Raw genomic sequence first — 57,671 nt, forward strand, 5'->3', positions numbered from 1 at the left:
ATCCGGAAGCAATAATCTTCCATTCTTACCGTCATTTCGCTAAAATGGGACTGGCATAAACGAAACGAAACAGACGGCACTGTCTTCAGGGAGGAGGGGGAAAATGGAAGAGGAAAACAAGGGGATTCTCATTACAATCGTCGCTTATCTGCTGTGGGGTATTCTGCCCATCTACTGGAAAACACTGGAACACATAGCCCCTTTCGAAATTCTGGCCCACCGGATAGTGTGGGCACTCGTATTCATGGTTGGAATCGTTATCGTTCTCCGCAAACAGAAAGACTTTTTCCAGAGTGTACGGACGCTATGGAATGATAAAAAATCGCTTATCGGCATTATTCTGGCGTCCTTCGCCATCAGCCTGAACTGGTTCATCTTCATCTGGGCTGTAAACAGCGGGCATGTGGTTCAGGCAAGTCTCGGCTACTATATCAACCCTCTGATCAGCATCTTTTTCAGTATGCTCGTAATGAAGGAAACTTTCACGAAAGCCCAGTGGTTCTCTTTCCTTCTCGCCGGTGCGGGAGTGGCTTATATGACCGTTAGCGTTGGAGCATTCCCGTGGGTGTCCGTCGCTCTTGCGATGAGTTTCGCAGTATATGGACTTCTGAAGAAAATGGCGGCCATCCCGGCCATTTTCGGTCTGACGGTGGAAACAGCAATCGTGACGCCTCTTGCTCTGGTTTACCTGATTCCTGCTTCCGGGTTCCCCGGAGAGGTGACGTGGTTCTCCTCGAATTCCCTGCTCGTATTCAGCGCAGGAGCAGTGACAGCCATACCTCTGTTACTTTTCACGAGCGGAACAAAACGCATACCACTCTCCATGGTGGGCTTTCTTCAATATATAGCACCGACTCTTATGCTTTTGATCGGGGTGTTTATGTATAACGAACCTTTCACATCCGTTCACGCCGTAGCTTTCGCTTTCATCTGGACAGGACTGCTTTTATATACCGTAGAAAGATTCAAAAAAACTGGCCATAGAAAAGTGAAACCTTCCGTTTAGAAGCGGCAGAACGAAGCAGGAAGGACGAGCGAAAGGCGGTTTTCCTTTCCCGGACATACTGCTTCGGGCATGAGCTTCTGGAAGGTGGAGCTGGCCCTCGAAAAGTGAAACCTTCCACTTAGAAGCGGCAGAACGAAGCAGGAAGGACGAGCGAAAAGTGTTCGAACGAAAGCGAACCCCTTCCGCCCCGTGTTATACTGAAAAATATCAGCAACTCCAAGGAGAATGTACTATGGACGAAAAATCGATATCCATCATGCAGGCAGCCATCAAATTATTTGCAAAAAAAGGATTCACCTCGACTTCCGTTCAGGAAATCGCTAAAAACGCAGGAATCTCCAAGGGAGCTTTTTACCTTCACTTTTCTTCCAAAGACGAACTGCTTTTTGCCCTGTTTGATTACTACTATAATCAGATGAAAGCAAAAGTGGATGCATGTGCTAATGAACCGGATCCGCGCGAGAAGTTTGTTTCACAACTTGCCGTAATGTTCAAAGAAATAGCCTCTCACCGGGATTTCATTAAGATGCAGATTCGTGAACAGACGATCCCGTTCAACGAAGATATCGAAACGTTCACCAGCCGGATGCGTTATGAATCGTACCAGTTCTATCAGAACCACATCCTTGACATTTACGGTAAAAATGCGGAGGAATTCTCTTTTGAAATAAGTATCATAAGCGAAGGGATGTACAAAGCCTATCTGGAGCTGATTCTTATGGAAGGAGCCCGCTTCGACTTCAGGAACCTGGCCGAAACCTTACTGCGACGGGTCGACTACCTCGTTGAAGGCTTTCTCTATCATCAGGATACTCCGCTGCTCACAAAAGCATACATGGCGGACCTCATCCCCGAAGAGTTCCTCGGCGTCAGCGAATCGGCCCTTCATAAACTGATACAGGCAGAAGAAACGAAAGCCGGCGGTGAAGAAAAAGAAGCGCTGACCATCCTGAAAGAAGAGCTCACTTCCTCCTCTCCCCGCAATGCTATCATTAAAGGAATGACGGCTGTCCTTCGGGAAGACGGCAGATTTGAAGAAATTATAGACCGTGTGGAAGAAACCTATCCGGAGATAAGGTCCCGTTAAATCTTTATTCGTCTTTCTCTCCATTCAAAAATCCCTTGACCTCCTGCCGGAGCACGGGGGATTTTTTCACTTCACTTGAACATTTCCATAAAAGCAGGTACCTGATTTTTGACCATCACCGGGTTGGAGGCCCACTTCCGGAATGCTTCCAGTTCCTCCTCCGTCCAGCTTCTCAGCGTACTGATGTAGCCGAGCGTAAAATCGTAGGAGGGCTTCAAAACTTCATCCCGTTCTTTGCGGTACTTTTCCATTTCCTCTCCGAACGACGCCCCGTCTGCCGTTTTTTGAATAACTTCTGCCAGCAGAAGAGCCTGCCAGATAGCATCGTTCATTCCGAGTCCCGTGCTCGGATCTTTGGCGTGAGCTGCATCTCCTATAAGAGCCCAGCCTCTGCCGTATGGCTCTCTGAAGAAATTTGGAACCCCGGGCGTCCCGATGACTTTTCCGTGAAGCACGGACTCCTCCATTCTCGCTTCCATTCCATACATGCGTTTAAATACTTTTTCAAACTCGTTTTGCGGATCCCGGGCAAACGACTTGAACTCTTCAGGATGGATTTCAAGACCGAGACAGTCCATCCCTTCCTGCATCGGAAAGACGAAGCCGATTCTTCCTTCCTCCAGGAAGATCTCCACCGCCGGGTCCGGGAGGGGAGATATACCTTCGTAATATCCGTAAAACACCGGACGCTGAGCCGGGGTGTAATCGTACATGGCAGCTCCCGCTTCCGCCGCGACGGTGGAATTCCGGCCGTCGGCTCCGACTACCAGTCCGGCTGTGAGCTCTGTTTTCTTCCCCTTTCTGTCCACGATTTCCACGCCCGTAACCGCTCCATCCATCCAGAGCAGGCGACGCACCTGCATCTCCTCCCTGAACTCCACCGTTTCGAAGGCAGTCGCTTCCTCCATAAGCAGGGAGTCAAAAGATGCCCGTCCCGGAATTACCGTCGCCCCGTCTCTTTCTGCTTCTGTAAAACTCTTCCCGATATATGTACGCATCCGTCTGATTTCCCTGAGCCCGAGACCGGCCACCTTCTCTTTCACTCCCAGTACGTCTAGGTAATGCTGATGGGAAAGAAGGTGGGTCGATAACGTATCGCTCGGAAAGCTGGCTTTTTCAATCACCAGCGTCCGTATCCCCAGCTGGCCGAGTCTGATAGCGAGACTGGCTCCTGCCACTCTTGCTCCTACGATAATCACTTCATAATCTGACATCCTTCTCCTCCTTCATCTCTGCCCCACTCCCGCTTCGTCTCTTTCTTCTGTAAACGTATAATAGAATGAATAACAATTCAACCAATCCGGCATCCCCATCAAAAAAGCCCGCCCCCACAAAGGGACGGACCGGTTCATTCCTCTTCCTTCTTCACCGCAATAATAAAACGATAGTAAGCGGAAAAACTGAGGAAAGCGACGATTGCTCCCGTAAAGACGGGGATGATCACCGGAAACATATAGACACTCACCATCAGAAGGAAGCCGTTCGTTACAGCAATCGTTCCGAAGAGGAGAGGACTGCCGAGCGTAATGAAGAAAGACCGCTTCACCAGTTTTCGAAAAGGCAAAGACACGTGTACGACTGTTGCGAAGAAGTTCACGGTAAATACGTACAGCAAAATGGAAGTGACAAGGAAAACTCCGGTAAGAATCGTGCTCGATTCATAAAAATAATAAATATCGACGGCAACGATGACCCACAGCAGGGTGAACAGCAGCCCTCCCGCAACACTTTGCAGGTAGTTTTCCCTGTAGTAGCTCCAGTACGATTTGTTTTCGACCATATAATCTTTTCTTACCCACTCCCTCGCTTTAGCGAACAAAGCGGCAGTAGCCGGGAAAAAGACCACCGGAGCGAACAGGATAATCGGTATCAGAAGTATGAGTACCTCACCCTGATCGCGGGCGTCAAGAAGACTTAGAACGAGGACGACAATGGGAAGGTTCATGGCAAACCAGGCCAGGTTCGTCAACGAAAATTTTGCTATCCACTCACTTACGGCATACATACCGCCCATAAACCCCGATTGTTTTCCCATCATGGTTCTCCTCCCTGTTTAAAGCACGTGTACTCTCCGGTGAATTACGCCTCAGGCCCACCACATATCGGCTGGCGGTTCTTCGATGATAACATTGTCGAGATTGTTCACTGCTCTTTTGAAACCTTCTTCGATCGACATGATCGGGTCCTCGTGCTCTATACTCACCGCGTGGTCGTAACCGAACGTTCTGAGAGCACTCACGATATCGGACCACTCCTGCACGCTGTGTCCATACCCGACCGAACGGAAACTCCAGGCCCGGCTGCGAACTTCCCCGTACGGCTGCATGTCAGTGAGACCGTACATATTCACATTTTCCTGATCTATATACGTATCTTTGGCATGGAAGTGATGGATCGCCCCTTCTTTACCAAGAATTTTAATAGCGGCAACCGGATCGATTCCCTGCCACCACAGGTGACTCGGATCAAGGTTGGCTCCGATAGCCGGAGAAGTAGCTTCGCGCAGTTTCAGCATCGTGTGCGGCGTATGAACAAGAAAGCCTGCATGAAGTTCAAGCCCTATTTTCACACCATGCTTCTCAGCGAGAGCAGCCTGCTCTTTCCAGTAAGGAACGAGTTTCTCTTCCCATTGCCAGTTCAGCACTTGTGAGTATTCCTCCGGCCATGGAGTGACGGGCCAGTTCGGCGTTTTGTCCGTCTCAGAACCTCCCGGCGTTCCGGAAAAAGTATTCACTACAGGTACCCCCATCAGGCCGGCCAGTTTCACAGTTTTCACGAAACTTTCATGAGAGCGGGATGCGAATGCTTCGTCCGGTGATACTGGATTGCCGTGGCAGCTGAAAGCACTGATTTCAAGCCCCCGCTTATTCACTTCCTCCAGATAAGCCCGGCGCTTCTCCTCACTTCCAAGCAGTTCGTCCACATGACAGTGAGCATCCCCCGGATATCCGCCTGTCCCTATCTCCACTGCCTTCAATCCCGAATCCTTCGCTTTGTCGAGCATCTCTTCAAAGGAAAGATCTGAAAATAATACTGCAAAGACACCAAGTTTCATCGTAACTCCTCCTCCTGCCTGTTCATTACTACCGCTTGCCCTGTACGACTGCTTTCATACATCGCGTCTATAATTTTTGTGACACGGAGTGCCTCCTGAGGATGCACAGCGAGTTTTTCCCCGCCGTTCAGGCCTTCAAGAAAATTAGCTATCTGCCTTTTTCCTGCCCATCCGCTCTCTTCTTCTCTCATTACCGGGGTGGCATCCCACACGGCACCGTGTTTCGACTGATACAGTTCGAACGGATACACGTCCAGCCCCCCCTGTACTCCCGATATGCTGAGAGTCGTATGATCCTCTTTTATATTTGCGGCCCAGGAACATTCGAACTGAAGCGTCACCCCGTTTTCAAAACGTATGTAACTTGTCACGTGATCATCCACTTCGAACGATTCAGGATCCACTTCTCCCCAGTCATTCACCTGACCCGGCGTTCTGCTCAGCTCGTTATACGTCTGGGCGCTCACTTCCACCGGTTCCGGATTTCCGAGCAGCCAGAGCGACAAATCCAGCAGATGACACCCAAAATCAATAAGGCTTCCGCCACCCTGCAGGTCTTTGTCCGTAAACACTCCCCACCCCGGCACCTTTCTCCGGCGCATGGCCTGCACTCTCGCTACAAGAGGTTTGCCGAGTTCTCCCGCTTCCGTCACCCGTTTCGCCATAATTCCTTCCGGAGTGTGACGATAATGATAGGCGATAGCCAGAGTTCTATCATTTTCCTGCGCAGCTCTCAGCATAGCTTCTGCTTCATGCCGGTCCATGGCCATCGGCTTTTCACATAATACGTGCACGCCTCTGTTCAGGGCTTTTATACTCAGTTCCGCGTGGAATTTATTCGGTGTACAGATAATGACAGCGTCGACGATATCGAGCAGTTCCTCCGGAGACGTGCACACGTGAGGCACTTCAAACTCCTTTGCGACTCTCAAAGCCCGCTCCCTGTCCACATCCTGCACGGCGATCATTTCAGCCAGATGAGGAAGTGACAGCAGGGCCGGGATGTGGCGATCTGTCGCTATCCCGCCCGTACCGATCACTCCCACTTTCCATTTATTCATATTACCCCTTCTTTAACGACTGTATTTTACCCGTTTCCCCGGACTCCAGGGCTGCGAGAATGATTTCAAGGGATTTTTTCCCTTCATGACCGTCAATCAGCGGCTGTTCATCGTTCAGCACACTTTCCACGAAGTGATCGATGACTCCGGTATTCGTCTGGCCACCGCTTTCATTGGACTGGATCTGACCGAGCTGAAAATTGATTACATCCCCGTTCGTATAAGAAGCTACGAGAGAGTAATCCGGGTCGTCCTCGATTCTGAGCATCCCTTTCTCCGCGTAGATCACCGTGGAATTATCTTCGGCGGTATTATAAGCCCAGCTTGCCGCCAGGGTACCGAGAATTCCTGATTCCGAACGAAGCATGCACACGGCGTTATCATCGACCGTAATACCATCTTTTGCGTTATTTTCAACAAAACCGGCTACGTCCGTGAATTCTTCTCCGAGAATATAGCGAATGAGATCCGCCTTATGGACGCCGAGGTCCCCCATCGCTCCGATGAACGCTTCGTCTTTTTTGAAGAACCAGCTGTCCTTCCCATCCACGCTCCAGTCTTCCGGCCCTCCGTGACCGAATGTTGTCCGGAAACTGTAGATTTTCCCAAGTTCCCCCGAACGGACAATCTCCCGGGCTTTCCGGTGGGACTTCACAAATCGCTGGTTGTGGGCAATCATCAGTTTTTTCCCGTTCTTCTCAGCCGCACTGATCATTCGCTCCGCTTCTTCCGTACTTGTAGCCATCGGCTTTTCACATAAAACGTGAGCCCCTGCTTCCAGGGCTGCAATAGATACGGAAGCATGTAAATGGTTCGGAAGGCAGATACTTACAATGTCCACTTCTTCTTTCTGGAACAGTTCTTCATAATCCGTATACGTCTTGGCATCGTAGATCTGACCCGCGATGGCAGCCCGCTCTTCTACAATGTCACAGACTGCAGTAATATCCGTCTCTTCATTACTTCTATACTCCACTAAATGCCGGTGCTGGGCGATACTGCCACAACCGATAATTGCCGTTTTCAATGTCATAAATCAACAGCTCCCTTCAAAAGGTTTACATGCTTTTATTTTTTGGAGATGCGTTCAATCGGGGCAGCGTTCCCGTACTGGTGCTTCGGACCGTTCGTATTCTGCGCCCAGCGGACACCGTTACGGATCACCGTCTGTACGTCTTCATGATAATAAGTCGGATATGTTTCATGCCCGGGACGGAAATAGAATATCTTACCGTTGCCGCGTTTGAACGTAGCACCGCTTCTGAAAACCTCGCCGCCTTCAAACCAGCTGAGGAAAATAAGTTCATCCGGAGCCGGAATATCGAAGTGTTCCCCGTACATCTCCTCTTTTTCTATTTCAAAATACTGACCGATTCCTTCTGCAATAGGGTGGGTGGGATCAACGTTCCATATCCGCTCCCTGTCGTCAGCTTCCCGCCATTTCAGATCACACCCGGTCCCCATCAGCTTACGGAATACTTTCGAGAAGTGGGCGGAGTGGAGGACGACCAGCCCCATTCCGTCGAGAACTCTCTGCTTCACTCTCTCGGCCGCCTCTTCGGTAACTTCCTCGTGCGCTTTATGCCCCCACCAGACGAGAACGTCCGTCCGGTCGAGGACTTCCTTCTTCAGCCCGTGTTCCTCCTCGTCAAGGGTGGCCGTGATAATAGTATGCCCGTCTTTTTTCAGAAAATCGGCAAGGGCCCCGTGAATCCCTTCCGGATAAATATCCGAAACTGCCGGGTTTTCCTTTTCATGGCGATACTCGTTCCATATCAGTACGTTCATATTCACTACCTCCTGCTGTGCAACAATAAGCGAAATCGCTTGCACTTTTCTTTAAAAAAATTTATTTTCGTTCCCTGCACGATTCTCTTTCCACAATATTCGTAGGGATAATCAGACTTTTATTCATCATTGCGGGCTTCTGCAGTTTTTCGATAAGAGTGTCGGCTGAATAGTAGCCAAGCTGACCTGCATTGGTATCCACCGTTGTAAGGGATGGACTTGAGAGCCTGGAGACAATCGTATTGTTGAAGCTGATAACACTCATATCCCCGGGTACGGAAACGCCGGCTTCCTTAAGCGCCGCAATAATGGAAAGCGCATGAAAGTCATCCATGATCACAAGGGCCGTCGGAGGTTCCGGGAGCCCGAGCAATTCTTCTGCAATGATGGTGCCGTCATAGCTTCCGTCTTTTCTATACTTAATGTAAGAAGCGTTCTGCGGACACCCATGGAGAGCGAGCGCTTTTTTATATCCTTCCACTCTTGCTTTCGTCACTTCGAAATCGGCTTCTCCGCCGACGATCCCGATCCGCTCATGCCCCAGCTGGATCAGATAATCCGTTGCCTCATTCGAAGCCTGCACGTTGTCATTATCCACGTACATTATGTTCGACGCCTCCAGTAACGGCTTTCCGACCATAACGAAAGGAAGGTTCTGTTGCATCAGGTAGGGAACGACCTGATCGTCCTCTTTGGAATAAAGGACTACGATAGCGTCCACTCTTTTTCCCTGCACCATTTTTATAACATCCCGAAAAATAGCTTCTTCCGACTCCCCGGTCGTCAGATTCAGGCTGTAATCGTTTTCCTGACATGCCTTACTGATCCCGCTCAAAACTTCGGAGAAGAAGGGGTTATCGAAAGAATGGGAACTCGAATGTTTCATCACCACCCCTATCGTCTGGGTAGCCTGCCTCACAAGCACGCGGGCGTTGTAGTTCATGTGATAGCCCATGTCCTCCATGACTTTTTTCACTTTTTTCTTCGTAACCTGGCTGATTCGCGGACTGTCCGCAATCACCCGGGATACTGTCGAAGGAGCGACTCCCGCTTCCTTCGCTACATCCTTAATCGTAACAGACATCGTTCCTGCTCCTCTCTACTTCACAGCACCTTCCGACACACCATCAATGATCTGTTTCTGGGCAAAGAAATAACCGATGATGACCGGGATGATCGCTATAGTCAGACCGGCAAGTGCAAGGTGCCACTGTTTCGTATACTGACCGAAGAAGTAAAACATCTTCAGCGGAATCGTTGCGTTCGCTTCACTCAGTACGAGCGAGGGAAGCAGGTAATCATTCCAGATCCAGATCGTATTTAAAATAGCCACCGTTACGGAAATCGGTTTTAACAGCGGAAAAATAATATACCAGAATGTCTGGAATCGGCTGGCCCCGTCTATAATGGCCGCTTCATCCAGGGATTTGGAAATACCGGTCATCGCCCCGTGGTAAAGGAAAATGGAAAGACTGCATCCGAATCCGAGATACATGAAGATAAGACCGGCAGCGTTCAGCATATCCACCTGACCGAAAATGGCCACCAGGGGAATCATAACAGACTGGAACGGAATGAGCATGGCTGCCACAAATACGAAAAAGATGATGCCGGAGAGCTTACTTTTGTTCCTCGCAAGAGCATATCCCGCCATGGAGGAGAAAAGAATAATGATCAGAATGCTCAACCCGGTTATAAGTACGGAATTGAAAAGGGACTTCAGAAATTCAAGTTCCGCAAAAGCGTTAACGAAGTTCTCAAATGTAAATTCAACCGGTATTCCGAGGACGCCCTCGAAAATCCCCCGTTTCGTTTTGAAAGCGTTGACGATCATCAGATAAAACGGAGAGAGCCACAAAAGGGCCAGCAATAAGCCGAATATTTCAAGCAGTCTTGTATTTCGTTTCTCTCTATCCTTCTGCATCACACGTCCACCTCACGTTTCTTATTGTAGTACACCTGTGTCAGGGAAATGACGGCTACTATGAGGAAGAAAATAACCGCTTTCGCCTGGGCATACGCCATCTCCCTGTCACTGAAGGCTGTACGTACGATTTCCATCGCCACCATCTGCGTGGAGTTGAAAGGTCCTCCATTCGTCAGTGACAGGTTTTGGTCGTAAATTTTGAAAGACATGGATAATGTAAGGAACATACTGACCGTAAAGGCGGGAGCCACTAGCGGGAAAATGACATTTTTGAATCGCTGTACCGCATTTGCCCCGTCAATTTTCGAAGCTTCGATCAGCTCTTTCGGCACGTTTTCAAGATAGGCTATATAAATGATCATAATATACCCGGCCATCTGCCAGGAGGTAAGGATTACAAGTCCCCAGAAGCCTGTGTTCGTTGTAGATAACCAGCCGCTCAGACCTTCAATCCCCGTAATTCCGGATATATCACCAAATACAGAGATGAAAATAAATTGCCAGATAAACCCGAGTATAAGACCGCCGATCAGGTTCGGCATAAAAAAGACGGTCCGCATCAAGTTATTCGTCTTCATGTTTCTCGTAACGAGAAGTGCGAGGCCGAGGCCGAATATGTTCAGCAGCAGTACGGTGATAACTGCAAACTTGATAGTGAACCAGATCGAATTCATGAACTCATCTTCCTGGAACAATTTTATGTAGTTTTCCAGACCGACGAAATTGTTCGCCGTTAATCCGTTCCAGTCCGTAAATGAATAAATCAGTCCGTAGACGAACGGGATGACCACAACAATTCCGAGCCCGAGAATAACGGGGGTCAGAAAAAGCCAGAATGATAAACTCCTGTTTCTCATAATAAGTTCCTCCTCAGTTGTAAAAAAGCTCTTCTGTCGCCTTCAGTAACCAATAAGAGCGCTATAGTTCAGCGCTCTTTACCGGTCTTCTGTTATTTGCTTATTGTCTGGCTTCTTCCCAGGCATCAGTCGCCTGTTTTTCCACTTCTTCCCACGTTATATCACCGGCAAGATATTCCTGCATGGCGACGCCGAGAGCATCTTCCGTCCAGGCTGTAGGAGCTCCGAGGAAAACCCAGCCGAGCGTATTACCTTCTTTCGCGTAGTTGTATATTTCCTGGGAAATAGGATCCGCGATTTCCTGGTCTTCGTACCCTTCGTAAGCAGGAATGAACTTGAATTCTTCCGTTACGAATTTCTTACCTTTGTCAGACGTGTACATCCAGTCGAGGAAATCTTTGGACGCCTGTACCACTTCATCTTCGGATTGCTTGTTTACCACCCAGTAGTTAGGCACGCCTACAGGAATACTTCCTTCATAACCTTCCACCGGAATAGGAAGAAGTCCGACATTGTTTTCGGCGAATTCCTGATCCATGGATTCGATCGTGTTGTACACCCAGTTACCCTGCTGAATCATCGCTACGTTTCCAAGAGAAAAGTGCTCTTCCACCTGCTGGGAATAATCGAGACTCAATACAGGCTGAATGGAATTTTCACTCTGAAGATCCGTGAACTCTTTCATCTGATCTCCCATTGCGAATTCCACAGTCTCCGCTTCATATGCTTCCATTACATCATGATTGAACTCATCCGCCAGGTAGGCGTTTGCCAGGTGGTTACCCATAACCCACTGTTCTTTTCCGGGGAAAGCGAACGGCGCTTTGATTCCCAATTCTTCTTTATTGGAATTCAGGGTTTCCACGGCACCTTTCAGATCTTCCATCGTCTTGATCGAGGAAGCATCAATACCCGCTTCTTCGAAAACTTTCTTATTGTAAAGAAGTCCATAGCCTTCCTGGTTAAAAGGAAGTCCGAGAACCTGATCGTCACGACTTACACCGTTCAACGTCCCCTCAAGAGCCGCTTCGGCAGCTTTCGTATCCGAAACGTCGGCCAGATATTCTTCGTACTCGTCCACGTCCGTCGGTCCGCCGACGTTGAAGATGTCAGGCTCTTCGCCGGAGGAGAAGGAAGTTTTCAGTGAAGCACCGTAATCGTTACCGCCGCCGACGGTTTTGACGTTAATATTGACGTCCGGGTTCTCTTCTTCATACATCGATACAAGTTCTTCAAACTGATCTTTGAACTCCACTTTGAATTGAAAAACGTCAACCGTAACCGCTTCGCCGTTGCCGCCTTCTCCTCCACCGTCATTACTTCCGCCGGAAGATTCTTCACCTGAGCCGAACGAACAGCCCGCCAGCACACTTGAAGCCAATAGAGCCGTAGCAATCCCTGAATAAAACCTTTTCTTCTTCATTCCATACACTCCTTTTTACTGTTTCTGATGTTTTGAATCCGCTTACAACTTACACAAAAAATAAAGGACGCCGGAAAAGTTTGTGCATTCGTTTGCAAAAATATCCAATAAATTATTCCTTCTCCTATGTAAAGAAAAGGACAGGTGACAGAAGCGATACTGTGAATTCGTTTGCACAGTTTCATTGTCTGTATCTTAGCACGATTACAAACATATTACAATAAGTATTCTGAAAAATATGTATCATATTATTTTTTCCATACAAAAAAAGCCGAAGGGGGTACCCTTCAGCTCTTTACGCATAATTAAATTAAAAGCTTCTTTCTTCTTGCACGTTATCGTCCTGATCGAGAATCAGAACTTTACTCGGAGAGTTCTTCTTCGCAATTTCTTCGGCTTTGCTGACTGCGGAATCAAAATCTTCGAAGAAATCCGTCGGAGCGATGTCTTCGATTTTAATGTACCAGCCGTTTTTGTCTTTGTTTTGTACTACGCTATATTCTTTTACCATAATTAATCCACTCCTCTTTTAATGATCGGATACTTTTGATTGTACCCCGCCTCTTTTTCCTTCAAACATATCTCAAATAGTCAGAAAATTAGTTGACATACCTTTCCTCTGGTGGTTATACTTCATAATAAGCTTAAATTGAATAGTTCGTGCGACTCTTATTAAGAGCGGCTGAGGGATTAGGCCCTGTGAAGCCCGGCAACCTTCAAACATCAGTTTGAAAAGGTGCTACGTCCTACAGATCTTACTGATCTGGAAGATAAGAGGAGGCAATATATAAATCAGCCCTCTTCTTAACTTATCAGAAGGGGGCTTTTTCTGTGCCCGGTCTCCCCGGCCGCATTACCTATACAATTCCACTGGAGGGAAGATAGATGTCCGTCAATCATATCCGAACATGTGAAACCGTTTATAAAGAAGTGTCGATCGGGGAGTTCATTTGCGAATCAGGTGAACGGCTGCCGGAAGTTACCCTTGCCTATGAGCAATCCGGCAACCAGAATGCGCCCCTGCTCCTTATATGTCACGCTCTCACAGGCAATCAGTACACCGTGGGTACGGAAGAAGAGCCCGGATGGTGGAGAGGTCTATTCGGAAAAGAAGGGATAGTCCCGGAAGAAGAGTTTCAGACTGTCACCTTCAACGTGCTTGGTGGCTGTCACGGTTCTACGGGGCCTGCGAGCGTAAATCCCGAAAATGGAGAGGTCTATCGCCTCGACTTCCCTTCCATAACAATCAGAGATGTAGTACGGGCTCAGAAAAGGGCTCTGGAAGTTCTCGGCTTCACGCACATACATGCCGTACTCGGCGGGTCACTCGGTGGTATGCAGGTGTATGAGTGGGGGCTTATGTACCCGGATGCGATGGATAAGCTGTTTATTCTCGCTTCCACCCCGGCCCTCAGCGATTATGGAATAGCATTCAACCATATAGGGGCGGAAGCGATAAAACGTGACCCGCGGTGGGACAATGGTAATTATCAATCGAATGAGAACCTCGACGGTTTTGAAATTGCGAGAATGACGGGGATGGTCACTTACAGAAGCAGATCTCTGTTTCACCAGCGCTTCAACCGCCGGCAGAACGAAGAAAGTTATCATATCCAGTCCTATCTGGATCATCAGGGGAAGAAGATTAAAAAACGGTTCGATGCCAACAGCTACCTTTACCTTCTTGAGGCGATGAACCATCATGATATTACAAGAAACAGAGGAGCCATGGAAGATACGGTGCAACAGTACAGAGCAGATATTTATACGATGAGTTTCGAGAAAGATCTCATATATCCGAAGGAATCCATGGAAGAATTTTCACTCCTCACTCCACACGCTGTGCATTTCCATATCGATACCGAATTCGGTCACGACGGCTTCCTTGTCGAATTCGATAAGTGGGGAGAGTTCATCAGATATCACTTACGTGTTTAACGGCTGCAGAAGATCCGTTATCAAAAAAGAGCCAGGCCGGGAGACAATAAAAAAACAGCACATTACCTCCACCGGCCGCAGCCGCCTGAGGTCTCTGTGCTGTTCCTTAGAAGATTACATTCCGGCCAGTCGTTCTGCTCCGGACTTTTCCCTGCCTGTTTCCTTTTCCCTGCTCCTGGAGTCTTTCAGCTCAGGAAGTACTTCCCGTAATAACGCAGGAGTTTTTTCATTCAATCCGCTCATGACAAGCTGCCCGTTCGAACGGGCGGAATTCACGAGCTGCTCCGTCACCCACGCCTCGGACTTCCCGGCCCAGTTAGGGCGATTGATGAGTGCTTTTTCCGGGCTCACCCTGTCCCCGGAAACCAGCACCTCCTGCTGACCTGTAATGGAGCTGAGCAGGTTCACGGAACGTTCCCGGTATTCGCTTTCTTTCTTATCCGAGAGACGTCCCGGGAGCCTCTGGTTCCATGTATGAGCGACCACAGCGTGCCCCTGTTCTTTTATAGCTTCCACCGCGGCCGGATATCGTTCGACACGTTTGCCGATCAAAAAGAACACAGCTTTCCGGTCGTTCTTCTCCAGCGCCCGGAGGATCTCTTCTGTCCTCTTCGGATGGGGGCCTCCCATCACTGCTACAGGATACTCTTCTAACATTTTTTCGGTAACAGGAATTTCAGTGATCTCTTTCTCCGTATGAAAAATCCCCGGTCTCTCCGTCATATCCGAACGCTTCTTCATGAACTTTTCTTTGAACCATTCCGGGTGCTCCTGTTTATTCACCCGTACGGACTGATTCCCCGCGAAGAAAGTGAAAGCGTCCCCTTCATACGTAAAGCTGTTAAGTTCCTTCTCCGATAGTTTGCGTTCAAAGGTGCGTTCCAGATGGTCCCGGATTTCTTCATAATCATTCTCACTCCGAAGAAAATGGGTAAGCAAAAGTTTCTTGCCGTTCGATTTCTCAAAATGAAGCACCGTTTCATCAAAAGCCTTACGCTTCTCTCCCCACGTTACGGTCTCGTTGAACTTAACTACATATGTAGCGCTGTCTTCATAAACGATGTCATAGTCGACGTGGAGTTCCTGCACAGCAGAGATCCCTTTTTTCTTTACGCGTTCATAACTGTCTTTTTTGAAGTCGGAACGCTGTTCATTCACGTAGTCCAGTACCGTCTGGTCAATCTGGTCATTCGGCGTTTCCGGGTAGTGCATCACAATGGAAAGTTTGTCGAATTTCTCAACTTTCGTTTCTATATCAGCTTCATACTTCTCATAATTCTCTTTTTTTACCGGTTCCTTTTCTTTTTCTTCACCGGCATTAGCCATAAACGAACAGCCGCTCATCAATATGAAAAACCCCAGTATTAGTCGTCTCATTTTTCCCCTCAATATCCTGAAATATTACATCGCCAGATATATTGTAACACAACTGTAAAGAGGGGGAGAGAATTTATACGGTAAGAATTTCTACCGGATAGCCGATGAACAGTCCTGTTTCCACAACACCAGGCATTGCTTTAAGAGTACTTTCCGCGTCAGCGGGGATATCTTCAAAGGTTACATCCAGAATGATATTGCCTCCTTCTGTAATGACAGGGCCGTCTTTTTTCTCAGCCATCCGCATCTCGACACGCTTCACCGAAGATAAATTTCCGAGTCCTGTTTCCACCAGATGAATAGCTCTCGCATCCACTTCAATCGGCACAGCGAACTTCTCTCCGAGTCTCTCTACCATCTTGCTTTTATCTGCAAGAATGTACGTCTTTTCCGCGCTGGCCATCACGAGTTTCTCCCGGAGCATAGCTCCTCCGCGCCCTTTGATCAGTCGACGGTCGCCGTCCACTTCGTCCGCCCCGTCAAATCCCCAGTCGGGACGGGAATCTATAAGCGTCGTAGTTGCAAGTCCTAAGACTGCACAGTTTATTTCCGCTTCTTTGGAAGTGGGTATGCCTTTCACATCAAGCCCTTCTTCGTTCACGCGTTCCGCAATAGCCTGCAGCGCCAGGAAGGCAGTGGAGCCGGAACCGATGCCTATGACATCCTTATCTTTCACTTTTCCCGCTACCTGATCCGCTACCCGCTGTTTCTCTTCTCTGTTCGAAATATCTCCGGACCAGTTCAACTGACCGGCTAACTGATTTGTCCATTGCATGACCATCACTCCCATTAGAATTGTATGCCTTTCCAAGTATATCAAAATCCGCTCACTTAATTAAATGATGCCTGAAAGCGTAAACGACAGCCTGGGTACGATCCTGGACCTCCAGTTTCCCTAGAACGTTGCTGACGTGTACTTTGACCGTTTTTGGTGCAATAAAAAGGAGGTCTGCAATTTCCTGATTCGTTTTGCCTTCCGCCATGAGCAGCAACACTTCTTTTTCCCGTTTCGTCAGCTGTTCATGCAGCGGTTCTCCCCTTCTTTTGCCCATCAGTTTTCCGGTGACTTCCGGTTCGAGTATCGACTGCCCTCCGTATGTAGCTCTTATCGCTCCGGCAATCTCATCGGCCGTTGACGTTTTCAACAGATAACTCACTGCTCCCGCCTCAAGCGCAGGGTACACTTTCTCATCATCGATAAAACTTGTAACGATAATGATCTTCGCCTCCGGCCACTCCGAATTGATTTTACCGGTAGCTTCGATGCCGTCCATCCCTTCCATGACGAGATCCATAAGAATAATATCCGGTCTGTACTCGAACGCTTTCTCCACTCCCTCTTTTCCATTTGCCGCTTCAGCAACGACTTCTATATCCGGCTGAGCGGACAGATAGGCGGACACCCCGATTCTGACCATTTCGTGATCATCTACGAACAGGACCCGGATCATACTTTTTCCTCCCTTCCCTTCCGTGGTAATTTCACTTCCACCCTTGTACCGTCATCTTTTACGCTTACTATTTTCAACACTCCCCCTACTTCAAGAGCCCGCTCGTTCATGTTGACCAGGCCATAGGAATTCGTGCCTGCACTTTCCGTATCAAAGCCTTTCCCGTCATCCAGAACCCTGAGCAGAACGAAGTCATCTCTCTGCAGCAGCTGCACTGTAAGATGGTCAGCCTCGGCATGACGCAACGTATTCGAAACAGCTTCCTGAAGAATACGGAACAGCTGATCTTCCTCTCCTTTTTCAAGAGACACTTCCTCCAGCTGTTTATCCACCTGAAGAGGGACTTTCTGTGTCAGTTCCTCAAGAAGGTCTTTTGTTCCTTCCTTCAGCGTTTTTCCTTTTAACGGGACAGGCCGCAGATGAAGGAGAAGAGCCCTCATCTCAAGTTGGGACTGGTGGATCATTTGTTCCACCATACGGAGCTTGCTGTTTTCTTCCTGCTCACTGATTGCAGACATCATCATCGAAGCCGCGAACAGCTGCTGGCTGACCGAATCGTGCAGTTCCCGGGCCAGCCGGCTCCTTTCCTGAGTGACCACTTCCTGAATACTTCTTTCCCTTTCGTCCGCCCGTTCGGATGCCTGTTTTCGGGAAAGTTCCGTCTGCCGGCTCATTTTTCTTTCGATCGCTTCCAGACGGGCGCGCACTCCTTCCCCTGTCTCCTTAGCATCCATCGGAATGCCCTGCACCAGGCAGTCGAGCTGCCGGTAGAGATGTTTCTTCTTCTGTTTTTCCTGAACACCCTGAGCCAGCCCGGTGCCGATACCAAAGGTGAGGCCAGCCAGTACAGGGACGAGAAGGAAAGGCATATCCAGTACCTCTTTCCTGTACAGCAGCGACCAGTTCTCCGGAGGAAAAGTGAGGAAGGTAATGCCTGTCAGCAGAACGGAAAAAGAAATAAACAGCAGCACGTAGAATATAAGGTGTTTTTTCATATGCGCTTCACCTCAAGGTCTCCCGACAGAACTGAAGTGACAATCCGCACGCCAGGCTCTTTCCATCCGTAGTCTTCTGTCTGATAATGAACCGTTCCGTTCCACAGATGCGTACTCCGGTAATCGAAAATAGTCGCGCGCCCTATGAGAGCGCTGTGATGAACGAGCACTTCCGTTTCATACGGTACGTAAATTGTAAGTGTACCCGCCAAATGCCTGACGGAAATGACCGCTTTTTCCGGAAGTACGGTGTGGCTCAGGTCTATCGTTCTGTCACCGATGCCGCCGTGCACGTTGATATCGTTCCAGGCGTAAGCTTCGGGAGTCGTCTGATCTCCCCACATTTTCTGGCTGATTACCGGTTCCTTCTTCGGGGAAGGGGGTTCTCGAGAGAAAACGGGCCGGGCAGGATGTCGACCTGCCTGGAAGTAATTATAGAGGAAAAGGACGAGGAGTATAAAAAGGAGGAAGCGGACGACGGCCATACTTAAAATAGTCATAACGAGAGATACGAGCCCGATCCAGAACACTACCTTCCCGAATGCTCTGTCATAGGAACGGTGCCCGACATACACGAGGATACCGCTGAACAGCAGGGAAAAGAGAATTCCTCCATCAAAAAGAATGATTTCGGCTATAAGAAGTACCGCAGCAATGAGCAGAAGTTTATTAATCGTTTTCGTTCCCACTTTCTCAAACATAATAATCCTCCCCCCTACACAATACTCTCCCGTATCGGACGATACAGGAGAGATATTGGTTCACTGATTTTTTTCCAGCTGCCGGATCTTACTGTCGAATGTCGATTTCCGGTAAGAACGCTGAATCTGCTCCTCCAGCCTTTCCATGTGGCGATCCAGTTCTGTAAAACGGCTGTACGGCTGTTCGGACGCTTCTTTTGAAACACGGTCCATACGGTGATGGGCTCTCGCTATATTCTCGCGTCCCATCAGCTCCATACGCTTTACGTGCATATCCTTCAGTTTATGTTTCATTTCTTCATATTTGTGTTCAAGTTCCTGCAACTGCTGATCCGTTTCCTGCTTCGATTGTAGCAAACGTTCCGCCCGATTGGTATAGGCTTCCTGTTCCGCAAGAGCGAATTCTTTCATTTCTTCTTCTCCGGCATTTCCCGCTACGACAGCCTGCCGTTCCCGTTTTTCAGCCATGTTCTTCGCCTGCTCGTACTCATTTTCGAACTCCTGTTTCAGTTTGTACTGACGTTCAATCAGCTTCTGCACATTTTCCGTTTCCTGTTCGCTTTCTCTCAAGTACTGGTTCAGCAGGGCCATAGGATTTTTTTCTTCTTTTTTATCCAGAGCGTCGTGAATATCCGCCATAAAAGTGTCTTTCATTCTCGTGAATAGGTTCGTCATGGGTATCCCTCCTTATTGTAATTGTTTCCACTGTTTCTCGAAATTAGTGAACGGATCGTCCTCAGGTTCCGGTTCTTCTTTCTTCCAGCTTCTATAGACAAGGTACAGCCCGTAAGCAGCGGCAACCCCGATCAATGCCGGAAGGTGAGGCGTAATAAAAGCAAGAACCAGCAGTCCGACGATCAGCCATCCTATTTTCCCGCCGGCAGAATCCGTCCTGGTAAACTGTCTATAAACGAGATATAGCAGCCAGATCCCGACAGCAAGCATAATCAATGGTCCGAGACTTGCCAGAATAATCGCCAGAGCCGCCAGAGCTCCGATGAACAATAAGAACTGTTTCATACCATCTCCTCCTTCAACACTAATATTACGGCACTCCGGTACTTCCCGTAATGAGCCGGAGACATATCTTCCCCTAGGTCCGGAGGCGTATTTATTTCCTTTCTGTCCCGCAACCCCGTCGATCTGCGCGTTCCTGAGTGGAAAAGCAGCGCAGAAATAAACAGACACCGCAACGACCTCACGATAGTATGCGGTCACTGCAGTGTCTGCTATTTCTGATATTCATTCTGTTCCGGGCCAGGTTTCTTACCTGTTCAAATAATCCGCAGGTCTTTAGGAGTTTTCGTTAAAATTTCATATCCTCCCTCCGTAACAAGCACATCATCCTCGATCCGTACACCTCCGGTTTCAGGATCGTAGATACCGGGCTCGATCGTATACGTCATCCCCGGCTTCAGCACATCTTCATTCAGATGACTCATGGAAGGGAACTCATGGACATTAATGCCAAGACCGTGACCGATACGGTGCGGGAAGTAATCCCCGTATCCTGCTTCTTCAATGACATTTCTTGCCACCTGGTCAAGGTCTCCGATCCTGGTGCCAGGCTTACTTATATCAAGAGATGCCTGTTCCGCCCGCTTCACCGTTTCATATATTTCGCGCTGTTTTTCATCTACTTCTCCAAAGGCTACCGTTCTCGTTATGTCTGAAGTGTATCCTTCCCACACGACTCCGAGGTCGAACAGTACAAGATCGCCCCTTTTCAAAGTCCGGTCTCCCGGATTTCCATGCGGGTGCCCGGCCTTCTCGCCGAACAGAACCATCGTGGAGAAGGACATCTCCCGTACCCCCCGTTTCTTCATTTCGAACTCGATCCGGGCAAGGACTTCCATCTCCGAAACTCCTTCTTCGAGAGCCGCTATGCCTGCTTCCACTCCCTCATCGGCAAGAGAGGCCGCCTTTCTCATAATACTGATTTCCTTCTCGTCCTTGAGGAGCCGCTGTCGGTCGAGCAGTCCCGTGACGTCCCTGATTTCGGGAGTGGCGAAAGCTTCGATCAGCTGCCCGGCTCTTCCGTAAGAAAGATGCTCTTCTTCTATCCCGAGAGTATGTACAGATTCGTTATAATCCGCAAGCGCCTCCCACGGATTTTCATGGTCCTGATAGGCGATGATATCTCCTTTGAATCCGGTTTCTTTCAGCTGCCCTTTCTCCATTGCCGGCAAAACAGCCACCACTTTCTCATCCGGGAAAACGAGCAGACCAAGAAGTCGTTCGTGCGGGTCGGTCAGGAAACCGGTCAGGTAAAAGAAGTTCTCCTTCGAACTTACGAATGCCGCGTCCATGTTCTCTTTTTTCATACTTTCACAAAATGTTTCCATTCTTTGTGTCATTTTCATCCCTCCTCCCTTTATCCTATCGAACGAGCGGAAGATTGCCAACTTAATGATAAATTTTCGACAAATCCTTTTTTCATACCCTCACCCCGGAGCCAACATGTATAATAGGCATGTAGAAAGGAGTGAAGTTTATGGATCGTACGCGTTTTCTCATAAAAACTTCAGCCGTTTATGCGTTTATCGGGGCATTTATAGGCTCTCATATGGCCGGAGGCGGCGGCCTGGAACTTTCCGCTATCCACGCTCACATTCTTGTCGTCGGGTGGCTGTCCCTTTTCGCTTTCGGCATTTTTTACAAAGTGTTTCCGATACCAAAAGATTCCAAACTCGCTATCGCTCACGTATGGGGGTCGTTCATCGGGGTTTTCGGACTGACTGTCGGAATGTGGCTTTACTACGCGAAGCCGTTCCCCGGCCTTGAAACATTCAGCACCGTCTTTTTTATTGTAGGCGGAACTATTCTGCTAATAGCTTTTGCTATCTTTCTCGTTATCGCCTTCAAGCACAGCAAATTTATTTCGGAAGACTAAAAAAAGCTGCCCGCCCGCTACTCCGTAAAAGTAGTGGGGGACAGCTTTTTTATTGCGCTTTTATATAGACGTTCCTATTCCTCCGGATCTTTTTTCATAGCGGGCCAGAACGCGTACTTACCAAGAACTTTCGTTATGGAAGGTACGAGGAACGGGCGCACGACGAACGTGTCGATCAGAACGCCTATGGCGGTCACCGTACCGAACTGGACGAGGACCTGCAGAGGCAGTACGGCAAGAACCGCAAACGTTCCTGCCAGAATCAGGCCGGCGGAAGTAATAACCCCGCTCGTACTGCTTACCCCGTTGCTGATGGCAGCATCGAGTTTCATCTGCTCCCTGTTCTTCCATATACTCGAAATCATAAATATATTATAGTCATTTCCGAGTGCCACCAGGAACACGAAAGAGTACAGAGGAATGAGTCCCTGCATTGCAGGCTCTCCCATGACGTAGTGGATGATGAGCCATCCGAGTCCGAGAGCGGAAAGATAGGAGAGACCGACAGTCAACAGCAGATATCCCATCGCCGTAATGGACCTGAGATAAGTGACGAGGATGAGGGCTATGATGACCAGAATTACCGGGATGACGATGTTCTGATCACGACTCGTCACTTTCTCCGTATCATACAGACCGGCCGTTTCCCCGTTGATCCATACCTGGTCTTCCGGGTCCTCCTCTCCTTCTTCCTGAAGCCGGTCTTCCACTCTGTTCTTAAGCTCGGGAACGAAAGCCACGGCTTCCCTTGAATAGGGATCTATGGAGAGCGTGACGCTGTATTGTTCATACTCTTCGTTCTCTTCTCCTTTCTCCGCTTCCCCGACGGACTCCACCTCGTCGAGAGCTGCAATATCTTCCCGGAGAGAAACTTCCCTGTCCGATCGGATAAGCACCTGCATCGGTGCTACCGTACCTTCCGGATAGTGTTCGCCTATAATCGCAAATCCTTCGCGGGAAGGCATATCATCGGGAAAAGAATCGAACACTCCGTACGTATAGTTGATACGGGGGACGAACAAAGCAAGGATACCGAGCACTACTACCGTCACCGTGATAATGGTCCACGGTTTTCTCACCGTGATCCGACCCACCCATTCACTGAATCGGCTTTTCGTTTTCGGTCGTCTCACTTTTTTCCCTTTTTTATTTTCCAGTTTCTGAATCATTTCTTCTGTCCGCGGAATGAACGGAAAGAAAGCCGTTCTTCCAAGAAGAGCCAGAAGTGCGGGAAGAAGCGTCAGAACCGCTACAGCCATAACGATGATAGCCACACTGAACGGGACGGCGAAACGGTCGTAGGAAGCATATTGTGCCGCCACGAGCGTAAACAGACCTGCGGCTGTCGTCAGCGCACTGATCATAATCGCTCCCCCGGAATGAGCGATCGCTTTCGTAAGAGCGGTATATTTATTCGGTTCCATGAGAAGTTCGTCACGGTAACGGGTGATAAGGAACAGACAATAGTCCGTCCCGGCCCCGAACAGAAGTACAGTCATAATCGAGACCGCCTGGCTGTCGACGACGATCCACCCCTGGTCTGCCATAAATCCGAGAAGCGGACTTATTATACCGTAGGCGAAACCGACACCGATCAGCGGGACGACCGCCAGAATAGGAGAACGGTATAAAAGGACAAGCAGGAACAATACGAGAAGTACGGTAGAAATGAGCAGAGTGATATCAGCCGTACTGAAAAGCTCCGTGGAATCGATTTGTATCCCTACCGCGCCTGTATATCTGATATGCATACCGTCCTCGGATAAGTCCGTATCGAAATAGTTCTCTCCCGTGATTTCCGTAATCCGTTCCTGCAAGCTGGAAAGGACCGGCTGCAGATCGTCCGTGGTGGCCTCCTCGCTGAAAAACACCGGTGTCGTCAGAGCCTCTTCGTCCCCGGAAGCGGAATCGAGCAGCGCCTGAGGCGGAAGTTCTCCGAAAGGAGGAATCATGGACTGGTATTCAAGCGGATCCTCATCCAGATTCTGATATAACGTATTTATGTTTTGCAGATCTTCCTGTTCGAGTCCGCCATCTCTGTGCCATACGAGCAGAAGAGGTACACCCGCATCATTCGGAAACTGTTCGTCTGCAATATTCGAAGCCTCCACCGACATCGTCTCTTCCGGCAAAAGCTGACTCCCCCCGGTTGTTTCGTCATTCACCTGGGGCCACACGACAGAGACGACCGCTACGAGAGCAATCCAAATGAGGAGAGTCACCCACCTCGTTTTCGAACCTGCTATAGTCTTCCCCCAATTTTTCAGTAAGTTTTTCATGCCCTCACCTGCTCTTCCTTTTTTATTAGTTATTTATAATTATATATACTGGTCAGTTAATTATCTAGTGATTTTTTCTATGGTATAATCAGAAAAAACGTTTACGCATCAGGAAAGGAGGAGGGCTTATGCCGGAGGGGCCAAAAAGATCTGTGGGCAGACCAAAGGTTTCCGAACAGAAACAGCCCACTTATGAAGCCATCCTCCAGTCTGCTTCCACTCTGTTTATGGAGTACGGATACCAGCGCGTGTCTATCGATGACGTAGCCGGACACTCCGGTGTGACGAAAGCGACTGTCTATTACTATTATGCCACAAAAGCAGACCTCTTCACTAAAACGATGGAACATACGATGGAGATGATAAGTCTCCAGATGGAGAAGATACTGAGAGAGGAAACGTCGCTCTACAATAAACTCCTGCGGATTGCGGATGCTCACCTGAAGGCTACCTTCCACATAGACATGGAGGGGCTTATGCGGGAGACGAGGTCCTCTCTGTCCGAAAAACAGAGAAAAGCTACGAAAAATGCGGAAGAAATGCTCCACACCACTCTTGAAAAAGCTTTTATGGACGCTGTAACTTCAGGGGAGATTCCGGAAGTGCCTTTAAAATTCGCCGTCCAGACGTACGTGACTCTGCTCCGGGTGGGGAATTACCGGGATCATGCCAACCTTCCTCTTTTTCCCACTACAGAAGAAACGGCAGAGACCCTTGTCACTTTTTACTGGAACGGACTGTTCGCCCGACCGCTGAATAATAATACTGATACCCATCCTTCTGAAAATTGAAACAGGCACCCTCACGTGGAGGATGCCTGTTTTTGATGTTGCCGCCATCTTGTATTCCTGAGATATGACCCTTCCAGACGAACCGCGGTGAGAGCCGCTACGAAAGCTAACGCTCCATCTTTCAGAAGAAACGGAAGCATACTCGCCCAGGCAGCAGTATAACTGATACCCGCACCTTCTCCGGCCCAAAGGGATAAAGCTGCGTAAAGCCAGGTAACCCCAATCAGATAATTTACGGCAAGACCGGCGAGAGAGGCCTTTACATACCGATTGAAGGCCTGTCTCTTCTCAATGACCGCTCCCGCTGCATAAGCGATCCCCATAAAAGATAATACAAATCCGAAAGTGGGCGAAACGAAACTCCCGAGCCCCCCGCTAAAACCTGCAAATACGGGTACGCCGATTAAACCTACCGCGGTATAGACGAACATAGCGAATGCCCCGCGTTTTTTCCCGAGAATCAGTCCGCTTAATATAGCAACAAAAGTCTGAAGCGTAAGCGGCACTCCCATTACCGAAAGAAATGGTGCTATAGCAGTGATGTTTGCTCCGATGGCCATAAGAGCCACGAACATCGAACCGATTGTAATATCATATGTACGCATGTGTTAACCCTCCCGTTCGTTACGTTAACTTTAATAAAAAAAGTTTTTTGTGTCAACCTTGTTTTTCGAAGGTTAACTCATTTACTTTTCCATTCTTCCGGGAGGAGCCCCCTGTACACCGGCGTCATAAAACGGTCATCGATAAACTGCAGCACTCCGTGATCTTCTTCGGACCGGATCAGTCTGCCTCCGGCCTGCAGAACTTTGTTCATACCCGGATAGACATAGGCATAGTTGTAGCCGTTCCTGTCCTGGTTTTCGAAGTAACGATGAATCAGCTCTTTTTCTATATCTCTCGGCGGGAGGGCCACCCCTACCACGGCAACCCCGCGCAGCCTGTCCCCTTTCAGATCGACGCCCTCCGAGAAAACACCCCCAAGGACGGCAAAGCCGATGATTTCACTTTCTTCGGTGAACTGGGCCAGAAACTCTGACTTTCTTTCCTCGTCCATATTCCGTTCCTGAACAACTATTTCCTTCCCCCATTCTTTAGCATAGGAGTGAATCAGTTCCAGATATGAATAGGAAGGAAAAAAGAACAGATGATTGCCCGGCCAGGTTTCTGTCTGTTTTTTTAAACTGTCACTCACGTCCCGGGCAGTTCTCTCCCGGTCCCTGAACCGGGTGGACAAAGGGGTGAATATCGTGTCGATCTGTTCTCTGCTGAAGGGGGAAGGCAACTTCAAAATATAGTCTTCAGGCGTCCCTCCGAGCATTTCTTTATAGTAAGCAAAGGGAGATAGTGTGGCCGAAAAATAGACAGAGAAACGGTAGGCATCGGTAATTCTCTTAACTACTGTACGCGGGTTGAGGCAGTAAAGCTTCAACTCTTCCTTTTCTTTACCGATGTAAACGAAGTTATCATCTTTCTGTTCAAGCATATTCAGGAAATGCTGGCTTCCGAAGTAGACGTTCATCACCGTCTCATTCTGTTCCTCCGGCAGCAGATCACGCAGGAATGACTCCGTTTCTTCCACAAATGCTTCGATACGTTCCTCCATAACTCCCGGTATTTCGTCGATGGACACTTCCTTCTGATTTTTCGGAAAGAGAGAAGTGATGTCGGAGGCTATGGAAGCAGCCAAACTTCCTGCCCGTTCAGATTCCACCAGGGAGGGCAGCGTTTCAAAGTCAGAGGCGGAAAGGGAAGCGGAGTACATGTCCCGCGCCCGTTCCACGAGATTGTGGGCTTCATCCACCAGCAGACCCATTTTCTTCGTCCTGTCACGGGAGAGTCTCTTCAGAGCAACCCTCGGGTCGTATACGTAGTTATAGTCGCCGATTACGATATCGGCAGCGTTCGTAAGGTCCAGAGAGTATTCAAACGGACAGATGTGGTGCTTTCTGGCATAGGTCTCAATCGTGCTCCGGTCCAGCAGCGACTCATTCGTAAGGATGTCCACCAGGGCGTCATTGATACGGTCGTAATAACCATCCGCAAAAGAACAGTATTCGGGCTGACATATCGTTTCTTCCTGAAAGCAGATTTTGTCCTTGGCCGTCAGTGTCACCGCAGTAAGGGACGCTCCCTCCTCCTGCATCAGACGGATCGCCTCTTCGGCCGTCTCGCGGGTCGTCGTTTTGGCCGTCGCATAATAAAGCTGTTCAAAATCTCCTTCTTCCATCGCTTTCACACCGGGGAACAGAGAAGAAATAGTCTTCCCAATACCTGTCGGTGCCTGGGCAAACAGGGTTCTTCCTTCCCTGGCGGTGCGGTAGACGCTCCCGGCAAACGTCCGCTGACCTTCACGGTACGAAGGATAAGGGAAGCCGAGTTTCGGAAGCGTTTCATGTTTCTGTGCCCGCATACGGACAAGAGTAAGGGCATAAGGTGTGTATGCTTCCACCATGAAACGAACTTCTTCCGCCAGCTGTTCCACAGTAAGATACCGCAAGTACCTGATTTTCTTTTTCGATGCTTTCTGTACGTAAGTAAGCTGAACATTGATACCCTCGAGCTGTTCCCGTTCACAATACATGTACGCATAGCCGTAAGCCTGCCCCCAGTGTTCGGGGAAAAAATCTTCCTCGAGTTCTTCCGCTTCCAGCGAAGTGGACTTGATTTCATCAATGACAAGCCCCTCCTCACTCCTCAACACCCCGTCACAACGACCGTGAATGTGAAGGGTCATCTCTTCCATTTCATACAGAAAGTCGAGATATACTTCTTTTTCCTCTGTCTCTTTGTATTCCTTCTGTACCGCCTGGTGGATGGCCGTCCCTTCACTCAGTGCTTTGGAAGAACGGAATTTTTCATCGATACTGCCCCGTTTATAAGCATATTCCGCCAGCTCCCGAACGGAAATCTTCATCGATTTCATCACACATCACCCCATTTCCCTGTCGTATTTCGTATGTATATTATACACCCTCGGAAAAGTGATATAATAACAAAAGAAAGCGGAAGTTTCCGTTCAGAAACACTGGCGTAAGCAGAAATCTCACGTTCCGGGTGCTTTTCCCCGGAACTGAGAGGACTGCTTAGGTCACGAGTTTCTGGAAACTGCAGCTGGACTAAAACAGAAAGCGGAGACCCCCGCCTGGCTCCAAAGGCATAAGCAGGACTGCCGAAAAGGTGCCCTACCCTTTAGGGAGGAATGCTTATGACCAAAGGAGCCGGGGGTTGCAGCTGGACTAAAAAAGAAAGCGGAAGTTTCCGTTCAGAAACGATAAAATCAATAAATGTAATAAATGAAATGTCGGGTGGATAGTAATGACAAAAAAATGGTGGATAATCGGAATTCTGGTACTCACAGTGATCCTCGCCGGATTTCTGTGGTTCTCACTGACAGATTCAGATAAACAGGACGCTCCCTCCCCTCCCCGGACCGGTGAACCTTCTCAAGATGATGCATCAGGTTCCGATCCGGGAGACCGTAATGCAGAGGGAAAAGATGATATAAGTGAAAATATAAGAGAGTCTTTCTCTGACGCCCTCGATAGTGCAAGAAGCCTGTTTGTGCAACAGGACCTTCACATTACTGCACTGGGAGATTCACTGACGCAGGGAGTCGGTGATACGACGGATAATGGAGGTTATGTAGGTATTCTCGAGGAGTCCATTAACCAGAACAGTGACACAGCCGCAGAAACCGTCCAGGTCGATAATTTCGGAAAAAGAGGAAACCGTACCGATCACCTTCTGGAAAGACTGGACAATGAGGACTTGCAGGGATCCATCCGGGAAGCGGACCTTATTCTTATAACCATCGGCGCCAACGATGTGATAAAAGTAGTGAAAGATAACGTCACTTCTTCTCTTGATTACGAGCAGTTCGTCGAAGCGCAGGCAAATTACGAGCAGAACCTGCGCAGCATTCTCGAAAAAATAAGAGAACTCAACCCCGAGGCAAGTATTTACCTGCTCGGAGTATATAACCCCTTTGATAAATATTTCAAAGATATCCCCGAACTGAATCAGATTATAAGCGACTGGAACAGAATAAGCAGACAGGTACTTACCGAATTCGACAATACAGGGTTCATCCCTATCCGCGACATATTCGAAGGTGCTGACGAAGATATATTGTGGGAGGACAATTTCCATCCGAACGAAGCCGGGTATAAACGGATGGCCGAACGCGTGTTAGAATATATTAGAGAAGAGATTGAAGAATAGCAGTATAGGTGGAGTGTGCAGTGAAGAGATTGAAACACATTATTTTCGAAAATAAATGGCGCAGTGCTTTTTTCGGAGTCATTCTCCTTAATCTCGGCATTGTCCTCTGGGTGCTTGCTCTCATCTTCATCCCGACGGACTACGCCCTTGTCAATGTCGACAGAGAACGGACGAACACGGATGCCGAATTTACGATCGTCTCAACCAAAGAAAATCTGGAACAGTTAACGAATGAATACTTAAATGAAATGTCATCAAACACTATTTTCGATTATTCGATTTCCCTGGATAAATTCGTGAAACTCCGGGGAAATATCCGGGCTTTCGACCAGGTTATCCCCATAACGGTGGAACTTGAGCCGGTAGTGCAGGAAAACGGGGACCTCATTTTGGAACAGCAGGGTATTTCTCTCGGAAAACTTCCGCTTCCAAGCAATAAGGTGCTGGAGTTCGTCGCTGACAACTATGATCTTCCGGACTGGGTGCAGGTGAACCCTGAGGAGGAGAACATCTACGTAGCCCTTACGCAAATGGAGACGGAGAGCAATTTCCGGCTGGCAGCAGAACGTTTTAATTTGAATTCTGACCAGCTCGCCTTTAAAATAGCGGTACCTAAAGACAGTTTCGAACTTGCACAGAAAGTCGTAACCAACAACGATCTGGAATTTCAGAATTAATCCCGAATGAAGGATGTGAGCATATGGACGTAGTAAATAACATCGCCGATCTGATTGGAGATACGCCTCTTGTCAAACTGAATCGTGCGGCTCCGGAAAACGGCGCCACCATCTATTTGAAACTCGAAAGTTTCAACCCGAGCGGAAGTGTGAAAGACCGGGCCGCCTTTGAAATGATAAGACAGGCGGAAGAAGACGGTCATCTCCAGCCGGGGGCCACCATTATCGAACCGACAAGCGGAAACACCGGTATCGGCCTGGCGATGAACGCAGCAGCCCGCGGATACAGAGCGATTCTCGTCATGCCTGATACTATGACTCAGGAACGCATCAACCTTCTCAAAGCTTACGGCGCTGAAATCGTCCTTACTCCGGGGGAAGAAAAGATGCCCGGAGCTATCGCCAAAGCGAAAGAACTGACTGCAGAAATGGAAAACAGTTTTATGCCGATGCAGTTTGAAAACTTCGCCAACCCGGATGCCCACCGGCACACGACGGCAGTCGAAATCAAAGAAGCGATGGAAGCACTGGGAAAACCACTGTCCGCTTTTGTATCGACTGCAGGAACCGGCGGTACGATTACCGGAACCGGAGAAGAGCTGAAAAAATTCTTTCCGGAACTGAGCATCCACGTAGCAGAACCTGCAGGATCACCCGTACTCTCCGGAGGAAAACCGGGCAAGCATAAACTGGTCGGTACCAGCCCCGGGTTCATCCCCGATATTCTGAACAGGGATATTTACGATGAAATTCTTCAGGTCACGGATGAGGACGCCTATGAAGTGACGCGAAGACTGGCCCGGGAAGAAGGCATTCTTCTCGGCACCTCCGGCGGCGCCAGCTGCTGGGCTGCGATGGAAGTAGCCAAAAGAATGAGCCCCGACGATGTAATCGTCGTCATCTCCCCGGACACGGGAGAACGGTATCTCTCCGGAGACTTATTCCGATTTTAATACCTGGACAGCACAAACCCCTGAGCCGTATACATACCCGGTTCAGGGGTTTTTTCACATCCTGTAAAAATCACGGAAACGCAGATGCCAGCCCATGTGAAAGGAAAGCAGGCGCAGACAGAGGATTACTATAAATAAACCGTACATCTGTATGACACTATCCAGATCCACCCAGCCCATACCTGCAACAAATCCTGCTCCCATCGCCCACACCGCATATATTTCCTGATGTAACACCATAGGCCGGCGCTGAGCAAGTACGTCCCTTGTTATTCCTCCCCCTACTCCGGTCAATAAAGAAGCAAACATGACCCCTCCGAGGGGGAAGCCCTGTTCCAATGCGAACATTGCTCCCCCTACAGCAAATGCGGACAGACCTACCGCATCCGTGTATACGTTCCACCTGTCCATAAACATGACCCAGCTCTTCGGAAAGAAGTAAGCGATGGTGATAATCGTTACCGCCACGTAAAAGAATATCCCCTGTTCCCATACGTGAACTACAGGGACATCGAGTGCAATATTTCGTATAATCCCTCCGGCAAACGCTGTTGCGATACCGAGCATATACGTACCAAAAAAGTCGTATCGTTCACTCATGGCTACGATGGCTCCGCTGAAAGCGAAAGCCATGACCGCTATCATATTCATTATATCCCAGGCCATAATCGCGCCCCCAATTCTCGTGTCTGTTTGGAAATATATCACACTTTTTATGTGAAAAGGAGGTCCTTTGACATTTTTCCATTTTTCTTATACAATTATCTTGAATTCGAGATAAGGAGGAGATCTCATGGAAATCAAAGGGATCCACCACGTATCAGCTATAACTAAATATGCCCAGGAAAATCATGATTTTTACACAAATGTTCTCGGCATGCGTCTCGTCAAAAAAACCGTAAACCAGGATGACCCTTCGATGTATCATCTGTTTTATGCCGACGCCGAAGGAAGCGCCGGAACAGATTTCACTTTCTTTGAAATACCGATGCTCGGGAACACGTACGAGGGAACAAATAGCATCTCCACCACCACTCTCCGCGTTCCGGACGATGGAGCTATCGACTTCTGGCAGGAACGCCTTATTTCCGAAGGAGTGGAAGTCGACCCGGTAACCGAACGGTTCAGTCGTCGTATGTTATTCTTCCGCGACCCGGAAGGACAGCGTCTCGGTCTGGTTTCGGACGAGAATAACGAAGGTGTAGCCCCGGGTGTAAGATGGGAAACGTCCGACATTCCCGTATCAAAAGCTATCCAGGGCCTCGGCCCCGTCTATTTTACCGTACCTCACCTTGAACCTACCGCTCAGGTACTGACAGAGACGCTCGGCTTCAAGCAGCTGGACAATGAATCGAACATCTACCGTTTCCAGGCAGGAAAAGGAGGTACAGGAGGGGAAATACACGTCATCGCCGATGCTTCCCTTCCAAAAGAACGTCCCGGCCAGGGAAGTGTTCACCATGCCGCTTTCCGTGTGAAAGACAGGGAGGAACTCGAACAGTGGGTAGAGCGGGTTCAGGATGCCGGACTTATCAATTCCGGACTTGTAGACCGTCATTACTTTCAATCCCTCTATTTTCGGGAACCGAACCATATTCTCATTGAACTGGCTACAGACGGTCCCGGCTTCGACGTGGACGAACCTATGGACTCTCTTGGAGAAGCCCTCTCCCTTCCGCCTTTTCTCGAGAACCGTCGCGAAGAAATAGAGGAAAACCTTAAACCTATCCGCCAACACAAAAATTAATCAATCATCCTCGCCTTCCTCTTTTATGGGCAAGCCCGTAACCTGGAGGAGGGCTGTTTTTTACAGCAGAAACTCCCATCAGATATAAGTTACTTACACACTTCTGAATACTTTCTTTTTTACCCCACATCTCTTGCATTTGTATATCGACCTCGAGTTTATTTCATCATCCCACCCGATCATTTCGAATTTATGCAACCCTACCCTGCATAGAATACTATTTTCTTCTCTCGTATTAATAGCTGAGTAAACCTGCATACTAAAACCTGTAATCAGAGAAATATAAGGCGTATAAAGAAGATTTGATTCTATTTGAAAACTCAAAATAAACAACACGATTCCTAATAAAACTATAAACGACCCCATTTTTTTAACTGAAGATTCCATAGTGTACCCACCTATTAATATTTAATGTTATTCAACTTTCTGTATACTTTGAGATTCACCCCCACATACATGTTCTTCCTGATATTCCACTGAGGAGAGGACGAAGAAACCTCTTATCTTTCCCGTCCCTGTTGTCAGACATTTGATTAATACTGTGGAAAAAGACTAAAATAGAGATACTGACAATTTAAAGAAGGAAGGAATCTATACTCATTATGGATAATCTGAAAGCTCCGGAAACGTTTCAGTCACTGAAAAAAGCGTCCGAAAAAATCTTTGAACTCGTTACAGCTCACCTTAACGTCCAGACTGCTTATGTAGCTAAACGTGGCGATACTGCTATGACAGTGCTGAGCTCCATAAACAATAAAGAGGAACTCGTACCTGAAGGTCTGGAGGTCACCTACAGCGGTGCCGTTTGCCGTGTGGTTATTTCCGGTGAAGGTAATACGCTGAATTCTTCGAATCTGGAAAAGGATGAACTCACGAGAGAACTTGAAATAGCAAAAGACCTGAAAATGAAAGGCTTCCTCGGGGTAACGCTCCGCGATCAGAAAGGCGAGGTATTCGGCACTCTCTGCGTTCTCGACCAGGAGGAGAAAAATTTCTCGGAAGAAGACGTTCAGTTTTTGCAGTCTATCGCAAACGTTCTGTCCTACTTGATTGAACTTGATCATACCCAGTTCAATATGTCCCTGCTCAACGTTCCCATCCTTCCTATAACAAAAGGAGTATCGGTTCTGACGCTGCAGGGTATCGTGGATGAACAACGGGCAGACAAACTGACCGCAGAAGTCCTCCGCTACGTTTCTCAGAACGATATCGACTTTTTTGTAATAGAGCTGTCGGGACTTGTCATCATTGATAATGAATTTCCTTATGTCGTAGTGGAAATTCTCCAGGCTCTCAAGGTGATGGGAGTGGAACCGATTCTGACGGGTGTCACCCCGGCCATCGCCATGCAGGAGGCAGGCACGATAGCTTTACGGAATCTGGGGATTAAAACAGTTTCCAATATAGAAGAAGCCCTTGAGTATATAGGGTTCAGCCTTATTGAATCATAAAAAACCGCCGGAGCCCCCGGCGGTTTTCTTTATGGCTTTATTTGAAATTTACTGGTTCAGACGGTCTTTCACCCAGTTGATCAGTCCACCAGTTTCCATAATTTCGATTTGACGCTCGGATAGAGCGTGCTCTACTTTTATCTTCTTATCCTTGCCTTTTATTTCAACTTCCAGTTCGTTACCTTCACGTACTTTGTCACGAAGACCCGTGAATACGAGAGTATCGCCCTGACTTATTTCGTCCCAATCGCTTTCATTCACAAAAGTAAGCGGGAGAATACCGAAGTTCGCAAGGTTCTGCCAATGAATACGTGCAAAGTCCTTAACGATCGCCACTTTCATACCGAGGAAGCGCGGAGCAAGAGCAGCGTGCTCACGGCTGGACCCCTGTCCGTAGTTGGTTCCGCCGATTACGGCATGACCACCGTCGTCACGGGATTCCATAGCTCTGTCATAATATGTCTCATCCACTATTTCAAACGTGAATTTACTGATTTCCGGAAGGTTACTGCGGTATGGAAGAACACGCGCTCCCCCTGCAAGTATTTCATCCGTCGAAATGTCATCACCCATCTTAAGAAGGACAGGAAGCTCCATATCATTCGGAAGCTCATCCATCTTCGGAATGGAAGCGATGTTCGGTCCTTTCACCAGTTCGTACTCTTTCGATTCTTCTTCCGACACCGGGCGTTCCAGCAGACGGGTATCGACGGTCGGCTCTTCCGGCATATCGACTTTCGGATAATCGAACCCTGCATTTCTCGGGTCGGTTATTTTACCGAAAAGTGCAGAAACCGCTGCCGTTTCCGGACTGGAGAGGAAAACACTGTCTTCTTTCGTGCCGGAGCGTCCCGGGAAGTTTCTTGGAGTCGTACGGAGACTGTTGCGTCCTGTCGCAGGGGCCTGACCCATACCGATACAACCGTTACACCCGGCCTGGTGAAGACGTGCACCGGCCTGAAGGAAGTTCGCGATATGACCGTGCTGCGACAAGTCAATAAGCATCTGACGGGACGTCGGGTTCAGGTCGAGTGACAGTCCTTCGGCAATGTGACGCCCCTCCACGATTTTCGAAGCAATGGCGAAATCACGATAGCCCGGGTTTGCGGAAGAACCGATGTAAGACTGATAGATCGGTTCGCCTTCAACTTCACTGACCGGAACTACGTTACCGGGGCTTGTAGGTTTCGCAATCATCGGCTCAAGTTCAGAAAGATTGAGCTCTTCGTGGCGGTCGTATTCCGCACCTTCGTCCGCTTTCAGTTCAATCCATTCGTCTTCGCGGCCTTCTTCTGTCATATAGCGCTTCGTTTCTTCATCGGACGGGAAGACAGTACCGGTGGCACCAAGTTCTGCACCCATGTTGGCGATTACGTGTCTGTCCATAGCTGACAAGTTTTTAAGACCGGGACCGTAATATTCGAATACGTGGTTCACTCCGCCTTTTACCCCATGGCGACGAAGCATTTCGAGAACCGCGTCTTTCGCGCTTACCCAGTCAGGAAGCTCTCCCGTCACTTTGACGCCCCACACTTTCGGCATCTTAACGTGGAACGGTTCACCGGCGATGGCCATGGCTACGTCAATACCGCCGGCGCCGATGGCGAGCATACCCATACATCCGTTTGCACATGTGTGGCTGTCGGATCCGAGAAGCGTTCTGCCGGGACGGGCCAGACGCTGCATGTGTACCGGGTGACTTACTCCGTTACCCGGACGGCTGTAGTAAAGTCCATATTTCTTTGCGGCACTTTCCAGAAATAAGTGGTCATCCGGGTTCTTACTGTCTTCCTGGATCAGGTTGTGGTCCACGTACTGGGCGGAAGCTTCCGTTTTAGCCCGGTCGATATCCATCGCTTCGAGCTCCAGCATAACCATCGTTCCTGTGGCATCCTGTGTAAGTGTCTGGTCGATTTTGAGGGCGACCTCGGCCCCCGGTGTCATTTCCCCTTCAACTAAATGATCTTTGATTAATTTTTGTGTGACGTTATAACTCACGCAAAAACCCTCCTTATCACAATTAAGTCTTCTATGTTTACCGTTCCTCCTGTACCTTTACCCGAATTATGGCAAATTTATTCATTCAGTTATGAAAAAGTGACTAATGCCTGCTTTGTCAGGGCAGTGAGGAAACAGAAAAACAATCATTTACTGGCCATGATTGTTTTCATAGTAATCGTTCAATTCCTTGATCGGGGTGATGTTTGCAAGAGTCGAAAACACCATGTTTTCATTCATCCAGCGATTTACTTCGACGGCGTCTATTTCCTCGAATTCTCTTTCTTCCGTAAAGCCTTCGAGCAACTTCAGCGACTCTTTCATTCTGCCGAGCGTGCGTCGATTGTCTGTTTTCGTAAGTATAATCTTTTTGGAGTTATCAAGCAGATCTCTTTTGTATTCTTCGTTGATGTCGAGCATCTGAAGAAGCTGTTTTAATGAGCCGCGCAGCACATTATCGATGTTTTCATACTGTTCGGCCTCAAGCCCGAACAGTACAAGTGTAAGTGCCGTGCGGTCATTCATGAGGAGAAGGCCTTCTTTATCCCTCACAGAGAACCGGTTCATCTGCCAGCGATAAATCTCGGGCAGATCTCTTTTATCAAATTCTTCTCTTTCCATAGGCAGTGATTCCGCCATCTTTTCCGTGACGCCGATAGTAAACATGTGTCTCACCTCTTCCCTTCCAGTGTAGCATGCAAAAATGAATCCTGCAGTCCGGAAAAACCGCAGAATTCATTTGACCCGCCTCGCAAAATCGACGAACTGGAACTTATCCGGCCTGTGTCTTGATTCCGTATACTGAAATAAAGTGGCATCGGAGAGATAGACGTAACTTCTGATTACCACTACCTGGGCGTGCTCCAACAGGTCCAGGTACCTTTCATCTTCAGCGGTCGCATCCTCCACTACAATCTGTTTTTTTGCGAAACTGATTTCAAGACCCAGCTCCTCTTCAATGAATTCATAGATCGACTCTTCGGCAATCTGTTTCGTAAGACCCTTCACATAGTCCTGCCTTACGTAATCCTTGTCGAGAATAATGCGCTCGCCGTTGATCTCCCTGCTGCGGATAATATTCCAGACGCGCACGTCCCTGTCACAGCCGAGGGCCTGCTGCAGTTCTTCTTCCGGCTCTGAAAGGAAGAGCTGCTCTACGTTCGTGACGATGTCGCCGCCGAACTGTTCGGAGAGCTCCTTGAAGCTAGTGAGGCCGGAGACCGGGAATTCGAACTTGCTGTGATCAAGCACGACCGAACCTTTCCCCCGGACTTTGTGGATATAACCATTCTGCACAAGCAGGTTCAACGCTTTTCTTATCGTTTCTCTCGATGTCGCATACGCTTCCTTCAGCTCATGCTCCGAAGGAAGAATTTCCCCGGCGTGATATTCCCCGCGCTGAATCTGACGAACAAGTTCATTATAGATAGTAAGAAATTTATTCTGCATTTTTTTCACCATTCATCAGTATATCAGTATTTTTTAATATGATAAACGACGGACTCATAAGGTCTCAGATCGATACTTGTACTCATGGAAGGAGGTGTGTCATAGTTCGAGATCAGCACGACCCCTTCTCCCTGCACCCGTTCCGGCAACGCGGCCTTCGTTTCTGTGCCGTAAAAGTTACTGACGGTAACGAGACGTTCGTTCTCCGTTTCGCGTTTATAAGCGAAAAGAGAAGGGTCCTCTTCAAGCAGAAGTTCATAGTCCCCATGAGTGATAATGTCGTACTCTTTCCGCAGACGGATCAGCTTCTGATAATATTGGAAAACCGAATCTTCCTGCTGAAGTTCCTTTTCAGCGTTGATGTATTTATAATTATCCGGGACACCGATCCATGGCGTGCCTGTCGTAAAACCGGCGTTCTTCCCGCTGTCCCACTGCATCGGTGTACGACTGTTATCCCGTGATTTCTGTTTAAGAATGCCGATGATCTCCTCTTCCGATTTCCCCTGTTCCTTCATCATCTCATAACTGTTGAGGGATTCCACGTCCCGATACTCTTCGATCGATTCGAAGCCCGGATTCGGCATTCCTATCTCTTCTCCCTGATAGATGTAAGGGGTGCCTTTCATCATATGCATAGTAGCAGCCAGCATCTTCGCAGAAGTGACCCGGTACTCCCCGTCATCCCCGAAGCGGGAGACGACGCGCGGCTGATCGTGGTTGCACCAGAAGAGCGCGTTCCACCCTCCCCCTTCATGCATTCCTGTCTGCCACTCGCTCAATATACGTTTCAACTCCTGAAGGTCGAAAGGCGCCTTCGTCCACTTCTCACCGTTCGGATAGTCGACTTTCAAATGATGGAAATTGAACGTCATGCTCAGTTCCTGACGCTCCGGACGGGTGTACTTGATGCAGTGGGCGATGGTGGTCGAGGACATCTCCCCTACGGTCATCAGATCGTGCGGTGCAAATACTTCTCGGTTCATTTCATGCATGAATTCATGCACCCGGGGCCCGTCCGTGTAGAACTTCCGCCCGTCTCCCGTATCGTCGTCCGGAAAACGCTGGTCTTTTGATACGAGATTGATTACATCAAGACGGAACCCGTCGATGCCTTTCTCCGCCCAGTGTCTCATCATATCGTACACGTCCCGGCGTACGTCTTCATTTTCCCAGTTCAGATCCGCCTGCGTTACGTCGAAAAGATGGAGATAATACTGACCTGTATCCTCATCGTATTTCCACGCATTACCCCCGAATTTCGACTGCCAGTTCGTCGGTTCCTCTCCGTTCACCGGATCCTTCCATATATAGTAATCGCGATAAGGGTTATCCTTCGATGTCAGAGACTCCCGGAACCACCTGTGTTCGGTTGACGTATGGTTAACAACTATATCCATGATCACTTTGATACCACGCCGGTGCGCTTCTTCCAGCAGACGTTCGAAGTCTTCCATCGTTCCGTATTCTTCGTGGATGTCAAAATAATCACTTATATCGTACCCGTTGTCATTCTGCGGAGACTTATAGACAGGTGTGAGCCAGATCACATCCGCCCCGAGTTCCCTGATATAGTCGAGTTTTTCAATGATTCCCTGAATATCACCCGTACCATTGCCGGTAGTATCATTGAAACTCTTTGGATAAATCTGATAAACAACCGCTTTCTGCCACCATGGTGCCGTTTCCATACAAATACCTCCTTTTTTTGTTTACGATAAACCGGAAGCCGTGAAGGTATCAGGACCCACACGGCTGGCTGAGTTATTAAACGTCGCGTTTACGTTTGGCGTAAAGATATGTCGCCGTAAGAGGAAGAACGATGACAATCGCCATGCCGATCAGAAAGTCGCCCCAGTACTCGTTCATGATCGAGAAAATACCGGGCACCCCGCCGACACCGATCGATGTGGCCAGCACGCCTCTTGAAGCTATATAAAGTCCGGCTATTCCAGAAGAGATAAGGGAAATGACGAACGGATACTTAAAGCGCAGGTTGACCCCGAACAGTGCCGGTTCTGTAATACCGAGCCATGCGGAAAGTCCGGAAGAACCGCTCAACCCTTTAAGTTTCTCGTCTTTCGTAGCAAGGAAAATCGCGAAAGCCGCCGACCCCTGAGCGATGTTCGACAGAGCAAGCATCGGCCAAAGGAACGTACTCCCGGTACTGCCGACGAGCTGAATATCGACGGCCAGGAACGTATGGTGCATACCCGTAATAACGAGTGCTCCGTAAAGCCCGCCGTACAAAAGACCACCGGCCCAGGCTGCCATATCAAAGAGTGCGATAAAACCGTCGCTGATTCCATTACCGATAGCGAAAGTGACCGGTCCGATAAAGATGAACGTAAGAAATCCTGTTACGAGAAGAGCGACCGGGGCCACGATAAGCAGCTGGATACTTTCCGGAATTCTTTTGCGCAGGAACAGTTCTATTTTCGTAAGAACCCATGCAGCTACAAGTACCGGAAGTACCTGACCCTGATAACCGATCTTATCGACTTCGAATCCGAACAGGTTCCAGACGGGAACCGTCCCTTCTTTGACAGCCTCCCCGTAACCGTAAGCACTCAACAGTTCCGGGTTAACAAGAACGAGACCAATCAGCATACCAAGAAGAGGTGTACCTCCGAATTTCTTGGCAGCTGACCACCCTATGAGCGCCGGCAGGAAGACGAATGCCGTATTCGCGATGACTATAATCATGTTCGCGAAACCGGACCACTGCGGATAAACATCAATAATCGACTGCTCCTCGAAGAAAATCCCCGGTCCAGTGAGCAGGTTATTCAGACCAAGCAGGAGCCCTGCCGTGATGATAGCCGGCAGAATCGGAATGAATATGTCCGCAAGTGTCTTCACACCGCGTTGAAGGGGGTTCATCTTGCCTTCTGTCTGTTCTTTGACTTCTTCCTTCGAGGCTTCCCCGATTCCGGCAAGTTCTATAAATTCGTTGTAGACTTTGTCCACTGTACCCTGACCGATAACGACCTGAAACTGATTGTTGGCAGAGAACGATCCTTTTACAACATCGAGCTCATCCAGCCTTTTCTGATCTACAATCCCCTCATCTCCCAGTGCAAGCCGTAAGCGTGTTACGCAGTGAGTAGCCGCCTCCACGTTTTCTTTACCGCCCAGAGCTTCGAGGATCTGTTCTGCTTCTTTACGATAGTCCACGTCATTCCCTCCTTAAAATATCTTGACTGATATACTACAACCGCTTTCATTTTCTGGCGTCTTGTATATACAACTTGTGTTAATTATTTTAATTTGTATATACAGGAATGACAACCCTTACATTTCAAAAAACAGAAATTTCTGCTACTATGTGTATATACACATGTAAAGGTGGATGGTTGAAATGTTGAAAAAAGCTTTACTGGTCATCGATTATACCAACGATTTCGTTCACGAAAACGGGGCACTCACCTGCGGGGAACCGGGACAGGAGATAGACGGAAACATAGCCGGCCATATTCACGAATTTGCGCACAACCGGGAAGATATATTCTTCCTGACGGATGCTCATCACGAAAAAGACACCCGTCACCCGGAGACCGATCTTTTCCCGCCCCACAATATCATCGGTACCTCGGGACGCGACTTATACGGAGAAGTGGAGAAAGCGTCGGGACAATACAAGAACGAACCGTTCGTGCACTACCTGGATAAAACGAGGTACAGCGCTTTCGCCGGTACCCCGCTCGATCTTCTTCTGAAAGAAAGAGGAATACGGGAACTTCACATAACCGGTGTCTGTACGGATATCTGTATCCTTCATACTGCTGTGGATGCTTACAATTTAAGTTACCCGACGGTCATCAATCGAAACGCAGTGGCTTCATTTAATCAGCAGGGACATGAGTGGGCGCTCGGGCACTTCGCCTCCTGTCTCGGTGCTACCGTCTACTGAGAAGCGTTTACAAGTTTTTCTGTTTGAATTTAAGGTGGAAATCGCATATTATAAATGATGGATAATAACGACTTAATGATTTTTATCAGTCAGAGAATAGAAAACAGGAGGAATCACCATGAGCTCAGATTACCGGGTTCTTCTCTATTACAAATACGTTGATTTACCAGACTACGAAGAATACTGTGCCAATCACTTACATTTCTGTAAAGATCTTGGTCTCCGGGGTCGTATTATTGTAGCTCCGGAAGGTATTAACGGAACAGTATCGGGGACGGTCGAACAGGTAGAGGAATACATGGAATATGTGCGTTCAGATGAACGGTTCGCTGACATCCATTTTAAAATCGATGAACATGAAGGTCACGCTTTCAAGAAAATGCACTGCCGTGTGAAGCCGGAACTCGTCAACTGGAATATCGAGGAAGACGACATCGACCCGAAAACGTTCGGAGGGCAGCATCTGAAACCGAAAGAGTTCCGTGAAATGCTTGAAGACGAAGATACCATCGTCATTGACGGACGTAATGAATACGAATATCGTATCGGCCATTTCCGTAACGCGATACGTCCCGACGTGAACTTCTCCCGGGAGTTTCCGGAGTGGATAGCGGAGAAAGCCGAAGAATGGAAGGACAAAAAGGTGCTGACTTATTGTACCGGCGGTATCCGTTGTGAAAAACTCACCGGCATACTGAAGAAAAACGGAGTAGAAGATGTTTATCAGCTCGAAGGCGGAATTACTACGTACGGAAAAGACCCGGAAGTCCAGGGTGAGCTGTTCGATGGCAAAATGTACGTATTTGATGAACGGGTTACCGTTCCGGTGAACCAGAAAGAAGAAGTGATCGTAGCTGAATGCGAGCACTGCGGCAAGAAAGAAGACCGTATGATCAACTGTTCTAACCCGGGCTGCAACCGTCAGTACGTCTGCTGCGAAGATTGTGAACAGACATACCATGCCGCCTGCACGATTGAATGCAAAGAACATCCGGAAAACCGCTGGAGCCCCGAGCTCGGAACGCAGATTGATAAATATACGCGTATGCAACAGGAGAAAATGAGACAGAAAGCTTAAAGCTTCTCAGTCTTCCAATAATCAGCAAAACCCCTGCAGATGTGCCTGACCGGCTTTCTGCAGGGGTTTTTATTTAGGTATTTTCATCTTTTCCTTCCAAAAATACGCTCGGCTGCGTGATAGGTGGAGCCGATTCCTTCACCGAAAGATAACGCATGACGAATAGCTTCCGTAACGAAATATTTCGCTTCCTCCACGGCTCTATCCATCGGCAGTCCTTTGGCAAGGCCAGCTGCAATGGAAGCCGAATACGTGCATCCGGCCCCGCTTGTATGAATCGTATCAATCCGCTCGGAACGGTATTCCTTCACTTCCGTTCCATCGAACAGGAGGTCGACGGCCGGATAATCGGACAACCCTCCGCCTTTCAAAAGGACGTAGTCCGCCCCGAAACTGTGCAGCTGCTTCACGTCCCTCTCCATCTCTTCAATCGTTTCGGGAGCCCTTCTGCCGAGAAGCTTTCCTGCTTCCTGTAAATTCGGAGTGATCACTGCAGCAAGCGGAATCAGTTCTTCTTTCAAACTTTCCACCGCCTCCTCCTTCAGGAGCTGGGTTCCCATCTTACCGATCATGACCGGATCCAGAACGTACGGAACCTGTTTATACCTTTTCAGGAGTTCTGCCGTCGCTTCAATAATCTCTTTTGTAAACAGCATACCGGTCTTCAGGGCGTCGGCTCCCACATGCTCCATCGACGCGTGAACCTGAGCCTGCACAGATTCGACCGGCTGGGTGAACACCCCTGTATCCGTCACCGAATTGTTGGCAACGAGAGCCGTGACCGCACTCATTCCATATACGTTGTGTTCTTCAAACGTTTTCAGGTCCGCCTGAATACCTGCACTCCCCTGGCTGGCCGAGCCGGCAATGCTTAACACCCTTGGTATCATTATCGTTCCACCTTTCTTCTGTTTTCTACTATAATGTAAATCAGGAGGTTGCCTATGGCTAAATATCCCGAGTTATCCTGGTCCATTGCCAGACACAATACACTTATGACCTGCGCACGTAAATACGTTTATCATTACTACACTTCCCATAATGGATGGATCAGTAATATAGACAGTTTACAGCATCAGGCATACAGGCTCAAAAAAATAACGAACCTGGAAATGTATTTCGGAAGTATCGTTCACGAAACAGTTGAAAAAGCCGTTGCCCATTACCGCACCACCGGTGAACTGCCGGGGGAGGATAAGATGAAAAACTACATCCGTCAGAAACTCAACCTCGCCTACCGGGATTCCTATCACCGGGAGTATAGCTGGTGGCGGCGGCCGAAAGGCTACATCATGCTCCATGAGGTATATTACGGAAACACGATTCCGGAAGAAAAAATAGATAAAATCAAGTACCGCCTCGACACCGTTCTTAAAAATTTTCTTTCCAGCCCCACTTTTCGCGATATGCTCGATACGGAAAACACGGACTTTGTGGAATCCGAGAAGTTTCGCTACTTACTGATCGACGGGGTGAAAGTCTGGGTCGTTATGGACCTTCTTTACTACCATCATCAGTCAGGCAAGTGGGTTATCGTCGACTGGAAGACGGGGAAACAGACAGAAGAGGACCGTAACCAGCTGGCCCTTTATGCCATGTATGTGAAGCATACTTTTCCTGTAGAGTCCCTTGATGAGATTACGATCCGGAACGAATATCTTCTTGACGGGAGCACCGAAGAACATAAGCTTACCGAAGAAGAAATCGTCCGCGTGCAGGATATGTTCAATCTCAGCCTCCGGGAAATGGAAGAATATATGGAAGACAGGGGAAAAAACATACCGAAACCCATCACCTCTTTCCCTATGCAGCAAAACAGGAGTATTTGCGCCTCCTGCAACTTTCAGGAACTATGTTTTCCGGAGGGTTATGTTTAAAACGGCAGCGAACAGGATATGTATTATAAAGTAGACAAACAAATCGAAGGGAGCTTTGATCAATTTATGAAAGTACTAGTAGCTGGTGCAAACGGAAAAACAGGACGTTTGCTCATACAATATCTAAAAGAAGATGGACACGAACCGTACGGCATGGTTCGTAAAGAAGAACAGAAAGGTACAATCGAATCACTCGGCGGTATCCCGGTTCTTGCTGACGTAACGAAAGATGTCGGTCACGGTGTAAAAGGCATGGACGCTGTCATATTTGCAGCAGGCTCCGGCTCAAGCACAGGACCTGAAGAGACGGTAAGAGTCGACCAGGAAGGCGCCATCAATCTGATTAAGCATACGGAAGAATTCGGCATGACCAAATTCGTTATGCTGAGCTCTATTGCCGCAGGAGACCCGAGCCGTGTAGGTGAAGATATGCGCCATTACATGGAAGCGAAAGGTAAAGCGGATGAGTATCTGCAAAGTACGGAACTGGATTACACAATCGTACGTCCAGGCGGTCTGACCGACGGCGATTCCACTTCCAAGATTACAGTGGGCGACACAGTTGATTTTGGTGAAATCCCTCGTGCGGACGTAGCTAAAACTATCATCGCGGCGCTTCAGGAACCGAACGCTTTCCACAAGGCTTTCGAAGTGATCAGCGGCGATACTCAAATCGAAGAAGCTCTTAAAACATTGAGATAAAATCGAGAATGTAAAAGTATCTATTACGAGAAAAGTCTCCCGCCTGCAGATATCTGCAGGGGGGAGACTTTTTAATGTATAACACTTATTTTCTTCCGTATATTACCGTCATATCAGGTTTTTTCTCCAGTTTTTAAATTCGAGTTCATTGAATTTCCATGCCATTTTCTCTTCATCCACCTGAAGGAGAGCTTCCTCCAGTGGAAAATCAATTTCGACGTTGCAACGGATTGCGGCTAAACCCCTCGAAAGATGCAGCATATCGAGGTCCGTCTCGATTTTACTTCGCTGTGCTTTTGTAAGAGCGCTTATGTTTTCAAGTATCCCTTCAATCGTACCGTACTGATGCAACAGCTTCAGAGCGGTCTTCTCCCCTATCCCTTTCACTCCGGCGTAGTTGTCGCTGCTGTCTCCCATGAAAGCCTTCAGATCAATGAGCTGTTTCGGGGTGATCCCTTTTTCCTCTTTCAGCCTTTCTTCCGTATACTCGGCATAGTTACCGTACCCTTTTTTCAGTAATACTACAGAAACATTCGGTTCAAGCAGCTGCAGCATATCCTGATCACCAGTCAGAATCAGCACTTCGGCTTCTTCCCGGTAATGATGACTTAATGTCCCTATACAGTCGTCCGCTTCATACCCTGCCAAGCCGACGTTCGGTATATGTAGAGCTTCCATCACTTCTTTTGCCAGATCGAACTGTGGGACCATCTCTTCCGGAGGTGCGCTCCTGTTTGCTTTGTAGCTCTCGAGCATATCGTTTCTGAATGTTTTGCTGCCCATATCCCAGCAGGCGACGACGTGAGTCGGTTCATATTCCCTCACCGCCGAAAACAGATGCTTCACCATTCCGTACACGGCGTTTGTCGGTACACCTTTCGAATTGATCATATAATAATTGCTCACAGCTGTAGCATAGAAGGCCCGGAACAGCAGCGCCATCCCGTCCACGAGCATCACTCTTTTAGACATCTTCCCACTCCTTTCCTATCTCCGGTCATTATACCAGAAACAGGGTCCGCTATATATCCGTCAGATAATTGACAATATTCCACCTTCGTGCTAAATTTTATCTGTAAGCGTTTTCAATAAAGCACAGGAGGATTGATTAAATGGTATATCAAAACCCAAACACAGAAGGGTCCCCGGTTCAATTCAAAGAACAGTATGAGAACTACATCGGAGGGGAATGGACGCCGCCCGAAAAAGGGCAATACTTCGACAACGTAACTCCGGTAACCGGCAAAAACTTCACCAGAATCCCCCGCTCTACAGAAGAAGATATAAATAAAGCCATTGAAGCAGGACATAAAGCTCAAAAAGCCTGGGGCTCCACTTCCGTTGCGGAAAGAGCCAATATATTAAATAAAATTGCCGATCGCATGGAGGAGAACCTTGAACTTCTCGCTGTCGCAGAAACCTGGGACAACGGAAAAGCGGTCCGCGAAACCCTCAACGCAGATATACCACTTGCCATCGACCACTTCCGCTATTTTGCAGGCGCAATTCGTGCTCAGGAAGGCTCCATCGGCCAGATTGATGAAGACACGGTAGCCTATCATTTCAATGAGCCTCTGGGTGTCGTCGGTCAGATCATTCCATGGAACTTCCCTATCCTCATGGCGACCTGGAAACTGGCTCCTGCCCTCGCCACCGGCAACTGCGTAGTACTGAAGCCGGCGGAACAGACTCCTGCCTCCATCCTTTTTCTGATGGAAATGATTGAAGATCTGCTTCCTGCCGGAGTATTGAATATCGTTAACGGGTTCGGTCTCGAGACCGGGAAACCTCTTGCCCAGCATCCTGATATTCAGAAGATTGCTTTCACCGGCGAAACGACGACCGGCCGGATGATTATGCAGTACGCTTCCCAGAATATCATTCCGGTAACACTGGAACTTGGTGGAAAGTCCCCGAACGTATTCTTCCCGGATATTATGCAGGAAGACGATGATTTTCTCGACAAAGCGGTGGAAGGTCTCGTCATGTTCGCGCTGAACCAGGGTGAAGTATGTACATGTCCGTCACGTGCCCTTGTGCATGAATCCATTTACGATGAATTTATGGAGAGAGCCATTAAACGGGTGAAAGAAATCAAGACAGGTAATCCGCTTGATCCGAACACAGCTATGGGAGCGCAAGCTTCTTCCGAACAACTGGAAAAAATACTTTCGTATCTTGAAATAGGTAAAGATGAAGGTGCCGAACTGCTGGTCGGAGGAGAACAGAATAAAATGGACGGGGAATTTTCCGACGGCTACTACGTGAAACCGACGATATTCAAAGGGACAAACGATATGCGTATATTCCAGGAGGAGATTTTCGGCCCTGTCCTGTCCGTCACTACGTTCAAGGATGAAGATGAAGCCATGGAAATTGCCAATGATACCCTGTACGGTCTCGGCGCCGGTATCTGGACCCGCAACGTGAATACGGCCTACCGCTTCGGACGCGGCATCCAGGCGGGACGCGTATGGACGAACTGCTACCATGCCTACCCTGCTCACGCTGCCTTTGGCGGTTACAAGATGTCCGGTATCGGCCGCGAAAACCACAAAATGATGCTCGGCCACTATCAGCAGACGAAAAACATGCTCGTCAGCTACAGCCCGCAAAAACTTGGATTCTTTTAAGAACAAAAGCGGAAACTTCCGGTTAGAAGCACTGTCGTAAGCAGGAGGCTTACTTTTCGGGTGCCCTCCCCCGAAAATAAGGGTACTGCTTGCGGCATGAGCTTTTGGAAGTTGGAGCTGGATGAACAAAAGCGGAAACTTCCGGTTAGAAGCACTGTCGTAAGCAGGAAACCCCGCCATCTGGACAAGAATTACCTACACCAGAAAGGATGAGCCTTATGGCTGAACGAGTTACGGCAACAGAAGACGCTCTTGCACTTATCGACACCCTGAAGGAAAAACATGGAGCCCTGATGTTCCACCAGTCCGGCGGCTGCTGCGACGGCAGTTCACCGATGTGTTACCCGGAAGGTGATCTTATGGTCGGGGCTCAGGATATAAAACTCGGTGAAATCGCCGGAGTCCCCTTTTATATTCACAAGAAACAATTTGAGTACTGGAAGCACACCCAGCTGATCATTGATGTCGTGGATGGACGCGGAGGTATGTTTTCTCTTGAAGGTGTAGAAGGGAAACGGTTCCTGACTCGCTCGCGTGCTTTCACGAAGGAAGAGAATGATGAACTGAACAAACGGAAAGTATAACTGCCTGTTTTTCAAAAGCAGCCGGAGCAGCGCTCCCGGCTGCTTTTTATGGTTTTTGAACCGGCACTTCATTCTTCATATGGCACCTCCCGATCATCACGGTTATAATAAAGAGAAAAGATTCATGCAGGAAACCGGCTATATACATCATAAGGGGGGAAGGGATCTGTGAGAAAACGCTTCTGGATACCGATACTGCTGATCATTTTCGGAGTCTTCTTTCCACTTCTATTCGACATTGAACATGTCGGGCTGCATCATATGATTGAAAAACTCAAAAACAACCCCGACGGCAGTACTTTAATGCTTACCGCACTTATTCTCGTTTTTCTGAATACATTGAGAGCTCTTCCCCACTATCTCGGGGCTCTGCTCCTCGGGGATGCTCTTGGAAGAAAATATAACCGTCCCATACTGAAAATCGCCGTTCCGGTCGTGATTATTCCTGCAGTATATCTGCTTATCAACTCTTATTATTCCATGAACTATCATTTCGGGGGACCTGCCATTCTTCTGTTACTATCCATTTTATTCCTTCAGCTGTTCGGCAGACAAAATATGCGTCCGCTGTTTATGTCTTTCGTTTTCTCCCAGCTTCTGTTCGGTTACCAGTGGCTGGATATCGTCCCTGCTCTCACTTCCTTCGGGTTCGGCGGCGGAGAAGTTTCCGTACTGGTTAAAAGTACATCGTCCGCTATCGGTTTTGAAAACACTCTATCTATCTACAGCCTTTTATTTTCAGCTGTCTTCATCGTCCATGCCCTCGTGTTTGCCGTCTATTTAACAGTGGTCGAACAGAAGTGGAAAATGCGCAAAGATCTGGAGTCGGCGCGGCTCGAAATGGTGGAAGCAAGAAGCGGCCGGGAAGCCCTTCATCTCGTCCACGACCTGAAAACACCACTCTCTCTGATGGAGGGGCTGAATTCTCTTATCCAGATGAAAACGGACGATCCGGATATCCAGACATATACCGGAAAAATATCCGATTCTATAGAGGCTACGAGCGACATGGTCTCTGAAATACTATATGATGAAAAGAAGAACTGGTGCTCTCTGCACACGCTGATCGAATACGTGAGGCAAAACAAATTGTCCGAATCCTCTACCATTTACCAGTTCGAACTCCAGGCTCCGAGTGATATAGAGATCTACATTAACAAAATCCGGATGACAAGGGCAATCGTCAACCTGATTGATAACGCCGGAGACGCTGTCGAAGGTCAGAAAAACGCCCAGGTCGTCATCCGTTCGGAAGTCCATGCGGGCATATGGATCGGTATCGAAGACAACGGGCCCGGCATCAAAAATCGGGACCTCCAAAAAATCTGGAACGCCGGATTCAGTACGAAAGAGCACCCGGGGCTCGGTTTATCATTCGTCAAAAACGTAATTGAAGAACACGGTGCCTCCCTCGATATCGAAAGCGAACCGGGGATCGGCACAACATTCTGGATACATTTTCCGAAGGAGAGGACACGCTATGAACATACTGATCATCGATAATGACGAATCCTTGCGTTATATGCTGACGGAATTCTGTAACCATGCGGGATGGCAATCAAATACGGCCGTGAACGGTCGCGAGGGAGTCGAATTATTTCAGCGGGAGAAATTCGACATTATTCTGGTCGACTATCATATGCCGGAGATGGACGGGCTGCAGACGGTCAAAGAAATAAGAAAACAGAATCAGCAGGTACCCATCCTTGTCCTTACGGTGGATGAGCGCCAGGAAATTGCGGATCGCTTTCTCGAAGAAGGCGCGACGGATTTCGCCTTAAAACCGGTCAAAGCTCCGGATTTGATTTCCCGTATCCAGCTGCACGTAAAGCTTGCAAATATGCGTTCCGTGCACGAAGAAAGTGAAGAAATCTACTCCGCCAAAGGGATCAGCAAAAATACTTTAAGTATTATTGCGGAGCACCTGAAAAAAGAAGAAGAACCTGCGTCCGTCGATGTCGTTTCCAAAGAAATCGGTCTTGCCTACCCTACCGTCTATCGATACCTGATGCACCTGCTTGAGGAAGGGCAGGTAAAACAGGTGATCAGCCACCAGAAGATAGGAAGGCCGAAGAAACTGTATAAATGGTATACAAAATAGCCGGTGGACACCCCCCGGCTATTATTTGTTTCCCGAGAAATCGACTGGCGGGAACACTTTTTTGTTCTACCCTCTGATTTCTTTATATTTTTCTTTCCAGGGAAAAGCTTCTTCAAGTTGACGCGCAAGCTGGAACAGAACTTTGTCGCGTCCGTATCGGGCCTGGAAATGAGAACCGATCGGCAGGTTTTCTTTCGTCCAGTACGTCGGTACACTCATGGCCGGCTGTCCCGTCATATTTGCTATGGGAGTCAAGTAGGCGTATATTTCCGAAACGGATAATATTTCATCAATTGTTTTCTCTTCTCCGTTATAACGACCGAGGGGCAGGGCTTTTTTATGATTCACCGGATTAATCAGCACGTCATATTCTTCAAAGAAACGATCGAGCTTCTGCGTCTCGAGAAAAACTTTCTCCCTGGCTTTCTCATATTCAAGAGCACTGTAGCCGGCAGCTTTTTCCTTCAGCGTAGATAACATTTTTTCGATAAAAGGGTCAGCCGGGGCCTTATTGTTCGCACTGGCTGCTTTATCTACACTGAGCGCTCCTCCGACGACCCACAGGTAAATATAAGCTTCCATCATACCGTCGTGGTCAAAATCCGGATATACTTCTTCCACTTCATGACCGAGAGAAGCGCACTTTTCTGCCGCATCCCGCACCACTTCCTGTACTTCTTCGTCGATCTCGATATTGCCGTGTACGTTCGGGGCATAAGCTATTTTCAGTTTCCCCGGAGACTCACCGATGGTGTCAAAAAAAGGAAGATCTTTCTCCGGGAAACCGTAACCCGTCCCCGGAACCGGTCCTTCGATGACATCGAGCAGGGCGGCACTGTCCCGGACGGAAGTCGTCAGCGCATGCTGGACAGAAAGGCTGTTAAGATACATCGTAAGCGGAGAGCGGCCCCGTGTCGGTTTAAAACCGAACGTGCCGGTATTTGATGCAGGTATACGAAGGGATCCGCCTCCGTCACTCCCGTGAGCGAAAGGTACCATTCCTGCAGCTACAGCTACCGCAGCACCTCCGCTTGATCCGCCCGGAGATCTCGTCCGATCCCACGGATTGATCGTTTCCCCGAGAAACTGTGATTCCGTAGCAGGAGTGAATCCGAACTCGGGAGTGTTCGTTTTCCCGGTAATGTTGAGGCCCGCTTTTTTGTAGCGCCTGACGACCTCATCATCCCCGGGTGCCGTGAATCCCTCCATCACTTTGGAACCGTAAGTCAACGGTGCTCCTTTGACCGCGTTCAAATCTTTGATGAGGAACGGCAGGCCTGCGAAGAAACCATCCTTCCGGTAATCGGCATTCTTCACTTCATGAACGATCGCATTCAGCTCCGGATTTCTCTCCTCCTGAATCATGCGATAATGAAGCAGCACCTCTTCTTGCGATACCGCTCCCTCTTTCACCATACGGGCCTGGGCTATTCCATCTATTTCACTCAGCTCTTTTATGTACATCTGTCCATTCTCCTCTCTTAAATAAAAAAAGAACCCGTCTCCTGTTTTCCTCACCGGGAAAGCAGGAGACGGGTATTGCCTTTACATCACCTGGATTATTCTCCGGATGTATAGAAAAATTGCGTCCAGTACGTGACATAATAACCGTCGCTATCGACGTAACCGACACCGATTTCATCATAATTTTCATTTAAAATGTTGGCGCGGTGACCTTCACTGTTCATCCACGCTTCCACTACTTCTTCCGGAGAAATCTGTCCGGCAGCAATGTTTTCCCCCGCATACTGATAATTGAGTCCGAACATATTCATCATATTGAATGGGGAACCATACGTCGGTGACTGGTGGGCGAAATAGGAATTCTCATGCATATCAAATGATTTCTGTTTCGCTACACGACTGAGCTCTTCGTTCAATTCCAGCGGAGGGAGACCGTACGCTGCTCTTTTTTCGTTGGTAAGTTCCACCACTTCCTGTTCAAAAGCGGATACTTCATACACAGCCCTGAAATTACGGGCTGTCTCCGTTTTTGTCTCGGAGCGGAGTTCGGGAGAAAGGTACAATTCATATGTTGCTCCGTCTTTATAAAATTCTTCGGGTTCCAGCCTTATCGAAGCTTCCCCGATCGTTCTTTCCAGAGGGACGAATGTGCCGTCCTCTCTTTTAATCCCTACGTAGTTATTGCTTGAAAGAATATCTTCATCCACATTTTCTGTAAACTCGATCGTCCAGGCTTTATCTATCGGCACTTCTTTCCCCGGTAACGTTTCCGTTTCTCCCTTAATAGGGTTGACCACCCCAAGCAGCACCATTATTAACCCGCTTATCCAGTATTTGTGCATCCTGAACGACCTCCTGTGTAATGTTAAAAATAGTTCATTTTCCCCATGGCTCGTACTGTTCATAATAAAAGTATTCTTCTTTAAGAATCCCACATATGGTACCTTTAGACAAGGGTCAAAACTCCTACTTAATCACTAAGTTTTACAATTTATAATTACTGATTGCCTGCAGAACTGGTTCCTTTTCTTTACATACATTAAACATAAAAAAACGCCCCGCTTAAAAAACGGGGCAGAACTGTTTCAAAGTAACGCTTCCAGAATAGCTTTTTGTACGTGAAGGCGGTTTTCGGCCTGTTCAAAGACAAGCGAATGCTCCCCTTCCATCACCTCTCCGGTGATCTCCTCTTCCCGGTGGGCCGGTAGACAGTGAAGAACACTTACGTCCGGCTTTGCTGCTGTCACAAGCCTTTCATTAATCTGATAGGGGAAAAGCGCCTCTTTTCTTTCTTTTTCTTCTCCGTCCTGTCCCATACTGGTCCAGACATCGGTATAAAGGATATCGGCACCCGCGGCAGCTTCTTCCACGTTTTCTGTTACTGTAACACTCCCCCCATGTTTTGCCGCCAGCTTCTTTGCATTCCCTGTTATAAAATCAAGCGGCCAATAGCCGGAGGGAGAGGCTACCACGACCTCGAGACCGAGAATGGCTCCTATCGTCATAAGAGAGTGGGCTACATTATTTCCATCTCCGGTATAAACGAGTTTCACCCCGGCTAATTGACCTTTCTGCTCATAAACAGTGAGCATATCGGCCAGTGCCTGGCACGGATGGTACAAATCACAAAGTCCGCTGATAACGGGGACACTCCCGTTCCCGGCCAGCTCCTCGAGTTTCTGATGCGCATCGGTGCGGATCATAATACCATCCACGTACCGCGACAGAACCTTCGCCGTATCCCCGATTGTTTCTCCGCGTCCAAGCTGCATGTCCCGGCTGTTCAGATTGATGGCTGTCCCTCCGAGCTGCGTCATCCCCACTTCGAAGGAGACGCGGGTCCGGGTCGACGATTTTTCGAAAATCATAGCCAGAGTTTTTTGAGATAACGCACCAGAGTAGGGAGACTGTTTCAATACCAGCGCTCTTTCAAGTAAATGAATGATTTCTTTTCTGCTATAGTCTTTCCAGGTAAGCAGGTGCTTCCCTTTCAAAGAAATTTCTTCCTTTGGATCCGTGGTTTCCGTCCTCACACTATCACCTCTTCCTCTACGGATTTTCTAAGAGCGATCCTTGTCCTGCTGCCATCCTTCCGGTTCTCCTTATAAGCTCTGTATGCATCCGGGTCACTGAAAATAGTGATGCCTGCTTTTAATGCCTTCACCCTCTTCTCTCTCGCTTCTTCCGTTTCACCTTCGTTATGGTAGACCGCAGCTTCCGGCGTGTTCAGCCACGTATCGAAATCATCGTCGTGATCTTCATCGAAACATGCCGGACTTCCGGCTGAAGGTAAGTGTTCGAACACTTTTGCAAGCGCCTCTTCTTTCGTTTCACCGATATACATCCCCTCTCCGGTGGACATCATGTTAGCTCCGAGTTTGTGATCGAGTTCCGCCAGAGCATGAGAGGAGAATACCGGAAATTTCACTGCCACACAGGGTATGTGGAGCGTTTTTTCCGGGAAACATATCGATTCCCCGACCATCGCCCGGACCGCCCAGTCGATGAGCGGAAGTGCTGCGGTTTTACTCACAATCGGGACCGTACGGCTCGAACGCGGGTTCACTTCCAAAACGAAGACATTCGTCCCGCTCACAAGGAACTGTATATTCATGATTCCTTTATAATCTATGGAAGTTGCAATCTTCTTCGCAAATGTTTCTACCTGATGCCGGATCGTTCCCTCCACCTCTGCAGGGAACACGGCCATGCTGTCTCCTGAATGGACGCCGGCTTTTTCAATGTGTGCCATGAGACCGGGAATGAATACTTCCGAACCATTACTGACAAGTTCCACTTCTACTTCCTCTCCGGAGATGAACTGGTCCATCACCAGCGGGTAATGTCTCTGCTCCATCTCCTGAAGAGCCGACTCAAGTTCATTCTTCGAATGGATCACGACCATCCCCTGTCCACCTATAACGTAGGAGGGACGACAGAGAAGCGGATACTGATACGTATGTGCGGCTGCACGTGCTTCTTCCGGTGAGTGACACATCTCGCCGGGGACGTGGGGAACATCTATCATCTGCAGTAATTCATAGAATGCCTCCCGATCTTCGAGTTTAGCGATGGTTTCGGAAGATGCTCCGGCCACCTTATATCCGGCTTTTTCCACAGCTTCCGTTACGTTAAGAGCCGTCTGGCCGCCGAACGCTGTGAAAACGACATCCACTTTCTCAAAAGCGGCTACATCGAGAATATTCTCCAGTTTCAAAGGTTCAAAGTACAGCCTGTCTGCCGTTTCGAAATCGGTGCTGACCGTTTCCGGATTATTATTGATCATAATCGTTGTATACCCTGATTTCTGCAGGCTTTCAATCGCTTTGACCGAACTATAATCGAACTCTACGCCCTGGCCGATACGTATCGGTCCCGCTCCGACGATCAGGGCTTTCTTGCCCGCCCGGAGAGGACTGATTTCCGTCACTCCCGCATACGTGCTGTAGGCGTAGTTTGTTTCGGCTTCGAATTCACCTGCGCACGTATCAACGATTTTGTAGGACGGTTTTATGCTATTCTCTTCTCTGAATTTTATCCATTCCCTTTCATTAGTGCCGGTGACTTCAGCAATTTTCGCATCTGACACTCCGTAGAGTTTCGCTTCCTTTATCGTACGTACGGAGGTATCCTCCGTCAGGCGCTGCTCCCACGAAAGCATACGTTCAAAAGTATGGAGGAAGAAAGGATCAATCTGCGTAGCTGCAAACAGTTCTTCTGTGGTCGTGCCCTTCCGCATCAGATGAAGGAGGGCGAAAAATCTCGCATCAGTCGGTTTCTTTACGTGTTCCCATGCGTCCCTTTCTGCATTGAACACCGGCGCTGACTGATCCAGCGAATCGATCGCTTTCTGAAAAGCCGCTTCCAGTGTCCGGTCGATCGCCATCACTTCACCTGTCGCCTTCATTTTTGTTCCAAGGGTACGATCTGCTCCTGCGAATTTATCGAAAGGCCAGCGGGGAAACTTCACAACGACATAGTCCAGAGCCGGTTCGAAGCTTGCGTACGTATAACCGGTAAGAGGATTGAGCAGTTCATCAAGCCGATACCCGAGAGCCAGCTTTGCCGCCAGTTTTGCAATCGGGTACCCGGTAGCTTTCGAGGCGAGGGCGGAAGAGCGGCTTACCCGCGGATTGACTTCGATGACGTAATATTGCCGGCTGGCAGGGTCGAGAGCGAACTGCACGTTACAGCCTCCGATCACCTCGAGACTGTCCACGATTTTCAGAGCTGACGTACGCAGCATCTGATATTCTTTATCCGTAAGTGTCTGGGAAGGGGCCGTAACAATCGAATCTCCTGTATGCACCCCTACCGGATCCACGTTTTCCATATTGCATACAGATATACACGTACCATTTGTATCGCGCATCACTTCGTATTCCAGTTCCTTGAACCCCGCGATGCTTTTCTCGAGTATTACCTGGGAAATAGGACTCGCTTTCAGCCCGTCTTTCATGAGGGAGCGAAGCTCTTCCTCGTTATGCGCGATGCCTCCCCCGCGCCCGCCAAGCGTGTAGGCCGGACGGCTGATAACCGGAAAGCCTGTTTTTTCCGTAAAAGCCCGGGCGGCATCGAAGGTGGTAATCACCTGGCTTTCCACGACCGGCTGCTCCGTATCACGCATCACCTGTCTGAACTGTTCCCGGTCTTCCCCTTTTTGAATAGAGTCGATGGAGGTTCCGAGCACTTTCAGCTCATGCGCATCCATGACTCCTTTCTGTTGAAGTTCCACCGCAAGGTTCAGTGCCGTCTGCCCTCCCAGTCCTGCAAGCAGGGCATCGGGCCTTTCTTTTTTAATAATAGCTTCCACACTTTCGACTGTGAGCGGCTCGCAATAGACGCTGTCTGCAATAGCGGGATCCGTCATAATCGTGGCCGGATTGTTATTAACGAGTACTACCTCGTAACCTTCTTCCTTCAGGGCGATACATCCCTGCGTACCGGAATAATCGAATTCCGCCGCCTGACCGATAATGATGGGCCCGGAACCGAGAACCAACACTTTTTCAGACATATGCTTTCACCTCTTTCTTACGCAGAATTGCAAAAAAATCCTCGAACATCCACTCGGCATCCTCAGGTCCGGGATTCGCCTCCGGATGAAACTGGGCACTGAAAATCGGCATGGAATCATGGACTACCCCTTCAATCGACCCGTCATTTACGTTTACCATCCGCACTTTTAGAGGTGTGAATTCAAGGCTTTCCGCGGTGACTACGTAGTTGTGATTCTGAGAAGTAATGAATACCCGGCCGTTCTCCAGGTCTTTCACCGGGTGGTTGGCGCCCCGGTGACCGAACGGAAGCTTTTCCGTATCCGCTCCGTAAGCTAAGGAAATCACCTGGTGGCCATAGCAGATACCGAACACGGGGAATATATCGAAAAGGTCCTTGAATTCTGCAAGTTTTCCACTTACATCTTTCGGATCACCCGGCCCGTTGGACAATACAATTCCATCCGGTTCAATGGAATGGATGTCAGCTGCCTGCGAAAATGGTACAACAGTAACTTTTGCTCCTCTGTCCAGCAGTTTCTGAAGAATGGAGCTTTTCCAGCCGAAATCGATAAGTGCAAGATGAATGTCTCCCTCTCCATATACTTCACTTTTCTCACCACTTACTTCGTACACTTCCCCAACTGCTTCCACGGAAGAGGGAGAAGATCCTTCCTTACTTAAACTCGCCCGACACGTCCCTTTCGCCCGAATCGCCTTCGTCAGCGCCCTCGTATCAACTCCCGTTAAGTATGGAATATTCATATCGCTCATATAGGAGGATAACGACTGTTCCGCCTGATAATGACTGTCCTCGTCGGAGCACTGCCACATCACTGCCCCCTTCACCTGGGGTGTGGCGCTTTCATTCGCCGTTTCCGATACTCCGTAATTACCGATGAGAGGGTAAGTAAATACGACGATCTGTCCCCTGTAAGAAGGATCTGTCAAAACTTCCTGGTATCCGGTCATCCCGGTATAAAATACGACCTCTCCTTCGAGCGGCACGTTCCACTCCCCGGAAGCCGTTCCTTCGAAGGACCGGCCGTCTTCGAGCTGAATGACACCTTTCATATGACCATCCCTTCTATTGCATAATTATTATAGTTTATGAATATTTATGCTATTATCCGGTGAAATATAAAATTTGTCAAGGGGGCCCATGAAAGTCAGAACGAAAAATACTGGAGAACG

At 48.6% G+C, this 57,671-nt stretch carries 54 protein-coding genes and 1 riboswitch; of the genes, 18 read left to right on the forward strand and 36 right to left on the reverse strand.

All coding sequences use genetic code 11. From position 1 onward, the window contains the following. Nucleotides 1-103 precede the first annotated feature (103 nt). Together rarD and BLU03_RS06945 are read left to right on the forward strand one after the other, a co-directional pair. A complete protein-coding gene (gene rarD, locus BLU03_RS06940) occupies nucleotides 104-1,006 on the forward strand; it encodes an EamA family transporter RarD (protein WP_093106663.1) in 903 nt (300 codons plus the stop codon). Between the two features lie 232 nt (nucleotides 1,007-1,238). Then, nucleotides 1,239-2,093, forward strand: coding sequence for a TetR/AcrR family transcriptional regulator (locus BLU03_RS06945; protein WP_093106666.1), 855 nt, complete (start codon nucleotides 1,239-1,241; stop codon nucleotides 2,091-2,093). A 71-nt stretch (nucleotides 2,094-2,164) separates the two neighbouring features. Here the strand turns inward: BLU03_RS06945 and BLU03_RS06950 are convergent, their stop codons facing one another. The 12 genes from BLU03_RS06950 to BLU03_RS07000 form a co-directional block, all read right to left on the reverse strand. Then, nucleotides 2,165-3,307, reverse strand: a complete 1,143-nt coding sequence (locus tag BLU03_RS06950) for an FAD-dependent oxidoreductase (RefSeq protein WP_093106669.1) — start codon at nucleotides 3,305-3,307, stop codon at nucleotides 2,165-2,167. 12 nt (nucleotides 3,308-3,319) lie between these two features. Next, complete coding sequence (locus BLU03_RS13815; RefSeq protein ID WP_281241179.1) at nucleotides 3,320-3,445, reverse strand: hypothetical protein; 126 nt, start codon at nucleotides 3,443-3,445, stop codon at nucleotides 3,320-3,322. Beyond that, on the reverse strand, nucleotides 3,442-4,128 hold the full coding sequence (locus BLU03_RS06955; protein WP_093106672.1) for a YesL family protein: 687 nt from the start codon (nucleotides 4,126-4,128) through the stop codon (nucleotides 3,442-3,444). The genes BLU03_RS13815 and BLU03_RS06955 overlap by 4 nt, the downstream gene beginning before the upstream one ends. A gap of 51 nt (nucleotides 4,129-4,179) precedes the next feature. Then, entirely contained in the window at nucleotides 4,180-5,148 is a 969-nt protein-coding gene (locus BLU03_RS06960) for a sugar phosphate isomerase/epimerase family protein (RefSeq protein WP_008589361.1), read from the reverse strand. After that, nucleotides 5,145-6,209: a Gfo/Idh/MocA family protein gene (locus BLU03_RS06965; protein ID WP_093106674.1), complete on the reverse strand. Its 1,065-nt coding sequence runs from the start codon at nucleotides 6,207-6,209 to the stop codon at nucleotides 5,145-5,147. Before BLU03_RS06965 ends, BLU03_RS06960 begins: the two co-directional genes overlap by 4 nt. 1 nt (nucleotide 6,210) lies before the next feature. Then, on the reverse strand, nucleotides 6,211-7,242 hold the full coding sequence (locus BLU03_RS06970; RefSeq protein ID WP_093106677.1) for a Gfo/Idh/MocA family protein: 1,032 nt from the start codon (nucleotides 7,240-7,242) through the stop codon (nucleotides 6,211-6,213). Nucleotides 7,243-7,277: 35 nt separating this feature from the next. After that, entirely contained in the window at nucleotides 7,278-7,997 is a 720-nt protein-coding gene (locus tag BLU03_RS06975; protein WP_093106680.1) for a ThuA domain-containing protein, read from the reverse strand. Nucleotides 7,998-8,058: 61 nt separating this feature from the next. Next, a complete protein-coding gene (locus BLU03_RS06980; RefSeq protein WP_093106683.1) occupies nucleotides 8,059-9,081 on the reverse strand; it encodes a LacI family DNA-binding transcriptional regulator in 1,023 nt (340 codons plus the stop codon). A gap of 15 nt (nucleotides 9,082-9,096) precedes the next feature. Beyond that, complete coding sequence (locus BLU03_RS06985; protein ID WP_076571540.1) at nucleotides 9,097-9,921, reverse strand: carbohydrate ABC transporter permease; 825 nt, start codon at nucleotides 9,919-9,921, stop codon at nucleotides 9,097-9,099. Continuing rightward, on the reverse strand, nucleotides 9,921-10,781 hold the full coding sequence (locus tag BLU03_RS06990; RefSeq protein WP_093106687.1) for a carbohydrate ABC transporter permease: 861 nt from the start codon (nucleotides 10,779-10,781) through the stop codon (nucleotides 9,921-9,923). Before BLU03_RS06990 ends, BLU03_RS06985 begins: the two co-directional genes overlap by 1 nt. 100 nt (nucleotides 10,782-10,881) lie before the next feature. After that, nucleotides 10,882-12,204 (reverse strand): ABC transporter substrate-binding protein, encoded by a 1,323-nt coding sequence (locus tag BLU03_RS06995; RefSeq protein ID WP_093106690.1) that lies wholly within the window; start codon nucleotides 12,202-12,204, stop codon nucleotides 10,882-10,884. Nucleotides 12,205-12,514: 310 nt separating this feature from the next. Next, the gene (locus BLU03_RS07000) at nucleotides 12,515-12,715 is read right to left on the reverse strand and encodes a DUF2188 domain-containing protein (RefSeq protein WP_008589353.1); all 201 of its coding nucleotides are present in this window, start codon (nucleotides 12,713-12,715) and stop codon (nucleotides 12,515-12,517) included. 155 nt (nucleotides 12,716-12,870) lie between these two features. Further along, nucleotides 12,871-12,981: riboswitch (SAM riboswitch) on the forward strand. A 108-nt stretch (nucleotides 12,982-13,089) separates the two neighbouring features. Here BLU03_RS07000 and metX point away from each other — a divergent pair. Continuing rightward, nucleotides 13,090-14,142, forward strand: coding sequence for a homoserine O-acetyltransferase MetX (gene metX, locus BLU03_RS07005; RefSeq protein ID WP_076571532.1), 1,053 nt, complete (start codon nucleotides 13,090-13,092; stop codon nucleotides 14,140-14,142). A gap of 114 nt (nucleotides 14,143-14,256) precedes the next feature. Here the strand turns inward: metX and BLU03_RS07010 are convergent, their stop codons facing one another. The 8 genes from BLU03_RS07010 to BLU03_RS07045 form a co-directional block, all read right to left on the reverse strand. Then, a complete protein-coding gene (locus BLU03_RS07010) occupies nucleotides 14,257-15,519 on the reverse strand; it encodes a polysaccharide deacetylase family protein (RefSeq protein ID WP_093106693.1) in 1,263 nt (420 codons plus the stop codon). A gap of 73 nt (nucleotides 15,520-15,592) precedes the next feature. Next, nucleotides 15,593-16,294: a ribose 5-phosphate isomerase A gene (gene rpiA / locus BLU03_RS07015; RefSeq protein ID WP_093106695.1), complete on the reverse strand. Its 702-nt coding sequence runs from the start codon at nucleotides 16,292-16,294 to the stop codon at nucleotides 15,593-15,595. Between the two features lie 52 nt (nucleotides 16,295-16,346). Next, complete coding sequence (locus BLU03_RS07020) at nucleotides 16,347-16,970, reverse strand: response regulator (protein ID WP_093106698.1); 624 nt, start codon at nucleotides 16,968-16,970, stop codon at nucleotides 16,347-16,349. Beyond that, the gene (locus BLU03_RS07025) at nucleotides 16,967-17,965 is read right to left on the reverse strand and encodes a sensor histidine kinase (protein WP_093106701.1); all 999 of its coding nucleotides are present in this window, start codon (nucleotides 17,963-17,965) and stop codon (nucleotides 16,967-16,969) included. The genes BLU03_RS07020 and BLU03_RS07025 overlap by 4 nt, the downstream gene beginning before the upstream one ends. Beyond that, entirely contained in the window at nucleotides 17,962-18,666 is a 705-nt protein-coding gene (liaF, locus tag BLU03_RS07030) for a cell wall-active antibiotics response protein LiaF (RefSeq protein ID WP_076571524.1), read from the reverse strand. The genes BLU03_RS07025 and liaF overlap by 4 nt, the downstream gene beginning before the upstream one ends. Before the next feature lie 60 nt (nucleotides 18,667-18,726). Further along, a complete protein-coding gene (locus tag BLU03_RS07035; protein WP_008589344.1) occupies nucleotides 18,727-19,341 on the reverse strand; it encodes a PspA/IM30 family protein in 615 nt (204 codons plus the stop codon). A gap of 12 nt (nucleotides 19,342-19,353) precedes the next feature. Next, on the reverse strand, nucleotides 19,354-19,686 hold the full coding sequence (locus BLU03_RS07040) for a lmo0954 family membrane protein (protein ID WP_008589343.1): 333 nt from the start codon (nucleotides 19,684-19,686) through the stop codon (nucleotides 19,354-19,356). A gap of 254 nt (nucleotides 19,687-19,940) precedes the next feature. Further along, nucleotides 19,941-21,023 (reverse strand): M24 family metallopeptidase, encoded by a 1,083-nt coding sequence (locus BLU03_RS07045; protein ID WP_008589342.1) that lies wholly within the window; start codon nucleotides 21,021-21,023, stop codon nucleotides 19,941-19,943. Nucleotides 21,024-21,160: 137 nt separating this feature from the next. Between BLU03_RS07045 and BLU03_RS07050 the strand changes: the two genes are divergently transcribed. After that, on the forward strand, nucleotides 21,161-21,559 hold the full coding sequence (locus BLU03_RS07050; RefSeq protein WP_008589341.1) for a hypothetical protein: 399 nt from the start codon (nucleotides 21,161-21,163) through the stop codon (nucleotides 21,557-21,559). Nucleotides 21,560-21,633: 74 nt separating this feature from the next. On the opposite strand, the gene BLU03_RS07055 is transcribed toward BLU03_RS07050, so the two are convergent. Further along, entirely contained in the window at nucleotides 21,634-23,838 is a 2,205-nt protein-coding gene (locus BLU03_RS07055; RefSeq protein ID WP_093106704.1) for an MMPL family transporter, read from the reverse strand. Nucleotides 23,839-23,966: 128 nt separating this feature from the next. Between BLU03_RS07055 and BLU03_RS07060 the strand changes: the two genes are divergently transcribed. Next, entirely contained in the window at nucleotides 23,967-24,629 is a 663-nt protein-coding gene (locus BLU03_RS07060; protein ID WP_008589337.1) for a TetR/AcrR family transcriptional regulator, read from the forward strand. 11 nt (nucleotides 24,630-24,640) lie between these two features. Here BLU03_RS07060 and BLU03_RS07065 read toward each other — a convergent pair whose 3' ends face one another. Both BLU03_RS07065 and BLU03_RS07070 read right to left on the reverse strand, forming a co-directional pair. Then, nucleotides 24,641-25,234 carry a biotin transporter BioY gene (locus BLU03_RS07065; RefSeq protein WP_076571520.1) on the reverse strand — a complete coding sequence of 198 codons (594 nt, stop codon included), beginning with the start codon at nucleotides 25,232-25,234 and terminating at the stop codon, nucleotides 24,641-24,643. A gap of 77 nt (nucleotides 25,235-25,311) precedes the next feature. Beyond that, entirely contained in the window at nucleotides 25,312-27,555 is a 2,244-nt protein-coding gene (locus tag BLU03_RS07070) for an ATP-dependent DNA helicase (RefSeq protein ID WP_093106707.1), read from the reverse strand. A gap of 392 nt (nucleotides 27,556-27,947) precedes the next feature. Between BLU03_RS07070 and BLU03_RS07075 the strand changes: the two genes are divergently transcribed. Genes BLU03_RS07075 through cysK form a run of 3 tightly spaced genes read left to right on the forward strand, consistent with a single transcriptional unit; the run spans nucleotide 27,948 to nucleotide 30,483 of the window. Continuing rightward, nucleotides 27,948-28,853 (forward strand): SGNH/GDSL hydrolase family protein, encoded by a 906-nt coding sequence (locus BLU03_RS07075; RefSeq protein ID WP_093106710.1) that lies wholly within the window; start codon nucleotides 27,948-27,950, stop codon nucleotides 28,851-28,853. 20 nt (nucleotides 28,854-28,873) lie between these two features. Further along, complete coding sequence (locus tag BLU03_RS07080) at nucleotides 28,874-29,530, forward strand: YpmS family protein (protein ID WP_093106713.1); 657 nt, start codon at nucleotides 28,874-28,876, stop codon at nucleotides 29,528-29,530. A gap of 23 nt (nucleotides 29,531-29,553) precedes the next feature. Beyond that, nucleotides 29,554-30,483 carry a cysteine synthase A gene (gene cysK / locus BLU03_RS07085; RefSeq protein ID WP_093106715.1) on the forward strand — a complete coding sequence of 310 codons (930 nt, stop codon included), beginning with the start codon at nucleotides 29,554-29,556 and terminating at the stop codon, nucleotides 30,481-30,483. Nucleotides 30,484-30,537: 54 nt separating this feature from the next. Here the strand turns inward: cysK and BLU03_RS07090 are convergent, their stop codons facing one another. Then, entirely contained in the window at nucleotides 30,538-31,149 is a 612-nt protein-coding gene (locus BLU03_RS07090) for a trimeric intracellular cation channel family protein (protein WP_076571507.1), read from the reverse strand. Between the two features lie 127 nt (nucleotides 31,150-31,276). Here BLU03_RS07090 and BLU03_RS07095 point away from each other — a divergent pair, with 127 nt between their 5' ends. Further along, entirely contained in the window at nucleotides 31,277-32,230 is a 954-nt protein-coding gene (locus BLU03_RS07095; RefSeq protein WP_076571505.1) for a ring-cleaving dioxygenase, read from the forward strand. Between the two features lie 602 nt (nucleotides 32,231-32,832). Further along, nucleotides 32,833-33,681: a GAF domain-containing protein gene (locus BLU03_RS07105; RefSeq protein ID WP_093106721.1), complete on the forward strand. Its 849-nt coding sequence runs from the start codon at nucleotides 32,833-32,835 to the stop codon at nucleotides 33,679-33,681. Between the two features lie 48 nt (nucleotides 33,682-33,729). Here the strand turns inward: BLU03_RS07105 and BLU03_RS07110 are convergent, their stop codons facing one another. From BLU03_RS07110 to treP, 5 genes are all read right to left on the reverse strand, one after another. Continuing rightward, nucleotides 33,730-35,679: an aconitate hydratase gene (locus BLU03_RS07110; protein WP_093106724.1), complete on the reverse strand. Its 1,950-nt coding sequence runs from the start codon at nucleotides 35,677-35,679 to the stop codon at nucleotides 33,730-33,732. A gap of 150 nt (nucleotides 35,680-35,829) precedes the next feature. Next, the gene (locus tag BLU03_RS07115; RefSeq protein WP_008589316.1) at nucleotides 35,830-36,345 is read right to left on the reverse strand and encodes a DUF6933 domain-containing protein; all 516 of its coding nucleotides are present in this window, start codon (nucleotides 36,343-36,345) and stop codon (nucleotides 35,830-35,832) included. Nucleotides 36,346-36,414: 69 nt separating this feature from the next. Beyond that, nucleotides 36,415-37,128, reverse strand: a complete 714-nt coding sequence (treR, locus tag BLU03_RS07120) for a trehalose operon repressor (protein ID WP_008589314.1) — start codon at nucleotides 37,126-37,128, stop codon at nucleotides 36,415-36,417. A 23-nt stretch (nucleotides 37,129-37,151) separates the two neighbouring features. Continuing rightward, nucleotides 37,152-38,819: an alpha,alpha-phosphotrehalase gene (gene treC / locus BLU03_RS07125; protein ID WP_093106727.1), complete on the reverse strand. Its 1,668-nt coding sequence runs from the start codon at nucleotides 38,817-38,819 to the stop codon at nucleotides 37,152-37,154. A 76-nt stretch (nucleotides 38,820-38,895) separates the two neighbouring features. Next, on the reverse strand, nucleotides 38,896-40,305 hold the full coding sequence (gene treP / locus BLU03_RS07130; protein WP_093106730.1) for a PTS system trehalose-specific EIIBC component: 1,410 nt from the start codon (nucleotides 40,303-40,305) through the stop codon (nucleotides 38,896-38,898). Nucleotides 40,306-40,489: 184 nt separating this feature from the next. On the opposite strand from treP, the gene BLU03_RS07135 reads away from it, so the two are divergent. Together BLU03_RS07135 and trhO are read left to right on the forward strand one after the other, a co-directional pair. Beyond that, a complete protein-coding gene (locus BLU03_RS07135; protein ID WP_008589307.1) occupies nucleotides 40,490-41,041 on the forward strand; it encodes a cysteine hydrolase family protein in 552 nt (183 codons plus the stop codon). Between the two features lie 118 nt (nucleotides 41,042-41,159). Then, nucleotides 41,160-42,119 carry an oxygen-dependent tRNA uridine(34) hydroxylase TrhO gene (gene trhO, locus BLU03_RS07140; RefSeq protein ID WP_008589305.1) on the forward strand — a complete coding sequence of 320 codons (960 nt, stop codon included), beginning with the start codon at nucleotides 41,160-41,162 and terminating at the stop codon, nucleotides 42,117-42,119. A gap of 83 nt (nucleotides 42,120-42,202) precedes the next feature. On the opposite strand, the gene thiD is transcribed toward trhO, so the two are convergent. Further along, nucleotides 42,203-43,009 carry a bifunctional hydroxymethylpyrimidine kinase/phosphomethylpyrimidine kinase gene (gene thiD, locus BLU03_RS07145; RefSeq protein WP_093106732.1) on the reverse strand — a complete coding sequence of 269 codons (807 nt, stop codon included), beginning with the start codon at nucleotides 43,007-43,009 and terminating at the stop codon, nucleotides 42,203-42,205. A 54-nt stretch (nucleotides 43,010-43,063) separates the two neighbouring features. On the opposite strand from thiD, the gene BLU03_RS07150 reads away from it, so the two are divergent. Both BLU03_RS07150 and BLU03_RS07155 read left to right on the forward strand, forming a co-directional pair. After that, a complete protein-coding gene (locus BLU03_RS07150; RefSeq protein ID WP_008589300.1) occupies nucleotides 43,064-43,996 on the forward strand; it encodes a PD-(D/E)XK nuclease family protein in 933 nt (310 codons plus the stop codon). A 66-nt stretch (nucleotides 43,997-44,062) separates the two neighbouring features. Further along, nucleotides 44,063-44,698, forward strand: coding sequence for an SDR family oxidoreductase (locus tag BLU03_RS07155; RefSeq protein ID WP_008589297.1), 636 nt, complete (start codon nucleotides 44,063-44,065; stop codon nucleotides 44,696-44,698). Nucleotides 44,699-44,806: 108 nt separating this feature from the next. On the opposite strand, the gene BLU03_RS07160 is transcribed toward BLU03_RS07155, so the two are convergent. Next, complete coding sequence (locus BLU03_RS07160; protein ID WP_093106735.1) at nucleotides 44,807-45,670, reverse strand: 5'-3' exonuclease; 864 nt, start codon at nucleotides 45,668-45,670, stop codon at nucleotides 44,807-44,809. A 140-nt stretch (nucleotides 45,671-45,810) separates the two neighbouring features. On the opposite strand from BLU03_RS07160, the gene exaC reads away from it, so the two are divergent. From exaC to BLU03_RS07180, 4 genes are all read left to right on the forward strand, one after another. Continuing rightward, nucleotides 45,811-47,331, forward strand: a complete 1,521-nt coding sequence (gene exaC / locus BLU03_RS07165) for an acetaldehyde dehydrogenase ExaC (RefSeq protein WP_008589261.1) — start codon at nucleotides 45,811-45,813, stop codon at nucleotides 47,329-47,331. A gap of 218 nt (nucleotides 47,332-47,549) precedes the next feature. Next, nucleotides 47,550-47,915, forward strand: coding sequence for a DUF779 domain-containing protein (locus BLU03_RS07170; protein ID WP_008589257.1), 366 nt, complete (start codon nucleotides 47,550-47,552; stop codon nucleotides 47,913-47,915). Nucleotides 47,916-48,083: 168 nt separating this feature from the next. After that, the gene (locus BLU03_RS07175; RefSeq protein WP_093106738.1) at nucleotides 48,084-49,418 is read left to right on the forward strand and encodes a sensor histidine kinase; all 1,335 of its coding nucleotides are present in this window, start codon (nucleotides 48,084-48,086) and stop codon (nucleotides 49,416-49,418) included. After that, the gene (locus BLU03_RS07180) at nucleotides 49,396-50,016 is read left to right on the forward strand and encodes a response regulator (RefSeq protein WP_093106740.1); all 621 of its coding nucleotides are present in this window, start codon (nucleotides 49,396-49,398) and stop codon (nucleotides 50,014-50,016) included. Before BLU03_RS07175 ends, BLU03_RS07180 begins: the two co-directional genes overlap by 23 nt. A gap of 66 nt (nucleotides 50,017-50,082) precedes the next feature. Here BLU03_RS07180 and BLU03_RS07185 read toward each other — a convergent pair whose 3' ends face one another. From BLU03_RS07185 to BLU03_RS07205, 5 genes are all read right to left on the reverse strand, one after another. Beyond that, nucleotides 50,083-51,480, reverse strand: coding sequence for an amidase (locus BLU03_RS07185; RefSeq protein ID WP_093106743.1), 1,398 nt, complete (start codon nucleotides 51,478-51,480; stop codon nucleotides 50,083-50,085). A gap of 95 nt (nucleotides 51,481-51,575) precedes the next feature. After that, nucleotides 51,576-52,322: a CAP domain-containing protein gene (locus BLU03_RS07190; protein WP_245698754.1), complete on the reverse strand. Its 747-nt coding sequence runs from the start codon at nucleotides 52,320-52,322 to the stop codon at nucleotides 51,576-51,578. Nucleotides 52,323-52,565: 243 nt separating this feature from the next. Further along, entirely contained in the window at nucleotides 52,566-53,513 is a 948-nt protein-coding gene (gene argF, locus BLU03_RS07195) for an ornithine carbamoyltransferase (protein ID WP_093106746.1), read from the reverse strand. Beyond that, nucleotides 53,510-56,497, reverse strand: coding sequence for a carbamoyl phosphate synthase large subunit (locus BLU03_RS07200; RefSeq protein WP_093106748.1), 2,988 nt, complete (start codon nucleotides 56,495-56,497; stop codon nucleotides 53,510-53,512). Before BLU03_RS07200 ends, argF begins: the two co-directional genes overlap by 4 nt. Further along, the gene (locus tag BLU03_RS07205; RefSeq protein ID WP_093106750.1) at nucleotides 56,490-57,551 is read right to left on the reverse strand and encodes a carbamoyl phosphate synthase small subunit; all 1,062 of its coding nucleotides are present in this window, start codon (nucleotides 57,549-57,551) and stop codon (nucleotides 56,490-56,492) included. Before BLU03_RS07205 ends, BLU03_RS07200 begins: the two co-directional genes overlap by 8 nt. Nucleotides 57,552-57,671: the final 120 nt, after the last annotated feature.

The sequence above is a fragment of the Salimicrobium album genome (assembly GCF_900107115.1).
GTDB lineage: Bacteria > Bacillota > Bacilli > Bacillales > Halobacillaceae > Salimicrobium > Salimicrobium album.

What these genes read in the sequence shown, in the direction of transcription:
- rarD (WP_093106663.1), top strand. Translation starts at nt 104, where the DNA reads ATGGAAGAGGAAAACAAGGGGATTCTCATTACAATCGTCGCTTATCTG.
- BLU03_RS06945 (WP_093106666.1), top strand. Translation starts at nt 1,239, where the DNA reads ATGGACGAAAAATCGATATCCATCATGCAGGCAGCCATCAAATTATTT.
- BLU03_RS06950 (WP_093106669.1), bottom strand. Translation starts at nt 3,307, where the DNA reads ATGTCAGATTATGAAGTGATTATCGTAGGAGCAAGAGTGGCAGGAGCC.
- BLU03_RS13815 (WP_281241179.1), bottom strand. Translation starts at nt 3,445, where the DNA reads ATGAACCGGTCCGTCCCTTTGTGGGGGCGGGCTTTTTTGATGGGGATG.
- BLU03_RS06955 (WP_093106672.1), bottom strand. Translation starts at nt 4,128, where the DNA reads ATGGGAAAACAATCGGGGTTTATGGGCGGTATGTATGCCGTAAGTGAG.
- BLU03_RS06960 (WP_008589361.1), bottom strand. Translation starts at nt 5,148, where the DNA reads ATGAAACTTGGTGTCTTTGCAGTATTATTTTCAGATCTTTCCTTTGAA.
- BLU03_RS06965 (WP_093106674.1), bottom strand. Translation starts at nt 6,209, where the DNA reads ATGAATAAATGGAAAGTGGGAGTGATCGGTACGGGCGGGATAGCGACA.
- BLU03_RS06970 (WP_093106677.1), bottom strand. Translation starts at nt 7,242, where the DNA reads ATGACATTGAAAACGGCAATTATCGGTTGTGGCAGTATCGCCCAGCAC.
- BLU03_RS06975 (WP_093106680.1), bottom strand. Translation starts at nt 7,997, where the DNA reads ATGAACGTACTGATATGGAACGAGTATCGCCATGAAAAGGAAAACCCG.
- BLU03_RS06980 (WP_093106683.1), bottom strand. Translation starts at nt 9,081, where the DNA reads ATGTCTGTTACGATTAAGGATGTAGCGAAGGAAGCGGGAGTCGCTCCT.
- BLU03_RS06985 (WP_076571540.1), bottom strand. Translation starts at nt 9,921, where the DNA reads ATGCAGAAGGATAGAGAGAAACGAAATACAAGACTGCTTGAAATATTC.
- BLU03_RS06990 (WP_093106687.1), bottom strand. Translation starts at nt 10,781, where the DNA reads ATGAGAAACAGGAGTTTATCATTCTGGCTTTTTCTGACCCCCGTTATT.
- BLU03_RS06995 (WP_093106690.1), bottom strand. Translation starts at nt 12,204, where the DNA reads ATGAAGAAGAAAAGGTTTTATTCAGGGATTGCTACGGCTCTATTGGCT.
- BLU03_RS07000 (WP_008589353.1), bottom strand. Translation starts at nt 12,715, where the DNA reads ATGGTAAAAGAATATAGCGTAGTACAAAACAAAGACAAAAACGGCTGG.
- metX (WP_076571532.1), top strand. Translation starts at nt 13,090, where the DNA reads ATGTCCGTCAATCATATCCGAACATGTGAAACCGTTTATAAAGAAGTG.
- BLU03_RS07010 (WP_093106693.1), bottom strand. Translation starts at nt 15,519, where the DNA reads ATGAGACGACTAATACTGGGGTTTTTCATATTGATGAGCGGCTGTTCG.
- rpiA (WP_093106695.1), bottom strand. Translation starts at nt 16,294, where the DNA reads ATGCAATGGACAAATCAGTTAGCCGGTCAGTTGAACTGGTCCGGAGAT.
- BLU03_RS07020 (WP_093106698.1), bottom strand. Translation starts at nt 16,970, where the DNA reads ATGATCCGGGTCCTGTTCGTAGATGATCACGAAATGGTCAGAATCGGG.
- BLU03_RS07025 (WP_093106701.1), bottom strand. Translation starts at nt 17,965, where the DNA reads ATGAAAAAACACCTTATATTCTACGTGCTGCTGTTTATTTCTTTTTCC.
- liaF (WP_076571524.1), bottom strand. Translation starts at nt 18,666, where the DNA reads ATGTTTGAGAAAGTGGGAACGAAAACGATTAATAAACTTCTGCTCATT.
- BLU03_RS07035 (WP_008589344.1), bottom strand. Translation starts at nt 19,341, where the DNA reads ATGACGAACCTATTCACGAGAATGAAAGACACTTTTATGGCGGATATT.
- BLU03_RS07040 (WP_008589343.1), bottom strand. Translation starts at nt 19,686, where the DNA reads ATGAAACAGTTCTTATTGTTCATCGGAGCTCTGGCGGCTCTGGCGATT.
- BLU03_RS07045 (WP_008589342.1), bottom strand. Translation starts at nt 21,023, where the DNA reads ATGACACAAAGAATGGAAACATTTTGTGAAAGTATGAAAAAAGAGAAC.
- BLU03_RS07050 (WP_008589341.1), top strand. Translation starts at nt 21,161, where the DNA reads ATGGATCGTACGCGTTTTCTCATAAAAACTTCAGCCGTTTATGCGTTT.
- BLU03_RS07055 (WP_093106704.1), bottom strand. Translation starts at nt 23,838, where the DNA reads ATGAAAAACTTACTGAAAAATTGGGGGAAGACTATAGCAGGTTCGAAA.
- BLU03_RS07060 (WP_008589337.1), top strand. Translation starts at nt 23,967, where the DNA reads ATGCCGGAGGGGCCAAAAAGATCTGTGGGCAGACCAAAGGTTTCCGAA.
- BLU03_RS07065 (WP_076571520.1), bottom strand. Translation starts at nt 25,234, where the DNA reads ATGCGTACATATGATATTACAATCGGTTCGATGTTCGTGGCTCTTATG.
- BLU03_RS07070 (WP_093106707.1), bottom strand. Translation starts at nt 27,555, where the DNA reads ATGAAATCGATGAAGATTTCCGTTCGGGAGCTGGCGGAATATGCTTAT.
- BLU03_RS07075 (WP_093106710.1), top strand. Translation starts at nt 27,948, where the DNA reads ATGACAAAAAAATGGTGGATAATCGGAATTCTGGTACTCACAGTGATC.
- cysK (WP_093106715.1), top strand. Translation starts at nt 29,554, where the DNA reads ATGGACGTAGTAAATAACATCGCCGATCTGATTGGAGATACGCCTCTT.
- BLU03_RS07090 (WP_076571507.1), bottom strand. Translation starts at nt 31,149, where the DNA reads ATGGCCTGGGATATAATGAATATGATAGCGGTCATGGCTTTCGCTTTC.
- BLU03_RS07095 (WP_076571505.1), top strand. Translation starts at nt 31,277, where the DNA reads ATGGAAATCAAAGGGATCCACCACGTATCAGCTATAACTAAATATGCC.
- BLU03_RS07105 (WP_093106721.1), top strand. Translation starts at nt 32,833, where the DNA reads ATGGATAATCTGAAAGCTCCGGAAACGTTTCAGTCACTGAAAAAAGCG.
- BLU03_RS07115 (WP_008589316.1), bottom strand. Translation starts at nt 36,345, where the DNA reads ATGTTTACTATCGGCGTCACGGAAAAGATGGCGGAATCACTGCCTATG.
- treR (WP_008589314.1), bottom strand. Translation starts at nt 37,128, where the DNA reads ATGCAGAATAAATTTCTTACTATCTATAATGAACTTGTTCGTCAGATT.
- treC (WP_093106727.1), bottom strand. Translation starts at nt 38,819, where the DNA reads ATGGAAACGGCACCATGGTGGCAGAAAGCGGTTGTTTATCAGATTTAT.
- BLU03_RS07135 (WP_008589307.1), top strand. Translation starts at nt 40,490, where the DNA reads ATGTTGAAAAAAGCTTTACTGGTCATCGATTATACCAACGATTTCGTT.
- trhO (WP_008589305.1), top strand. Translation starts at nt 41,160, where the DNA reads ATGAGCTCAGATTACCGGGTTCTTCTCTATTACAAATACGTTGATTTA.
- thiD (WP_093106732.1), bottom strand. Translation starts at nt 43,009, where the DNA reads ATGATACCAAGGGTGTTAAGCATTGCCGGCTCGGCCAGCCAGGGGAGT.
- BLU03_RS07150 (WP_008589300.1), top strand. Translation starts at nt 43,064, where the DNA reads ATGGCTAAATATCCCGAGTTATCCTGGTCCATTGCCAGACACAATACA.
- BLU03_RS07155 (WP_008589297.1), top strand. Translation starts at nt 44,063, where the DNA reads ATGAAAGTACTAGTAGCTGGTGCAAACGGAAAAACAGGACGTTTGCTC.
- BLU03_RS07160 (WP_093106735.1), bottom strand. Translation starts at nt 45,670, where the DNA reads ATGTCTAAAAGAGTGATGCTCGTGGACGGGATGGCGCTGCTGTTCCGG.
- exaC (WP_008589261.1), top strand. Translation starts at nt 45,811, where the DNA reads ATGGTATATCAAAACCCAAACACAGAAGGGTCCCCGGTTCAATTCAAA.
- BLU03_RS07170 (WP_008589257.1), top strand. Translation starts at nt 47,550, where the DNA reads ATGGCTGAACGAGTTACGGCAACAGAAGACGCTCTTGCACTTATCGAC.
- BLU03_RS07180 (WP_093106740.1), top strand. Translation starts at nt 49,396, where the DNA reads ATGAACATACTGATCATCGATAATGACGAATCCTTGCGTTATATGCTG.
- BLU03_RS07185 (WP_093106743.1), bottom strand. Translation starts at nt 51,480, where the DNA reads ATGTACATAAAAGAGCTGAGTGAAATAGATGGAATAGCCCAGGCCCGT.
- BLU03_RS07190 (WP_245698754.1), bottom strand. Translation starts at nt 52,322, where the DNA reads ATGCACAAATACTGGATAAGCGGGTTAATAATGGTGCTGCTTGGGGTG.
- BLU03_RS07200 (WP_093106748.1), bottom strand. Translation starts at nt 56,497, where the DNA reads ATGTCTGAAAAAGTGTTGGTTCTCGGTTCCGGGCCCATCATTATCGGT.
- BLU03_RS07205 (WP_093106750.1), bottom strand. Translation starts at nt 57,551, where the DNA reads ATGAAAGGTGTCATTCAGCTCGAAGACGGCCGGTCCTTCGAAGGAACG.